Origin of the sequence: Rhizobium etli 8C-3, assembly GCF_001908375.1 — a bacterium.
Taxonomy (GTDB): Bacteria; Pseudomonadota; Alphaproteobacteria; order Rhizobiales; family Rhizobiaceae; genus Rhizobium; species Rhizobium etli_B.
In genome coordinates, this window is sequence record NZ_CP017241.1 from 4080599 (window position 1) to 4137682 (window position 57084).

General features: G+C 59.3%; 54 protein-coding genes, 1 tRNA gene and 2 pseudogenes (2 of these 57 only partly in view). 36 read left to right on the forward strand and 21 right to left on the reverse strand.

Features of this window, described 5'->3' with window-relative positions; translation table 11 throughout:
- Both AM571_RS20080 and AM571_RS20085 read right to left on the reverse strand, forming a co-directional pair.
- Positions 1-347, reverse strand: partial view of a carbohydrate ABC transporter permease gene (locus AM571_RS20080; RefSeq protein ID WP_074062915.1) — the start only. Its footprint begins 772 nt before the window's first position; 347 of the gene's 1119 nt are visible here — the first part of the coding sequence; the start codon lies at positions 345-347; its stop codon lies off the left edge, out of view.
- Positions 348-417: 70 nt separating this feature from the next.
- On the reverse strand, positions 418-2058 hold the full coding sequence (locus AM571_RS20085; RefSeq protein ID WP_074063380.1) for an extracellular solute-binding protein: 1641 nt from the start codon (positions 2056-2058) through the stop codon (positions 418-420).
- 353 nt (positions 2059-2411) lie between these two features.
- On the opposite strand from AM571_RS20085, the gene AM571_RS20090 reads away from it, so the two are divergent.
- Entirely contained in the window at positions 2412-3479 is a 1068-nt protein-coding gene (locus AM571_RS20090; RefSeq protein WP_074062916.1) for an ABC transporter ATP-binding protein, read from the forward strand.
- 163 nt (positions 3480-3642) lie between these two features.
- Entirely contained in the window at positions 3643-4221 is a 579-nt protein-coding gene (locus tag AM571_RS20095; RefSeq protein ID WP_132552353.1) for a tyrosine phosphatase family protein, read from the forward strand.
- 158 nt (positions 4222-4379) lie between these two features.
- On the opposite strand, the gene AM571_RS20100 is transcribed toward AM571_RS20095, so the two are convergent.
- From AM571_RS20100 to AM571_RS20115, 4 genes are all read right to left on the reverse strand, one after another.
- On the reverse strand, positions 4380-5291 hold the full coding sequence (locus AM571_RS20100) for a nucleotidyltransferase and HEPN domain-containing protein (RefSeq protein ID WP_074062918.1): 912 nt from the start codon (positions 5289-5291) through the stop codon (positions 4380-4382).
- Between the two features lie 392 nt (positions 5292-5683).
- Entirely contained in the window at positions 5684-6016 is a 333-nt protein-coding gene (locus tag AM571_RS20105) for a DUF6152 family protein (protein WP_074062919.1), read from the reverse strand.
- Between the two features lie 11 nt (positions 6017-6027).
- On the reverse strand, positions 6028-6501 hold the full coding sequence (locus AM571_RS20110; protein WP_132552270.1) for a hypothetical protein: 474 nt from the start codon (positions 6499-6501) through the stop codon (positions 6028-6030).
- 10 nt (positions 6502-6511) lie between these two features.
- Positions 6512-7603: an alpha/beta fold hydrolase gene (locus tag AM571_RS20115; protein ID WP_074063381.1), complete on the reverse strand. Its 1092-nt coding sequence runs from the start codon at positions 7601-7603 to the stop codon at positions 6512-6514.
- A gap of 95 nt (positions 7604-7698) precedes the next feature.
- Between AM571_RS20115 and AM571_RS20120 the strand changes: the two genes are divergently transcribed.
- Positions 7699-8598: a LysR family transcriptional regulator gene (locus AM571_RS20120; protein WP_074062921.1), complete on the forward strand. Its 900-nt coding sequence runs from the start codon at positions 7699-7701 to the stop codon at positions 8596-8598.
- Positions 8599-8838: 240 nt separating this feature from the next.
- Here AM571_RS20120 and AM571_RS20125 read toward each other — a convergent pair whose 3' ends face one another.
- Complete coding sequence (locus AM571_RS20125) at positions 8839-9783, reverse strand: LysR family transcriptional regulator (protein ID WP_074062922.1); 945 nt, start codon at positions 9781-9783, stop codon at positions 8839-8841.
- 96 nt (positions 9784-9879) lie between these two features.
- Between AM571_RS20125 and AM571_RS20130 the strand changes: the two genes are divergently transcribed.
- Positions 9880-10668, forward strand: coding sequence for an NAD(P)H-dependent oxidoreductase (locus tag AM571_RS20130; RefSeq protein WP_074062923.1), 789 nt, complete (start codon positions 9880-9882; stop codon positions 10666-10668).
- Positions 10669-10869: 201 nt separating this feature from the next.
- Here AM571_RS20130 and AM571_RS20135 read toward each other — a convergent pair whose 3' ends face one another.
- The gene (locus AM571_RS20135) at positions 10870-11802 is read right to left on the reverse strand and encodes a LysR family transcriptional regulator (RefSeq protein WP_074063382.1); all 933 of its coding nucleotides are present in this window, start codon (positions 11800-11802) and stop codon (positions 10870-10872) included.
- 85 nt (positions 11803-11887) lie between these two features.
- On the opposite strand from AM571_RS20135, the gene AM571_RS20140 reads away from it, so the two are divergent.
- From AM571_RS20140 to AM571_RS20160, 4 genes are all read left to right on the forward strand, one after another.
- Complete coding sequence (locus AM571_RS20140; RefSeq protein WP_074062924.1) at positions 11888-12754, forward strand: NmrA family NAD(P)-binding protein; 867 nt, start codon at positions 11888-11890, stop codon at positions 12752-12754.
- A gap of 391 nt (positions 12755-13145) precedes the next feature.
- Positions 13146-13484 (forward strand): hypothetical protein, encoded by a 339-nt coding sequence (locus AM571_RS20150; protein WP_237358517.1) that lies wholly within the window; start codon positions 13146-13148, stop codon positions 13482-13484.
- Between the two features lie 20 nt (positions 13485-13504).
- The gene (locus tag AM571_RS20155) at positions 13505-14827 is read left to right on the forward strand and encodes a type II toxin-antitoxin system HipA family toxin (protein WP_074062925.1); all 1323 of its coding nucleotides are present in this window, start codon (positions 13505-13507) and stop codon (positions 14825-14827) included.
- Between the two features lie 17 nt (positions 14828-14844).
- On the forward strand, positions 14845-15123 hold the full coding sequence (locus tag AM571_RS20160; RefSeq protein ID WP_074062926.1) for a helix-turn-helix transcriptional regulator: 279 nt from the start codon (positions 14845-14847) through the stop codon (positions 15121-15123).
- Between the two features lie 42 nt (positions 15124-15165).
- Here AM571_RS20160 and AM571_RS20165 read toward each other — a convergent pair whose 3' ends face one another.
- The gene (locus AM571_RS20165; protein WP_237358518.1) at positions 15166-15534 is read right to left on the reverse strand and encodes a Fic/DOC family N-terminal domain-containing protein; all 369 of its coding nucleotides are present in this window, start codon (positions 15532-15534) and stop codon (positions 15166-15168) included.
- Between the two features lie 160 nt (positions 15535-15694).
- On the opposite strand from AM571_RS20165, the gene AM571_RS20170 reads away from it, so the two are divergent.
- Together AM571_RS20170 and AM571_RS35750 are read left to right on the forward strand one after the other, a co-directional pair.
- Entirely contained in the window at positions 15695-15961 is a 267-nt protein-coding gene (locus tag AM571_RS20170) for a helix-turn-helix domain-containing protein (RefSeq protein WP_074063383.1), read from the forward strand.
- Between the two features lie 70 nt (positions 15962-16031).
- Positions 16032-16544, forward strand: coding sequence for a HipA N-terminal domain-containing protein (locus AM571_RS35750; RefSeq protein WP_237358566.1), 513 nt, complete (start codon positions 16032-16034; stop codon positions 16542-16544).
- 444 nt (positions 16545-16988) lie between these two features.
- Here the strand turns inward: AM571_RS35750 and AM571_RS20180 are convergent.
- Positions 16989-17078: transfer RNA gene (locus AM571_RS20180), tRNA-Ser, on the reverse strand.
- A gap of 304 nt (positions 17079-17382) precedes the next feature.
- Here AM571_RS20180 and rplU point away from each other — a divergent pair.
- From rplU to AM571_RS20200, 4 genes are all read left to right on the forward strand, one after another.
- The gene (gene rplU / locus AM571_RS20185; RefSeq protein WP_039846498.1) at positions 17383-17700 is read left to right on the forward strand and encodes a 50S ribosomal protein L21; all 318 of its coding nucleotides are present in this window, start codon (positions 17383-17385) and stop codon (positions 17698-17700) included.
- A 34-nt stretch (positions 17701-17734) separates the two neighbouring features.
- Positions 17735-18004, forward strand: a complete 270-nt coding sequence (rpmA, locus tag AM571_RS20190; protein WP_022717527.1) for a 50S ribosomal protein L27 — start codon at positions 17735-17737, stop codon at positions 18002-18004.
- 124 nt (positions 18005-18128) lie between these two features.
- Positions 18129-18761, forward strand: coding sequence for a GNAT family N-acetyltransferase (locus AM571_RS20195; RefSeq protein ID WP_028740006.1), 633 nt, complete (start codon positions 18129-18131; stop codon positions 18759-18761).
- Complete coding sequence (locus AM571_RS20200; protein ID WP_074062928.1) at positions 18761-19348, forward strand: GNAT family N-acetyltransferase; 588 nt, start codon at positions 18761-18763, stop codon at positions 19346-19348. Before AM571_RS20195 ends, AM571_RS20200 begins: the two co-directional genes overlap by 1 nt.
- 39 nt (positions 19349-19387) lie before the next feature.
- On the opposite strand, the gene AM571_RS20205 is transcribed toward AM571_RS20200, so the two are convergent.
- Positions 19388-20251 carry an endonuclease/exonuclease/phosphatase family protein gene (locus AM571_RS20205; protein WP_074062929.1) on the reverse strand — a complete coding sequence of 288 codons (864 nt, stop codon included), beginning with the start codon at positions 20249-20251 and terminating at the stop codon, positions 19388-19390.
- 84 nt (positions 20252-20335) lie between these two features.
- On the opposite strand from AM571_RS20205, the gene obgE reads away from it, so the two are divergent.
- The 7 genes and pseudogenes from obgE to AM571_RS20240 all read left to right on the forward strand — a co-directional run bounded on the left by obgE (position 20336) and on the right by AM571_RS20240 (position 28415).
- Positions 20336-21415: a GTPase ObgE gene (obgE, locus tag AM571_RS20210; RefSeq protein ID WP_074062930.1), complete on the forward strand. Its 1080-nt coding sequence runs from the start codon at positions 20336-20338 to the stop codon at positions 21413-21415.
- Complete coding sequence (gene proB / locus AM571_RS20215; protein ID WP_074062931.1) at positions 21402-22571, forward strand: glutamate 5-kinase; 1170 nt, start codon at positions 21402-21404, stop codon at positions 22569-22571. The genes obgE and proB overlap by 14 nt, the downstream gene beginning before the upstream one ends.
- Positions 22564-23847 carry a glutamate-5-semialdehyde dehydrogenase gene (locus tag AM571_RS20220; RefSeq protein WP_074062932.1) on the forward strand — a complete coding sequence of 428 codons (1284 nt, stop codon included), beginning with the start codon at positions 22564-22566 and terminating at the stop codon, positions 23845-23847. Before proB ends, AM571_RS20220 begins: the two co-directional genes overlap by 8 nt.
- A gap of 37 nt (positions 23848-23884) precedes the next feature.
- Positions 23885-24469, forward strand: coding sequence for a nicotinate-nucleotide adenylyltransferase (locus AM571_RS20225; protein ID WP_237358567.1), 585 nt, complete (start codon positions 23885-23887; stop codon positions 24467-24469).
- A 753-nt stretch (positions 24470-25222) separates the two neighbouring features.
- Complete coding sequence (locus tag AM571_RS20230) at positions 25223-26470, forward strand: TadE/TadG family type IV pilus assembly protein (protein ID WP_132552267.1); 1248 nt, start codon at positions 25223-25225, stop codon at positions 26468-26470.
- A 234-nt stretch (positions 26471-26704) separates the two neighbouring features.
- Positions 26705-27313, forward strand: a complete 609-nt coding sequence (locus AM571_RS20235) for an NAD(P)/FAD-dependent oxidoreductase (protein WP_237358568.1) — start codon at positions 26705-26707, stop codon at positions 27311-27313.
- A 425-nt stretch (positions 27314-27738) separates the two neighbouring features.
- A pseudogene (locus AM571_RS20240) lies at positions 27739-28415 on the forward strand (aspartate/glutamate racemase family protein).
- A gap of 831 nt (positions 28416-29246) precedes the next feature.
- Here AM571_RS20240 and AM571_RS20250 read toward each other — a convergent pair.
- Positions 29247-30572, reverse strand: a complete 1326-nt coding sequence (locus tag AM571_RS20250; protein ID WP_074062936.1) for an epoxide hydrolase family protein — start codon at positions 30570-30572, stop codon at positions 29247-29249.
- Between the two features lie 661 nt (positions 30573-31233).
- Complete coding sequence (locus AM571_RS20255) at positions 31234-32652, reverse strand: aldehyde dehydrogenase family protein (RefSeq protein ID WP_074062937.1); 1419 nt, start codon at positions 32650-32652, stop codon at positions 31234-31236.
- Between the two features lie 330 nt (positions 32653-32982).
- Between AM571_RS20255 and AM571_RS20260 the strand changes: the two genes are divergently transcribed.
- Positions 32983-33876 carry a LysR family transcriptional regulator gene (locus AM571_RS20260; RefSeq protein ID WP_074063385.1) on the forward strand — a complete coding sequence of 298 codons (894 nt, stop codon included), beginning with the start codon at positions 32983-32985 and terminating at the stop codon, positions 33874-33876.
- A 114-nt stretch (positions 33877-33990) separates the two neighbouring features.
- On the opposite strand, the pseudogene AM571_RS37485 reads toward AM571_RS20260, so the two are convergent.
- The 4 genes and pseudogenes from AM571_RS37485 to AM571_RS20275 all read right to left on the reverse strand — a co-directional run.
- A pseudogene (locus tag AM571_RS37485) lies at positions 33991-34098 on the reverse strand (peroxiredoxin); the annotation flags it as partial.
- 164 nt (positions 34099-34262) lie between these two features.
- On the reverse strand, positions 34263-35579 hold the full coding sequence (locus AM571_RS20265; protein WP_074062938.1) for a sensor histidine kinase: 1317 nt from the start codon (positions 35577-35579) through the stop codon (positions 34263-34265).
- Positions 35576-36316 (reverse strand): response regulator, encoded by a 741-nt coding sequence (locus AM571_RS20270; RefSeq protein ID WP_074062939.1) that lies wholly within the window; start codon positions 36314-36316, stop codon positions 35576-35578. Before AM571_RS20270 ends, AM571_RS20265 begins: the two co-directional genes overlap by 4 nt.
- A gap of 99 nt (positions 36317-36415) precedes the next feature.
- A complete protein-coding gene (locus tag AM571_RS20275; RefSeq protein ID WP_074062940.1) occupies positions 36416-37462 on the reverse strand; it encodes an alpha/beta fold hydrolase in 1047 nt (348 codons plus the stop codon).
- A 319-nt stretch (positions 37463-37781) separates the two neighbouring features.
- Here AM571_RS20275 and AM571_RS20280 point away from each other — a divergent pair, with 319 nt between their 5' ends.
- From AM571_RS20280 to modC, 5 genes are all read left to right on the forward strand, one after another.
- Positions 37782-39551, forward strand: coding sequence for a cytochrome c biogenesis protein DipZ (locus tag AM571_RS20280; RefSeq protein WP_132552264.1), 1770 nt, complete (start codon positions 37782-37784; stop codon positions 39549-39551).
- A gap of 38 nt (positions 39552-39589) precedes the next feature.
- Positions 39590-40348 (forward strand): alpha/beta fold hydrolase, encoded by a 759-nt coding sequence (locus AM571_RS20285; RefSeq protein WP_074062942.1) that lies wholly within the window; start codon positions 39590-39592, stop codon positions 40346-40348.
- Positions 40349-40638: 290 nt separating this feature from the next.
- Positions 40639-41427 carry a molybdate ABC transporter substrate-binding protein gene (modA, locus tag AM571_RS20290; RefSeq protein WP_074062943.1) on the forward strand — a complete coding sequence of 263 codons (789 nt, stop codon included), beginning with the start codon at positions 40639-40641 and terminating at the stop codon, positions 41425-41427.
- A gap of 50 nt (positions 41428-41477) precedes the next feature.
- Positions 41478-42176: a molybdate ABC transporter permease subunit gene (gene modB / locus AM571_RS20295; protein WP_074062944.1), complete on the forward strand. Its 699-nt coding sequence runs from the start codon at positions 41478-41480 to the stop codon at positions 42174-42176.
- Entirely contained in the window at positions 42173-43240 is a 1068-nt protein-coding gene (gene modC, locus AM571_RS20300) for a molybdenum ABC transporter ATP-binding protein (RefSeq protein ID WP_074062945.1), read from the forward strand. The genes modB and modC overlap by 4 nt, the downstream gene beginning before the upstream one ends.
- Here modC and AM571_RS20305 read toward each other — a convergent pair whose 3' ends face one another.
- Entirely contained in the window at positions 43241-43618 is a 378-nt protein-coding gene (locus AM571_RS20305; RefSeq protein WP_074062946.1) for a winged helix-turn-helix domain-containing protein, read from the reverse strand.
- A gap of 202 nt (positions 43619-43820) precedes the next feature.
- On the opposite strand from AM571_RS20305, the gene rsfS reads away from it, so the two are divergent.
- From rsfS to AM571_RS20350, 9 genes are all read left to right on the forward strand, one after another.
- A complete protein-coding gene (rsfS, locus tag AM571_RS20310; protein ID WP_074063386.1) occupies positions 43821-44264 on the forward strand; it encodes a ribosome silencing factor in 444 nt (147 codons plus the stop codon).
- A gap of 111 nt (positions 44265-44375) precedes the next feature.
- Entirely contained in the window at positions 44376-44858 is a 483-nt protein-coding gene (rlmH, locus tag AM571_RS20315; protein WP_074062947.1) for a 23S rRNA (pseudouridine(1915)-N(3))-methyltransferase RlmH, read from the forward strand.
- A 113-nt stretch (positions 44859-44971) separates the two neighbouring features.
- A complete protein-coding gene (locus AM571_RS20320; RefSeq protein ID WP_074062948.1) occupies positions 44972-46405 on the forward strand; it encodes a murein hydrolase activator EnvC family protein in 1434 nt (477 codons plus the stop codon).
- Positions 46395-47717 (forward strand): S41 family peptidase, encoded by a 1323-nt coding sequence (locus AM571_RS20325; protein ID WP_074062949.1) that lies wholly within the window; start codon positions 46395-46397, stop codon positions 47715-47717. Before AM571_RS20320 ends, AM571_RS20325 begins: the two co-directional genes overlap by 11 nt.
- 77 nt (positions 47718-47794) lie before the next feature.
- Positions 47795-48985, forward strand: a complete 1191-nt coding sequence (locus AM571_RS20330; RefSeq protein ID WP_074062950.1) for a divergent polysaccharide deacetylase family protein — start codon at positions 47795-47797, stop codon at positions 48983-48985.
- Positions 48986-48996: 11 nt separating this feature from the next.
- A complete protein-coding gene (locus AM571_RS20335) occupies positions 48997-49530 on the forward strand; it encodes an RNA pyrophosphohydrolase (protein WP_074062951.1) in 534 nt (177 codons plus the stop codon).
- A gap of 380 nt (positions 49531-49910) precedes the next feature.
- Complete coding sequence (locus AM571_RS20340; protein ID WP_074062952.1) at positions 49911-50663, forward strand: protein-L-isoaspartate(D-aspartate) O-methyltransferase; 753 nt, start codon at positions 49911-49913, stop codon at positions 50661-50663.
- Positions 50660-53206, forward strand: a complete 2547-nt coding sequence (locus AM571_RS20345; protein ID WP_155774472.1) for an SAM-dependent methyltransferase — start codon at positions 50660-50662, stop codon at positions 53204-53206. Before AM571_RS20340 ends, AM571_RS20345 begins: the two co-directional genes overlap by 4 nt.
- The gene (locus AM571_RS20350) at positions 53206-54153 is read left to right on the forward strand and encodes a DUF429 domain-containing protein (RefSeq protein ID WP_074062953.1); all 948 of its coding nucleotides are present in this window, start codon (positions 53206-53208) and stop codon (positions 54151-54153) included. The genes AM571_RS20345 and AM571_RS20350 overlap by 1 nt, the downstream gene beginning before the upstream one ends.
- A gap of 537 nt (positions 54154-54690) precedes the next feature.
- Here the strand turns inward: AM571_RS20350 and bfr are convergent.
- From bfr to AM571_RS20365, 3 genes are all read right to left on the reverse strand, one after another.
- Positions 54691-55176: a bacterioferritin gene (gene bfr / locus AM571_RS20355; RefSeq protein WP_074062954.1), complete on the reverse strand. Its 486-nt coding sequence runs from the start codon at positions 55174-55176 to the stop codon at positions 54691-54693.
- Positions 55142-55516: a (2Fe-2S)-binding protein gene (locus tag AM571_RS37490; protein WP_074063387.1), complete on the reverse strand. Its 375-nt coding sequence runs from the start codon at positions 55514-55516 to the stop codon at positions 55142-55144. Before AM571_RS37490 ends, bfr begins: the two co-directional genes overlap by 35 nt.
- A 140-nt stretch (positions 55517-55656) precedes the next feature.
- A protein-coding gene (locus AM571_RS20365) for an error-prone DNA polymerase (RefSeq protein WP_074062955.1) crosses the window boundary here: on the reverse strand, positions 55657-57084 show its 3' end. 2028 nt of this gene lie beyond the right edge of the window; 1428 of the gene's 3456 nt are visible here — the last part of the coding sequence; its start codon lies off the right edge, out of view; it ends in the stop codon at positions 55657-55659.

Sequence of the window (57084 nt, forward strand, 5' to 3'; positions counted from 1 at the left end):
CAGTCGGAAAAGCCGACCCAAAGCGCAAAGAGCAGCGGGAACACCACCATCGACACGACAAAAAGCGCGGCCGGCAGGACAAAAAGCGCCTTCTTGCCTGTCTCGCCGTAAATGACGACGCGAGTGACGCAAAGAACCGCAGCCCAGAGAAAGTAGGCATAAAGAACCGGTCGCCAGTTCTCGAAGCCCAAATTGCTCCAGCCCAGGTCATGGATAGCCTGCAATACAAAAGAGGCTAAGAACCATACGGCGCTCAGCCACAGAGCCGTGCGACCCCAGAAACGGCGGCTCGCGGAGATGGAACCGGCTTCGACCGTGTGGAGCAGGTCGCCTTCGACTGTGGACATGATCTTCCTCGCCCGGACAGAATGGACGCTGGCGAAACCTCAGGTCCGCCAGCGGGTTTATTTCAACCGCTCAGAGCCCGAGGCTCGCCCGGTAAAGTTTCAGCTGGCTGTCGCGGCCGATCTGGTCGGTGATCTTTTCCCAGGCGGCGGCAATCGCATCCGCGGTTTCCTGAGCCGACTTGTACTGTCCGGCAAAGCCCTTGGCCAGTTCGTCCTCGGCAACGGAGTAATATTGGAAGATGCCGGGGATGCGCGGTTCGATGGCTGCGTTCGGATGGTTGTAGCTGTCGACATTCGAACCCAGATAGTCTTCGATATAGGCGCGGTCATAGCCTGCCTTTTCCCATTCGTCATAGTTGAAGTTGGACTGACGGTAGGGTTGGAAGCCGGAGGGATAGGCTGAAGTCCAAAGGGACAGGTCCTTGCCGCCGAGATGTGCGGCAGCAGACCAGGCCGCCTTGCGTTTCTTCTCGTCGGTGGAGACCCGCTTGGTGACATAGATGCCCCAGCCGAGATAGGCCATGTTCGGCGCTTCGTTATACTTGTCTTCCCACTGCCCGGTCTTGCGGTTGTAAACGCGGTTGGATCCGCGGTTTATGCCAAAGCCGACCACATCGCCTACGACGGAGGTGTCCGAAGTGCGCGCGCTTGAGCCGACATCGCCCCACCACATCAGCATTGCGCCGGTGCCTGCGAGGAACTGCGAGAAGGCCGTGGTGCCGGGATCCGCATTGATCTGGTCGGCCGGATAGGCCTTGGCCGCGATCAGATCCAAGACGTCCTGAATCGCCTGGACCCATGCGGGATTGTTGACCAGCGGCTTCATGTTTTCCGGATCGAACAGCCAGGCCGGGTCACCCGGATACTTGGCATAGGCCGTCGCGCGGTTCTCGATGAAATAGAAGCCGAAACCACCCCAGCCCTTGAGCGGGTCGAGATAGCCATAGGCCGGCTGGCTGGTCAGCGGATCGGTCTTGCCGATCAGCGCCTTGGAAGCCGCGTTGACCTCCTGCCAGGTCTTCGGCGGCTCCGCCATGCCGCTGATCGAGCCTTCGCCGAAGTAGTCCTTGCGATAGGCGAAGGTGTGACAGTCGCCGTCGATGGTCACCCGATAGGTTTTTCCGTCCCAGGTGCCGACCGGTGGCTTCAGGTAGCTCACCAGGTCGTCGGCCTCGATCTGCTTTCCAACCCAACCGGGCATCTCGTCCAGAAGCCCGCGGCCGGCGGTGTCGCCTTCGAAGGGCGCGCCCATTTCCAGGATGTCGAAGTCGACCGTGCCGGTCGCAATCGACTGCTGAAGGCGGGCGTTGTAGTCAGCTTGGGCAAGGTCGATCCAGTTGATCTTGGCGCCCGTATAGGCTTCCCAAGGCTTCAGGAAACCGCGGAACAGGAAATTATGGAGATTCTGGTTGTTGAGACCCATGAAGGTCAGCTCGACACCGGCGAACTCTCCCTGCTGGACATTGGCCTTGGTCGGGCCGAGGCAGAGTTCGCCCACCTTCTGCCAGTCTGTGTCCGTTGGCGACCCCTTGCCTACGCCCGGAATTTGCAGGATCTGGGCGCGCACATCATCGGCCGCGAAGGCCCGACCGGGCACTCCGCCCATCACGCTAGACATGCCGAGCAGAGCCGCGGCGCTCGCCGTTCCACGCAAGACGTCGCGGCGGCTTGCCTGACGGCGCATCAATGCATTGTATATTTCGACTTTCATGTCATCCTCCTCGACATTTGCTTGCGCTGCCGCCCGGCCGATCTTGCCGCCTGGCCCCACCAGTCCGATTTTAAGACTGGCCTCATGCAGAACTATCTGGTATTCAAGAAATGAAACGTTTCATATCTTGCTTGAAACCGCTCCTCTCGGTCTCGCCACCGAGCATTAGACGGCAAGTGCAAAAAGTCAATAAGAAATGAAACGTTTCATGGAGGAGATTGCCAGGGGCTTTTGAGCAGAGGCAGGAGGGGCTGAATTTACCCCGGCCGGATGCTCGAAATCCCACGGCAAGACATGCATGAGCCCGGGGCTCCCCCGACGAGGGAAGCCGCTGGAAAGCAAGTGGGAGTGAGATGGCTGAGGTCAATATTTCAGGGGCGCAAAAAGCCTATGGCGCCTTAAATGTCCTGCATGGTGTAGATATAGAAATTCGCGACGGCGAGTTTGTGGTGCTGGTCGGTCCGTCCGGTTGCGGCAAGTCGACCCTGTTGCGCATGGTCGCAGGGCTCGAAAGCATCACGGGCGGCAGCATTTCGATTGGCGGAAAGGTCGTCAACAATCTGCCGCCGAAGGACCGCGATATCGCGATGGTCTTCCAGAGCTATGCGCTCTATCCGCACAAGACCGTTGCCGAAAACATGATCTTTGCGCTGCGCCTGCGGAAGCAACCGGCCGACGTCATCAAGCAGCGCCTGCAGGCGGCGGCTGAGACACTCGATCTCGTACCCTATCTGAACCGTTATCCGCGCCAGCTTTCCGGCGGCCAGCGGCAGCGCGTGGCGATGGGCCGAGCCATCGTCAGGTCGCCTCAGGTATTCCTGTTCGACGAGCCTCTCTCGAACCTCGATGCCAAGCTGCGCGTGCAGATGCGCAAGGAAATCAAGGAACTGCACCAGCGGTTGAAGACGACGACCATCTATGTCACCCACGATCAAGTCGAAGCGATGACCATGGCCGACAAGATCGTGGTGATGCAGGGTGGCAATGTCGAGCAGATCGGCACGCCTCTGGAACTCTACGACCGTCCCGGCAATACATTCGTCGCGACATTCATCGGCTCGCCGTCGATGAATCTCCTGAAGGGTCGGTACAAGGCTGATGGCGCAGTCTTCGTCGCGGAGACCGGGGACGAGATAGCGCTCGGCTTTACGCCGGAGGCCTCCGACGGGCAGTCTGTGCTTCTGGGCGTGCGGCCTGAACACCTGTCACTTGCTGAGAGCGGCCTGGAGGCAACCGTCAACGTAACCGAACCCACCGGCCATGAGACGATGGTATTCCTGCGTTACGGGCCGGGCGAGCTTGTCGCGATGTTTTCCGAACGCCACGATTTTGGGCCGGGGCAGGTCGTGACGATAGCCGCCCGACCCGGAAAGCTTCATCTTTTCGATGCAGCATCAGGCAAGACCCTGCGCCCCCATTGAGCCCGGATTTCTCGGCGGCTTTAACAGGGTGGGAAAGGAACGAGATTGCCCTTCGAGCGCATGATGCCTTAGAAATGTATCGGACGCATGAAGTGTGAGCCGCGGCCGGAATGAAGACGACGTTCATTGCTGGGGCAATTATCGTGGAGGATAGAGTTTGGACTTGGTATTCTCCCCGGAACTGACAGTTTGCGGCATTCACGAACTGCCCGCCCAGAGCGCCCGCAATGTCACACATGTTCTGTCGATCCTGGATCCCGATCACCCTGAATTGGAAGCTTTCGAGACCTACGGAAAGCACAGCCGCACGACCCTGCGCTTCCACGACATCATCGTCGCCACGCAAAACCAGATCATGCCAGCACCTGAGCATGTCGAAGCCATCCTGAAATTCGGCTCCGATTATCTGGCTCGAGAGGATCGCGAGGCTCCCAGTCATGTCCTCGTGCACTGTCATATGGGGGTTTCGCGTTCCACTGCAGCGATGCTGACCTTGATGGCCCAGGCCAATCCCGATGAAAGCGCAGAATCCTTGTTCGCAAGATTGGTTGGCATCCGGCCGCAGGCGTGGCCAAACTCACAGATGGTTGGATTCGCTGACGAGCAGCTCAGGCGCAACGGGGAACTTTTGAACGAGCTTGCCCGCCACTATGGACGCCAAATCAAGCACCAGCCTCAGTTCGCTGATTGGATGACAAGGCTCAACAGGCACGCCGAACTCGCAATGGCAAGATCAGACTGATATCACTACTCGTTTCAGCAGGCTCGAACTTGATAGCCTCAACCTTCGTTCGGCCGCCCCGCAAAACCTCTACGGCACCGGACAAACAGCGCCGGAAATTTCTTCTTGGGCAGCGCTACCCACGCGCGGTGGAACCAAGCGAGACCAGGAGGCGGCTGTCAATTGTCACCGTTTGCTCGCTCGAGTTCCGTCAGACGCTCCTTACAAATGGCGTCGACGAGCCGGTGAAGGTGTTCCGTTCGCTCAAGTAGCCAATTAAGCGCTTCTTCGGTGATCTCGAAGTGCTTCGAGTAGCGCGCCTTCACATAGGCTTCATTGAGGATGTTGTACCAGGCGGTATAGCGGTGCTGGTCGCGCGGCCAAGCGTCGATCAAGCGGCGGTCCTGGTCTTCCGCCAGCCCCCGGAGGAATTTCAGATTGTGCGATGGCGGGCTATAGTTGGTCAGGGTGAGCAGCAATGCGGCGTATGCGGACTCGACTGACTGATGCAGCAGGAATGCCGCCTCTTTCTCACGTGCTTTGCTTAACGCATAGCGGGACGTATCGAGTATCCCAGTGGACGCAGGAAACCGATTTTCAAAATGTTCCCGCGCCACCCTATACGCATCGACGGTGGAGAGCTTTCTCGGTTCGGCAAGCGGCCGGTCGTCGAGCTCGTAGAGCACGATTCCCTCACGCAAGACGTCGACGAAGAAATACTGGCCGTCGGCCAGGAAGTTGTTCACCTCCCGGGCGCCGTGGACGATCAGCCCGACCGGCGTCTTCACATCCTTGTCCCACATCAGCCGGTCGGTCGCCTTGTCCCAGTACTGCGGCTCAGCCAGTTGCTTGGAATTGACAATAACCAGGATATCGTAATCGGAGCGGTAGCCCTTCATCGTGTGCGGCTCGTCGACCCAGGTGCCGCGACTGTAAGAACCGAACAGGATGATCTTCAAGATCCGGCCGCGCTTCTTGAAGGCGGCGGACGTGCCGGCAAGAGCGTCGGCGAACTCTTCATGGATGATCGCAACGACGCGAGCAAGCTCGGATTGCTTTTCTTCCGGCAGATGTTCCAAGGACGATCGCATGGGTCCATCGATAGGCCAAAGACGATTCGCCGTCCACTACTGGAAATGGTAGGATTCGTAGCGGTTCAGCCAAAACTTCACGGTCCTTCCGCTTGGGGCGCAGGCTCACTCGATTTAGAACAAAACAAGACCATCACACTCCCCCGTGATCGTTGCATTCTCGCAGGGCGGTTGATCGCTGCATAGGGCCTCGCGAATAAGCGGCACTGCAGATTTTTACCCCATCCCTCAGCCGCGAGGGGTACTGCTGCAGCCGGCCGGCAGGGCAACGGACTGCTGACGCACCGCGCTTCCGTTCGCAATCACGATCACCGCCGGCCGAACCGCGTTAGGATCACTGCACGAGGGAAAGGCGACGGCGATCAACCGGTCGCCGCGGCGCGGGGCCGCACTCATGCCCCAACTCGCCAGCCGTCCAAGCGGGCGAGGTCGAGGGTATAGCGTCCTCCGCGCTCTGGCGCTCGGGCTTTCGCAAGTACTTCGCGGATACCAAGCTTTTCCAGTTCGGGCGGGACAGGGACGTGGACGAGGTTCGCACGTGGCGGGGTGACGGGAACCTCTATGACCACCTCGGGATGGGGATTGCGCCAATGGATTTCTGCGACGGTGCCCTCAAGATAAAGCGGCCGATCGGTGTCGTAGGCGCCCCAGCCATGGTGGGCTTGCACGGAGGCAGCAAAGTAGAGGGCGACTACAGCGCCGGACATGAGCGAGCGGAGATTCATTGTAACTTCCTTCAGAAATAAGCCATGAGGCGACCGCAGATGATCGTGCCCGCCCACAGGGCGAGCGATACTGCCGCGGCGGTTTCAGCCAAGACGGGCGCCCGCTCCTCCCAACATTCGCGCGAACGCCATACGGTCGCGTGAAGGAACGCGATGTTGATCCCCGCCAGGAGAATGGAGCCAAGCTTCCACGGCAGATAAGGGTTGGCGGCGTATTCACGCGCGTTCAGGGCAAACATCAGTACACCCGTTCCGACGGCAAGGCAGAGGCCGGTGCCAGCGATAGGCAGAACGAGGCGCGCGAGGCCAGCGACCGGTAGCTTTCCAGTGAGACCTAGGAGACGGAGGTCGAGTACCACTATACCGCCGAACAGAAGCGCAATCCCGAACACATGAATGAGATTCACTACGGGAAACGGCCATACTCCCGTGCGCAACCAAGCGCTGGAAGAAAGGCTCTCCAGATAGACGAGTACACCCTCCACGATGGCCGCCTCAGTGAGGCGCCTTCGTTTCGACGGGCTGCTCGAGCGTTCGGATCACCTCTGAGAGAAAGCTGCTGCGCCCCCGATCCGGTCTGTCGAGATGAACGTAGTGGGTGGCCTCCGGGATCGTGACCGTGCGCACGCTTGCCGCCTGCCTTAGATCCTGCGCCAGCGAAGTCACGTCCTCAGGTCGGCTCCAGAAATCGTTCCCCGAGCGGATTACCAACACATGCGCGGTAATCGGACCGGCATCCCACAACTTGTGTCCCGAAGCGAGCTCGAACGAATCTGCGATCGCCCCTGACGGCGCTCGGAACGAGGGCGGGTTGCGAGTGCCCGAGGTCGGATCAGAGGCAACCGCCGCGGCTTGATAGGCTTGCACCACCTTCGGATCACGCCAGGCGGCCTTATCCTCGACCGGAATCGAGCGGTCCCACGACGGCAGCAGGGAGGCCGCCGTATTCAACCGATAAGCCCCAAAGCGCCGGGTGTTGAACTGGTCTGGGTTGCCTGGATCCGCCGTATCTGAACCAGGCCCCAGGCTCTTGTGGCCGGAGTGCGCGCCGTAGAGGCTATTGTAGAGTACCAGATGGCTCACCTCGCTCGGGTTCTGACTGGCGTACATGCCCGTCCAGTGGCCGCCGGTAGCCCAGCCGAGCAGGGCAACTTGCGACACGCCCATCCTGGCCTGCACGGCGTCGACCACGGCGCCAATGTCACGAACCACCGCGTCGGAGCGTACGAGGGGTTGGCCGTCCTGGCTTCCTCCCTGCCCGTCCCGGCTTGAGCCGCCGTAGCCGCGTGCATCCATGATGAAGACGCGATGCCCGGCCCGGGCCAAGTCCACCGCGAGAGAGCCGCCCTCCACCGGAAGGTCAAAGGTCGCAATGCCTGGGACGCGCGCGCCGTGAAGCAGCACGACGGGCGGTTTACCCGGCTGAAAGTCGTTGTCACCAACCTCGCGGACCATCAGTTCGACTCCCTGCCCACTGGTGACGGTGAAGTTCTGGCGGGTTATTGCTGCCTGGGTGCTGCCACCAAGAAGAGTGGCTCCGACGAGGATCGGCGCGGTCAGACGCGGGATCATGGACTGTGAACGCATTTGAGGCTCCTGTTTTACTGGTCTCGCCTCTTGACTTGGCATCTGCCATCAGCCTTTTCCAATATCAATAGGAGGTTTATTGAGATGATAGTGATATGACCATTGATCTGCATCACTTGCGCCATTTCGTGGCTGTCGCCGAGGAACTGCATTTTGGGAGGGCGGCTGCCCGTCTCCACATGGCCCAGCCGCCGCTCTCTCAGTCGATCAAGCGCCTTGAGGCAGAGCTTGGCTTTCCACTTTTCCTGCGCACACAACGCAGGGTCGAACTGACCCCTGCAGGCCAGGTGTTTCTGACCGAGGCTCGACGCACCCTGCAGCAGATGGACGAAGGCGTGCGGATGGCGCGACGCGCCGCGTCTGAGGACCTGGCCGAGATCACGGTAACCTTCACAAGCGCCGCACTCTACCGCGTCCTGCCCGCGGCGCTACGCGCCCACCGCCAACGTTTTCCGACGGTCGATATCCGTTTGGATGAAAGGCCGACTGACGCGCAGCTCGCGGGACTGCAGGATGACTCGGTCGACGTGGGGTTTGTCACCCCGCCTTTGAAGGCGGTGTCTGGTCTCCAGATCGAAGTGGTAGATCGCGATCGCTTCTGTCTCGCGGTCCCGGTCTCGAGTCCCCTTGCAAACCGAAACTCGATCGGCCTAGCTGAACTCTCAGAGGAGTCCTTCGTGCTCTTTCCGCATGTGCAGGGACCGTCGCTTCATGGTCGGCTGGTGAGCGCCTGCCGACAGGCGGGTTTCGTACCACGCGTGCGCCAGGAGGCACGGCAGATGCACACGATTTTGAGCCTGGTCGCTGCCGATTTGGGCGTGGCCTTCATTCCCGAAGGGGCACGTTCGATGCAGGTAAACGGCGTCGCGATGGTTCCTCTGGCGGGAATGCCTGACGACCTCACCTGGGATCTCGCTATGGTATGGAAGCCGCGCGGCGCCCGGCGTGCGTTGGTCGCGTTCCTACAGACTGTCACATCTCTGCCGCCGAGCTAGTGAATCTCTACCCAACCGAACGGGTCACACGCAGGGATTCCTAGCGCGGACAGCAAGCCTCCGGCGACGACCGGCTCCGCGCTTGCCCCTCCCGAAGACAAGGGTTGTCAAAGCATCAGTGTTGACTGTGAGGGTTCTAGGCGGGCAGCAAGTTGGCGACGATCAGCGCCGTCGTGTGCCAGTCCGCGCTCGGCGTAAGTCGTCTGCTCTCATTGGAAAGCCGCTGGAGGCGCTTGCACGCTAGTGACCGGAGCGGCTTTCCGTGCGAGAACGCCCGACGCCTGGGATACCCAGCGCTTCCTCGGCCAGGAACTCCACCAGTAGCCTGACTCGCGCGATGTCTGCCCGGTCCGGCACGATGAGAATGTTGAGCTGCACGGATGGCGGAGCATAGTCCGGCAGGATCCGTTCGAGCCGTCCTTCGGAAAGCAGATCATCAACCAACCAGACGTGCGCCGGGCCAATCCCGCGACCGGCAAGATAGGCTTCGCGCGCGGCGAGCCCGTGATCGACCCGAAGGCTTCCGCCGAACGGCACGACATGGGTTTCGCCGTCCGGTCCTTCCAGAGTAAGCGCATCGCTTCCCGCGATGTTCGACATTCGGACACCTTCGAGGCCCGCCAATTTCTCTGGCGTCGCCGGCCGTCCATGCCGCGCCAGATAGTCGGGCGAGCCGACGAGGATGCGCCGACTATCCCCAAGCGCTCGCAGCTTCATGGAACTGTCGGTGAGCGGCCCGAGGCGAATGGCGATGTCCGCGCCTTCGCGCACGAGGTCGACGCGCTCGTCGGTCAGGTTGAGATCGACGGCGATCTCGGGATAGCGATCCTGAAAGGCGAAGATCAGCCGGCTGACGTGTCGGACGCCAAGCGCCGCCGTGCAGGAGATACGAACCGTGCCCGCCGCTGCGCCGCGTGCGGTCCTTGCTTCATCAGTGGCTTGTTCGACCAGACGCAGGATCTGGATAGCGTCGGCGTAGTAGCGGCTGCCTTCCTCGGTCAGTATGACGCGCCGCGTCGTTCGACTAAGCAGCACCACGCCCAAGGCATCCTCCAGCTCACGCAGATGCCGCGTGACGCTGGATTGGCCAATGTTCATCTCTCGCGCGATAGCCGAGAGGTTTCCCCGCTCCGCAACGCGGACGAAGGTGCGTATGCGTTCGAGCGTAACATCCGATTTATCCATTTTTCAGCACTATCATATCCATACTCAATCTATAGCGGAATAATTGGAGGACGCCTAGTTTTGGAGAAAATCGTCTCCAACCGACAGGTGCCCGCCATGAACGTCCTTATTGTCTTCGCCCATCCCGACCGCCGATCTCTCAACGCTTCCCTGCGCGATGTCGCCGTTGAGGAGCTGGAGGCGCTAGGTCATGCGGTTGAGGTCTCCGACCTCTATGCTATGGCCTGGAAGTCGGCGGTGGATGGTGCGGATTTCCCCGCAATCGATCCTAAGGCGCGGTTGAAGGTTGCAGCGGCATCTGGCGATGCCTTCGCGGCCGATGCGCTGACAGATGATGTGAAGGCCGAGCAGGCAAAGCTATTGCGGGCCGACGTTCTAATCCTTCAATTTCCGCTCTGGTGGTTCACCATGCCGGCGATCCTCAAGGGCTGGGTCGATCGCGTCTATGCCTACGGTTTTGCCTATGGCGTCGGCGAGCATAACGACCAGCGCTGGGGCGACCGCTACGGGGAAGGCACGCTCGCCGGCAAGCGCGCCATGCTGATCGTGACGACCGGAGGGTGGCGGGAACATTATTCGCCAAGCGGCATCAATGGCCCGATTGACGATCTTCTGTTCCCGATCAACCACGGCATCCTGCACTATTCCGGTTACACGGTGCTGCCGCCCTTCGTGACCTATCGGGTGGACCGTCTCGACGACGCCGGATTTGCCCAGGCAGCGGCGGCCCTCCGCGAGCGGATGCGGACGCTCGAATCCACACAACCGATCCCGTTCCGTCGCCAGAATGGCGGAGATTATCTGATCCCTAGCCTTGAGCTTCGACCCGGCCTGGAAGCGACCGGTGTCTCCGGCTTCTCGCTGCATCTCAAACAAGTGGAATAGCGATGCAGCGGTCCGAGGGCGCGCGGAACGCGCGAGTCCGACAATGCCCCCAATGCCAGCGTGCCGATCGCAGTAACTGTTGGCTTTGCATTTAATCGCGCGACTCCTGTGCCTTTAAGAATCCGGCTGCTCGGATTGTCAGCTTTAAAGCCAAACCTGGCGGAAACACTTACGTCCAACTGCCAAGCGACACCCGCTTTTTCAGCTTCCAACTTCAATCATCGATGACATATCCGTTGCCGCTGAAACAATGGCACGTCGCAACCATATGTGTCTGGGCGCGTCTTGCTGGCGCGCGTGCCACGCGAGGCTCATCGCGAAACTCCCAATATCGAGGGGCGGCGGTAACGATACGAAGCGCCTCATGTTGGCGGCCGCTCGTGCCAGGCTAGATGGCAGGGTCATGATGAGGTCGGAGCGAGCGGCGATCTCGACCGCCGCGAAGAAGTTCGGCACGCGCAGCTTCACCCGTCGTGTTCGCCCCATTCGCGCAAGCACCTCATCGACAGGTGCAGGTCCGACGCCCGTGACGCTTACCACGATATGCTCCAGCGCCAGAAAGCGGTCGAGAGTGAGTTTTCCGGCGAGCGCAGGGTGTTGTGCCCGCATGAGCGTCACGAGTTCCTCGTCATAGAGGCGGCGCCGGTGGATGCCGGCCGGCGCTTCGTCGATCAGCGCCACCATCGCATCCGCGGCGCCGTGCTCCAGCGCTTCGAACCCATTCGTGCCCTGCGCGGCAATATCCAGATCGAGCGAGGGTGCCTCGCCGGCTAGGCGGGCGAGCAAATGCGGCGCGAGCACGGCGGCCTGGAGATCGGGCATAAGAAGCCGAATTCGACCCGTGGCCGTCGCGGGATCGAACGCGTTCGCTTCCAGCATTTCTCCTACGCCTGCTAATATCCTGCGCAGCGCGGGCCGCACCTCTTCGGCACGGGAGCTAAGGACGTAGCCGCCTGGCCCATCGACCAGCAGCGCGTCCGAAAACAATGCGCGCAATCGTCCGAGCGCTCGACTAGCGGCCGGCTGGCTCATGCCGAGCCGGTGGGCGGCCCGGGTGACGTTCTTCTCATCCAGCAGCGCCTCAAGGGCTACCAACAGGTTGAGGTCGACCCGACGTAAATCCACTTCGCGCATACGAACCATATACGCCATGCATTGGACGCATGGAAGCCGGGCGCCTATTAATTCCTCTATCGAGCAAACTGACGGGGTGGCAATCATGTATGTTGTGCTTGGAGCAAGCGGGCGGGTCGGCGGCGAGGCAGCGCGCGCCCTCATCGAATGCGGCGCGGCCGTGCGTGTGGTCCTGCGTCGTCAGGAACAGGGTGAAAGGTGGGCAGCCCTCGGTGCGGAGGTGGCTGTCGCGAGCATTGAGGATGCCAATGCGATGGCCGATGCGCTGAAGGGCGCGTCAGGAGCGTTCCTACTCAATCCGCCGCCGCTGAAAGGTGATCCCTATGCACGCACGGAAATACTCGGCGCGGCATTGGCCGATGCAGCACGGCGGGCGCATCTGCCCAAGGCCGTCGTCCTGTCGTCTATTGGAGCGCAGCATGCCTCTGGCACCGGTGTAATCGCCACTTTGAACCGGTTCGAAGCGTTGCTCGGCGGCGTGGCACCTGCGACCACCTTCCTGCGGTCAGGCTATTTTATCGAGACATGGAGCGAAGTGGCAGAAACTGTCATCTCGGAAAGTGTCCTGCCGACCTTTCTCGACCCCGCTCAGAAGGTCCCCATGGTGAGCGCTATGGATGTCGGGCATGCAGCGGCAGCCCTACTCTGCGAGGAGTGGGCCGGTAATCGGATCGTGGAGCTGGGCGGACCGAAAGACTGGAGCGCCGGCGATGTGGCAGCGGCCTTTGCCGAAGTTCTCGGCCGGCCGATAAAATCGTTACTCGTTCCGTCGGAACAGCGCGCCGCACTTCTATCCCAAGAAGGCGTCCCCGCCGAGGTAGCGAACGCGCTTCTCGGCATGTATGTGGGAATCGCCAATGGGCTGTTTATGCGCCAGAATGAAAGCGAACATCGGCGCGGCGCGACCTCTCTGACGGAGGCTCTGGAGCGTGTTGTGTCGCTTGGCATTTAAATTGAGGATGAACCTGTTTAAGTGCCAAACGACAGGGCAAAAACCGCTAGGTGGGCCAAAAGCTGGCGATATACGCCGCCCGCGCGGAAATCGCGAGATCCCGGCAAAACTTCTCCGGCTTCTGCATGTCAAATTCAATGTGAACCCGTGTGGATGCTCACGGGGAAGGAAGCCCGTACAATCAGGACACCGTCGATCTGTATCACCAGGTCATGGGGGCGGTTGACGCTTTCATCGCAAGGGAAAACTGTCGGGTGGAACCGGACAAGCGCTTGAAGCTCATCCGGTTCCTGATCGACTACGCCGAACAACACGGCGAATTCACAGAGGAAATTGCAGAAAAACATTTGAGGTCAGCGATATTGGTAAATCGAGCTTCGAAGAGCAGATAATGCAGGGCGTATACGTGCTTGGTTGCCAGCGCGATCAACTGGCATCCGAAAAGCGGAAGTTGGCAAGGCAATTGCGCTATGCCCAGCATTCGGCCCGGCTCACGAGCCTTTCAAAGCAATACGATTTCGGGATGGTCTTCTTCGCAGCAATGGGGGCCGTTTCACTTATCCTGTCTGATGTAAACAGCTCCTCGGATGCCTGGCTGTTTACGACGGAGTTTTTCGTTGATGCTGGTCGCGTGTGGCAGTGCGCTGAAAGGCCGAAAGATGGTCAGCCGGACGGAAGTTATTCAACCCACTTTGATGGGTTGAATAACTTCAAGAAACGCGTTAATTGAACCATTGAAAGGGTCAATTAATGCGCTTAACGCTCCAAGCCCATTTTGATGGTGAGTGGCATCACGCCGCGACGCTAGAACTGAAGGACGACGCGGCCGGCTTTCAGGGCGCGTCCGTTGTCGACTACGATCTCGACTATTTCATCACTGTGGCATCGGCGGAGTTTGCTGCCGGAAAGACAGTCCGTGACCATCGCGCCCTGTCAGTCCGCTATCCCGTTGACCTCGAAAATCGATATAGCCGCAGTTGGCCGCCGTTCCTCTTGGATCTCATGCCCCAAGGCCATGCGAGGCGAAAGCTTGCCGAGCACCTCGGCCTTGCGGAAGGCTCGCGCGCTTCTGATCTCTCGCTGCTTATGCGATCGGCGACGGGCGGCATAGGCAATATCCGGATCAAAGAAGCGGCGGACGCCGAAGCGGAACGGCTGCGCGGTGTTGAGCGCCAAGGGGTTACAGAGGCGGAAATCCTTGTGCGCTCGGATCGCTTCATGGAAGTCGTCGATCGCTTTGGTATGCTCGCCTCCGGCTCAAGCGGCCTGCAAGGCGAATGGCCGAAGGTCTCGATGACCCAGGCGGATGACGGGCTCTATTATCCCGACAGCTTCGTGACCGATGACGAGGCCGTGCGCCACGTCATCGTCAAGCTGGTACGCAGCAATGAGCCCGTGGACCGCCTGATTCTCGAAGGCGAAGCTCTCTATTCGCGCATCGCTCGAGAGATCGATCTGAATGTCAGCGATCCTTCTATCTATGCTGAAGGTGTCCTGATCATTCCCCGTTTCGACCGGAAAAAGAGACAAGGCGGCGGAACCCTCCGGCTGGGGCAGGAAAGCCTCGTGTCAGCGATCGGCGTTGCCGATTTCGGCTATGTCGGCACGCACGAAGCCTACATCCACGTTCTGCGCCAATATTCGGCCGATCCCTTCTCGGACGTTGTGGAATACCTGAAGCGGGACATCGCCAACTTGGCGCTCGGCAATCCCGACAATCATGGCCGCAATTCCGCACTCAGCAAACACCAAGACGGCACGATCCGCCTGTCTCCACTCTTTGATTTCGCACCAATGCGGCTTGCCAAGGAGGGAATCGTTCGCTCCACCCGATGGGCCATGATGCGTGACGGCGGTCGCGATCATCTTCCCGATTGGAAGCAGATTTGCGCCGAACTGATGCCTGATCCTGATGAGCAGAAAGCGCTCGCGGCTACGCTTTTCGAGTTTGCCGAACATCTGCGCCAGGCTCCGACCATGGCGAAAGATTTGGAGGCGTCGTCGGACATTGTGGACCGCGCGATGGGACGTTGCATGGCGATAACAGATAGCGTTCTGGAGGCATTCCTGTGATTCCGAAGGACAGCTAAATGGCTCGTTGGAAGAAACCCACGAAAGAAGAGGTACTTGAAAACCGTAGAACGCTGGCCGAGCGTGCTCGAACCGGCGACCTAAGGCTGCCTGGTGCTGTGGCAGAGATCCGTAAAGGGTTCGGGATGACACAGGAGGAGTTTGCCAAGACGCTGTCGCTTACCAGACGCCAAGTTGCGGAGATCGAAGCAGGCACGGCAAACCCAACGCTCGAAACATTGGAAAAGATAGGCCGATTATTCGGATTCGGAATTGGTTTTGTACCCAAACGCGGTTGAACCAAGCACTCAGCTGAGCAGCCAGACAGCATTCTCAGCGCATCACAAACGGAAAACCGGGGAATGGACCCTGTAATTAGATTTTGGCACTAACCACTTCACGGCGACTTCCTTTGCTGCAGAGGATTCTGGACCTTCTGGAAATAGCTCCGCTTGAAAGAGCTCATCCTGCGTTGTGACGATATTCTCGATCTCTAAGCTAGCCTTGGCTTCTTGCAACGCAAGCTTATCGATTAAGATGCCCTGATTTGGTATTGCAGCCGCTCGCCCCTTCAACTCGGCGAGCGACCTATTCACAGAAGCTAGTGTCTTCAACACCTCGATCGTCTCTAGGTCGGCGAGCTTATGGAGATGAGGCAAGGAGGAGGTCGGGAAAACTCCAAGCGAGCAATTTGTCTCGCCTTCACCCATGGTCAGCTTACCAATAGTTCAATGGCGATCAAGTTCAAGATTCTATACTTCCCGATCGGGAAGACTTTCCAGTTGGATACAACTCCTTCCCTTCGGTAAGTTTTCATGGATTCTCGAAAATTCTTCCCGTACGGTAAGCCTAACAAAAGGAGAGCGCATGATGATCCATTCGGCCGCAGAATTCGGCGCAGTGGTTCGAGAACACAGAAAAAAGCAGGGCTGGACACAGACCCAGCTTGCGGAGCGCTGCGGGACGGGTGAACGCTTCATCGTCGATCTGGAGAACGGCAAGCCCAGCTGTCAGCTCGAGAAATCCCTCATCGCGGCCCGAACGGTCGGCATCGATCTCGGCGACCTGAAAACCGCAGCACCGCCTGCTGCCACGGAAGCCGATGGCGATCTCGGCTATCTGCCCCGTTTCTCCTGATCAGGCGTTGCCGTGACCACGATCTTCTACGAGAGTTTGCCCGTTTGCCAATCTCATCGACCGCGATGGGATTTCGCTCGCCTATGAGCAAAGCTGGGAACAACGTGCTTCGGCCTTCCCGATCTCGCTGACCATGCCCTTGCGATCCGGCACATATGGTGCTGAGCAGGTTGTGTCCTGGCTTGCCAATCTTCTTCCGGAAAACACACCTCTCCGAGATCGGTCAGCAGTTGAAGGTCTCGCCTCAGGACATTGTTGGTCTTCTCACGCGCCTTGGCCGCGATACCGACGGAGCCTTTTCGATAAGCAGGTTGACCAGTCGCTCCCACAACAGATCGCGACAAAGAGCAATGCCGACGAACTTCACGGCAATGACTGGCGGCAATTCGCATCGGCCGTCGGCCTCAGCCCTGCTGTCGTGACAAAACGGATAAGGGAGCTCTCCGACAGGGTTGCTTCAAAGCTCGAAGAGGCACTGGGGGAGACAGAGCGCTATCCCTCTTTTCGTCGAGACTTCGGGGCGAACCTCGTGTTTCTCATTCGCGAGAGGTGCCAGCGGATCGGACGACAGGGTGTCGGGTAGTCCGTATTCGCCCCGCCCCGTGCTTTGACGTTGATTGGAGACAAGACAGAGGGTGGGCTGATCTCGATGGCTCCCAAAAGCCATGCCGCCCGCGTGCTGGGGTGGAATCGGAATTTTCCGAAGCAGTGGTAAAAAACAGGTTGCTTAGTCGTTGTCGATGAAAGGTCTGGTGATCAATCGCAAACACGGCATTTGGGACGCGCGACCTGGCTAGCGGCGGCGTCAGCGCCATACTCAGGAACGTTAACAACAACTATTTAGTGCATTATCTATTCGGTTACTGAAAATAATTACACAAAAATGCGCCCCGGATTCGTTGAGTAATTTCCGTCTCAAAATGGGAATAAATTCGGAAACTTCGGTTTACTATTGTTTTTCAATTTGCCTCTTCCGGCGTCGGGGCGCGAGCGGGCTCGCGCAAGTCGAACAGAGCGACCCAATGAATGGCGGAGAGGGGGGGATTCGAACCCCCGATGCCCTTGCAGGCATGCCGCATTTCGAGTGCGGTGCATTCAACCACTCTGCCACCTCTCCGCGGTGCTGGTTGGCGCATGTTTCGCGCGGGCTGTCTCATAGCGACCAAAAGGCAGGCTGGCAAGACGAAATTGTAAAGCTTTTCATCCTTTTGCCTTGACAGATTTTAGACACTCGCGTATCCCGCTCACGCACTAGGCATGGAGAAGTCCGTGCCTTGCCATCCCCGCGCCCGGCGCGGGGTTTCACCGGCAGACAGAGTTCCGGGCGAACGCCCTGAAATCCCTGCTTAACTTCGACTGATAAGAAGACAGCCACCTGCGGTTTGCGGGGAGAGCTGGATCGAACATGAAAGGATCAAAAAATGTTCGCAGTCATCAAGACCGGCGGTAAGCAGTACCGTGTGGCAGCAAACGACGTGCTGACCATCGAGAAGCTTGAAGCAACCGCTGGCGACTCCATCGAATTCACCGAAGTCCTCGTAATCGGCGAAGGCGCCGACGCTGCGATTGGTGCTCCCTTCGTCAAGGGCGCTTCCGTCAAGGCCGAAGTGGTCGAGCACAATCGCGGCAAGAAGGTCATCGCCTTCAAGAAGCGCCGCCGTCAGAACTCGAAGCGTTCGCGCGGCCATCGCCAGCACCATACGGTCGTCCGCATCACGGACATCGTGGCTGCCAAGTAAGATTACGGGACTAAAGGTTTAAAGGAGAACTCCAATGGCACATAAGAAAGCTGGCGGTTCGTCGCGTAACGGTCGTGATTCCGAATCCAAGCGCCTTGGCGTGAAGAAGTTCGGCGGCGAAGCCGTCATCGCAGGCAACATCATCGTGCGTCAGCGCGGTACGCAGTGGCATCCGGGCGCCAATGTCGGCCTCGGGAAGGACCACACCATTTTTGCGCTTACGGCAGGCAATGTGGACTACCGAACGAAGGCCAATGGTCGCGTGTACGTGTCTGTAATGCCGAAAGCGGAAGCAGCGGAATAAGCCGGTAGCGCTCAAAAACAGCCGGCGTCTCATCGACCCGGCTGACCGTACCAGGTTCAGTCCAGAAAACAGGGGAGATGGGGCGCCATCTCCCCTTTTTCTTTGTCCATGAGGAGGACTGAACATGCAAGGCGAACTGATAAGGGTTGACCAATCACGGTCACCCCAAGAACGGCTGAGGCCGGAGCGGTTAAGGACCGATTGCCCTGTCTTGTTATCGGAAAGGCTCGTCATGCGCGCGCCCCACGAGGAAGACATTGACGCCCTTTCCCATCTCGCCAACAACGCCAAAGTCGCCACAATGGTATCGCGTATGCCGCACCCATATACCGCCAATGATGCCGCCGACTTCGTGCGTCGGACGAAGAATGGCGAGATTGGCAAGTGCGTCTACGCCATCACCAAAGCTGAAAACGGCGCCTTCATGGGGTGCTGCGGAGTTGAGCCGCATGCAGACGGGCGGACTGTCGAAATCGGCTATTGGCTCGGTGAACCCTACTGGAACCAAGGCTATACGACCGAAGCGTGCCACGCTCTGGTCGACATGGTCTTTCGCACGCGCGAAAACGTCGATCAAATCGATGCCCGTTGCCGGGTGATGAACATCGCATCGCGGCGGGTTATCCAGAAGTGCGGCTTCCAGTTCCAGGGCTCAGGCCTTGCCGCATCTCTGGCACTCGGCAGCAACGTGCCTGTGGAATGGTACCGGCTCGACCGCAAGACCTGGATGTCGCTTAGAAGTTGGGGGAGCCTGTGATGAGCGCCGCCATCTTGCCGCGACCCAGGAGCGAGCAAGTGACGCCCGGCCCCGTGCCGGTCGTCACCACGCCCCGGCTGACGCTCCGCCCGCACAGGTTGGCCGATGCGAATGCGATTGCGGAATCGCTGTCCGATTTCGCAGTCACCCGCATGCTTGCCCGCGTGCCCGCGCCCTATGACAGGCAGGACGCGCTTGACTGGCTGGTTCCGGTGACCTCCGGCAGTCTGCCGGATTGGCACCTTGCGGTCACCGACGGCGACGACACCCATATCGGCGTCGTCTCCGTCGAGCTCCGCCACGGCCGCTGGCACCTTGGCTACTGGCTGAACCGCTACTTCTGGCGGCGCGGGTATATGAGCGAGGCTGTCGCAGCGGTGCTGGAGCGCTTCTCCCGGCGCATTCCGGACAGCGCTGTTCATTCGGGCGTGTTCGCGGACAATCCAGCCTCGCTGAGATTGCAGGAAAAGCTCGGTTTCCGGATGACCGGATGCACCGAAATCTACAGCTTCTCTCGCAACACCATGGTATCGCACGTCGAGACCGTGCTTCAGCCCGGCGCCTTGCAGATCACGAAGGCTGCCTGACCAGACAAGAACACCGCAGCCGCCGCTGCGGTGTTTTTCCTATCCGCCAATTTCGATCCAGAGAGGGAAATGGTCGGAGCCGACCGAAGCCGTATCCACATGAGCAGATTTCAGGCGGCCATGCAGGCCACAACTGACAAAGCAGTAATCGAGGTGCATTCGCTTGCCGTGATTTTTCGGGTCCACCCAGCTATAGCTCGCGGGCGTATAGCCTTCTAGCGCGGCCATCGCATCGACAGGTGTTCCAATCCGCGGCACTCGGTCGTAATAGCCGTCTTTCGTCCCGGCGAAAGAGCAGTATTCCGGAGATTCCGGCACCATGTTGAAATCGCCCAAGATGACGTAGTCTTCCGGAAGCGGCAGATCCGCAATCTCGAATTCACTGGCACCCGTCAGGCAACCGCCCTCGAATGGAAACGCATTGATGCGCTCGTTCAAATAGGCGAGCTGGCGGATACGCTCGTCGGGCGATACGTGATCGAGGTGAACGGAATAGACGCGAAGAGCGCCTTGAGGCGTATCGACGACGGCCTCGGTCGCCCCGCGCTGCAGATTGATTTTCGAAACTGTGCGGCTGCGCGGCAAGAGCAGGGTGCGCGTCGACAGGATCGGCCACCGCGAAATGATCATGTTGCCGAACTGGAAGCGCGTACCGCGGAGCGGGTAACCCTCTTCACCGGCGTCGACGTGCAGGTCGCAGGCCGGGCCATAGACCCAGAAATGGTTGGGAAAGAAGGCAGCAAGATCTGCCGCCATGTCGGAAAAATCGTTTCGCGCGAAGCCTCTGGTCACCTCCTGAAGCGCGATGATATCGGCGCCATCGAGATTGTTCGCGATACGGCCGAGATCATAAATCCCATCAAGACCGAAGCCGTACTGTATGTTATAGCTCGCAAACTTCACGATAATCTTTGACCTCAGCTTGAACCGGCTATATCGAAAGCGGCAGGATGGGGCGCGTAAAAAGCCACCGATGATGGAAGTAAAATGAAATTTCTCGACGAAGCAAAGGTCTATATTCGGTCCGGTGACGGCGGCGCAGGCAGCGTCTCGTTCCGGCGCGAGAAGTTCATCGAGTTCGGCGGACCGGACGGCGGCGATGGCGGACGCGGCGGCGATGTCTGGATTGAAGCCGTCAATGGCCTCAATACGCTTATCGACTTCCGCTACCAGCAGCATTTCAAGGCCAAGATCGGCATGCACGGCATGGGCAAAAACCGCACCGGCGCCAATGGAGAAGACGTAACTCTCAAGGTTCCGGTCGGAACACAGGTCCTGGAAGAAGACCAGGAAACGCTGATCTGCGACCTGACGGAAGAAGGACAGCGTTTCCGGCTTGCCGCAGGCGGCAACGGCGGCTTTGGGAATGCGCATTTCAAGTCTTCGGTCAATCAGGCGCCGGATTGGGCAAATCCCGGATTGCCTGGCGAGGAAAAGACGATCTGGCTGCATCTGAAGCTGATTGCAGACGCCGGGCTCGTCGGTCTGCCCAATGCCGGCAAGTCCACTTTCCTGGCGGCAGTCACCCGCGCGCGGCCAAAGATCGCCAACTATCCCTTCACCACGCTGCACCCGAACCTCGGCGTGGCAACGATCGACGGACAGGAGTTCATTCTTGCAGACATCCCTGGCCTGATCGAGGGCGCGCACGAGGGGATCGGCATCGGCGACCGTTTCCTCGGCCATGTCGAGCGTACGCGCGTGCTGCTGCATCTGGTCTCGGCGCAGGAGGAAAAGGTCGGCAAAGCCTATACGACGGTGAAGAACGAGCTTGAGGCCTATGGAAACGAACTGACCGACAAACCGGAAATCGTTGCGCTCTCGCAGATCGACGTGCTCGACGATGCGACGCTGAAGAGGAAGACGAAGGAGCTTGCCAAGGCTTGCGGAAAGACGCCGTTCCAGATTTCGGCCGCAACCGGGAAGGGCATGACCGAGGTTCTGCGAGCCCTGCGCGACATCATTGTCGAGGCGAATGCGGGCGGCGAAAAGCCGGCCAAAGCGCCCAAGCTGCGGCATCGCGACATGATTACGAGCGATGAGGACAGAATGGATGACGACGCGTAAGCCGCTCGATCGCTACCGCCGCATCGTCATCAAGATCGGCTCAGCACTCCTCGTCGACCGCAAGAGCGGGCTCAAAAGCGCGTGGCTCCATGCAATGTGCGCCGATATCGCCGCACTGAAGGCAAGAGGCGCGGATGTGCTTGTGGTCTCGTCGGGCGCAATCGCGCTCGGCCGCTCGGTGCTGGATCTGCCTTCCGGTGCACTGAAACTGGAGGAAAGCCAGGCGGCCGCAGCTGTCGGCCAGATTTCGCTGGCGCGTGCCTGGTCGGAAAGCCTATCGCGGGATCAGATCGTGGCGGGCCAGATCCTGCTGACGCTCGGCGACACTGAAGAACGTCGCCGCTATTTGAATGCCCGTGCCACGATCAACCAGTTGCTCAAGATCGGCGCCGTTCCGATCATCAATGAGAACGACACCGTCGCAACCAGCGAAATCCGGTACGGCGACAATGATCGCCTCGCAGCTCGTGTCGCAACGATGACCGGCGCCGACCTCTTGATCCTTCTATCCGATATCGATGGGCTTTATACGGCGCCGCCGCACCTCGATCCCGCGGCTAAGTTCCTTGAGACGATCGCCGAAATCACTCCGGAGATCGAAGCCATGGCAGGCGGCGCTGCTTCCGAGCTGTCGCGCGGCGGCATGCGCACGAAAATCGACGCCGGCAAGATCGCGACGACGTCGGGCTGCGCCATGATCATTGCTTCCGGCAAAACGGATAGCCCGCTATCGGCGATCTTGAATGGCGCACGGTCCTCCTGGTTCGCACCCTCCGGCACCCCCGTGACCGCGCGCAAGACCTGGATCGCAGGTCAGTTGCAGCCAGCTGGAGAACTGCATGTCGACGACGGCGCCGTGACGGCGCTCGGTGCGGGCAAGAGCCTGCTTCCCGCTGGCGTTCGCAAGGTGGTCGGACTTTTTAGCCGGGGTGACACCGTGGCAATTATTGGCCCTTCCGGGCGCGAGATCGCCCGCGGCCTCGTCAGCTACGACGCAGAAGACGCCCGCAGGATCGTTGGCCGCAAGTCCGCCGAGATCGAAGCGATCCTCGGCTACCCCGGCCGCACCGCTATGATCCATCGAGACGATATGGTGTTGACGTCACAGGCAAATTCGAAATCAGAAAGACAGAAGAAGGACGCGGCCCATGCTTGAGACTGTTGTGCAAGGCCCTGACATTGACACGCTGATGAACGACATCGGCCGCAAGGCTAGGGCCGCCGCACGACCGTTAGGCTTTGCGTCCACCGAAGCCAAGAACAGGGCGCTGAACGCAATGGCCGACGCGATCCTCGCAAGCAAGGAGCGCATCCTTGCCGAAAACGCCAAGGATCTGCACGATGTCGCCGGCACCGATATGCTTGCTTCCTTCATCGATCGCCTGACACTGAACGATCAGCGCATCACCGAAATGGCCGAAGGCATCCGCGCCATTGCTGCGCTGAAAGATCCGGTCGGAGAAGTGATCGCTTCCTGGGATCGGCCGAACGGACTGAAGATCGAGCGGGTCCGCACACCTCTCGGCGTCATCGGCGTCATCTTCGAAAGCCGGCCGAACGTGACGGCAGATGCCGGTGCGCTTTGCCTGAAGGCAGGCAATGCTGTGATCTTGCGGTGCGGTTCGGACTCGCGCCGTTCATCGCAGGCAATCCATGCCTGCCTCGTCGAAGGACTGAAGGTAGCAGATCTTCCGCGGCATGCCATACAGCTTGTTCCGGTTTCGGACCGTGCCGCCGTTGGCGCCATGCTGCGAGGCCTGGAAGGGGCGATCGACGTCATCGTGCCACGTGGCGGAAAGAGCCTTGTCGCCCGCGTGCAGAACGAGGCCCGCGTGCCAGTTTTTGCCCACCTCGAGGGCCTTTGCCACATCTATGTAGACAAGTCTGCCGATATCGAAATGGCAAAGAGGATCATCGTCAATGCCAAAATGCGCCGCACAGGCATCTGCGGGGCCGTGGAAACCCTGCTTGTCGACGGCGCTGCAATCGGCACGCATCTGACACCGCTTCTCGAAATGCTGGCGAGGGCCGGCTGTGAAATCCGCGCATCCGCCACGGTGTTGAAGGTTGCCCCGGGCTTGAAGCCAGCGACCGAGGAGGATTGGTCGACCGAATATCTCGATGCCGTCATTTCCGTTGCCGTTGTTGACGGTATTTCGGGCGCGATCGCGCATATCCAAAAGTATTCGTCGAACCACACGGAAGCCGTGATCGCGGAAGATCCGGCCGTCGTCGAGCGATTTTTCACCGAGATCGATTCGGCCATCCTGCTGCATAACGCTTCCACACAATTCGCCGACGGCGGCGAGTTTGGCATGGGTGCGGAAATCGGAATTGCGACGGGCAAGATGCATGCCCGCGGTCCTGTTGGCGTCGAGCAGCTCACTTCCTTCAAATATCGCGTGCGCGGCACCGGACAAACGCGGTCCTGACGTGACGACAGACGAAGTAGACCGTCGCTACCTTCGCATGCCGCACATCGAGCGCGGCATGGTCGTCGGGCTTTTCGGCGGATCCTTCAATCCACCGCATCAGGGGCATGCGCTGGTTGCGGAGATCGCCATACGGCGCCTCGGCCTCGATCAACTGTGGTGGATGGTTACACCCGGCAACCCGCTGAAGAACCGCAATCATCTTGCGCCGCTTGCCGAGCGGATCGCGCTCAGCGAAGCGATCACAACCGATCCGCATATCAAGGTGACTGCATTCGAACAGGCCTTCGGAGTTAGTTACACGGCAACCACACTCGCCAGGGTAAAGGCACGCAATCCCAACATCCACTTCATCTGGATCATGGGTGCCGACAGCCTTCAAACCTTCCACAAATGGCAAAAGTGGCAAGTGATTGCGCGCACCTTCCCGATCGCCGTCATCGATCGCCCCGGTGCGACGCTTTCCTATCTATCGTCGAAAATGGCAAAGACCTTCGATTTCGCGCGTATCGACGAGGACGATGCCCGCGCGCTCTGGAAAAAATCCGCGCCTGCCTGGACCTTTATTCATGGCCCGCGCTCGGCATTGAGTTCGACTGCAATTCGCAAAGCGGCTGAGTAGCGGCAGTTTCAGCAAGGCTGACAAATGAAAAGCCCGACGGGGGAGGATCCGTCGGGCTTTATAAACTTGATCGACAGCTGGGAGGAGGAGTGCTGCCGACCGGATATCTAACGGCTTTGGGAGGAGGAGATCGCCGTTTCGATAAGTATGTTTTATCATAATTTCGAAAAACTGGAATATCGTATATTGCATTGCAGCAATGCGATCAGCGCAAGTCTCAATGATTGCCATCCTGCGTGTTGCCGCTTTTTGAGGCATTGCGGACGGTCTGCGGGCCGCAGAACGCGACAACACCACGAAGTAGGACAAGGCCCGCGGCAGCGCGTCAGGTCGTAGCGCAGGCTGGTCCGCGGATGTTTTCGGGATTGGACAGCAGACGCGACACGGCAGGGCAGTTATTTCGCCCGACGCGTTCTCCGGATGCCGGAGCAATCGGGTCTGGACTTGCTTCCGAACCGCCTTCGAATCGTCTCCGCCTAGTTTACCTCGGTACTTCGGCCCTCGCGGCTCGGAGCACGTGCCGGGTCTTTTCCGCGTGACCACTGCTTGCCGAAAAACTTAACGAGCTGTCGCATAGGGACTTGCGCTGGATGGATCCAACCGTCCCGAGAACGCGCAAAAGCGGGGATTTTTGGCATATAAGCAGGATTTTTATTCTTTGGGATACGTACAATTCGAACAAAAGAAGCAATCAATCGTATATTGCTGGAGCCTAATATGTCCTCCTGGGCTACTTGGAACTGGGGGATAAGAATGGGTGAATTTCTCAAACGGCATTTCGATCGGCTTATTCGGGACGAGGGCGGCAACTTCACAATCCTGACTGCGGCTGCAATCGTTCCCTTACTGGGGGCGGCCTCCATCGCGATCGACTTCGTCAACGCCAGATTCGAAGCTGACAAGTTGCAAGAGGCGCTGGACAGCGCCACGCTTGCGGCGGTGCGCCTTTACGGCGAAGGCTACAGTGAGGCGGAAGCCACTCAATTGGCGAACGAGATGTTCTTCGGCAATTACCAAACGGCGGGTATTGTCAATGAGGCCAACGATGCAATGACCCCGGCAGAGGAACCTCCGTCCCTGCAGATCGCCTATTCAATGGCGGGACAGCAGGTATTTGCGACGGCTAACTATGCAGTCGACTACGACCCGGTATTCCTCACTCGATTATCGTTCCCCATCTCCCGCCGCAGCAGCACCGCTTACCAAGCGGGCAATGAAGCCTGCATTCTGGCGCTCAGCCCGACAGCAGATCGCGCCTTCGAGGTTACAGGTAGTTCGAAGGTCGACACCTCGAATTGCGCGATCACCGCGAACTCGCACAGCAACGAAGCCATCTATGTCGGCGGATCTGGAAGCCTGAAGACGGAATGTCTTTATACGCCAGGCAAGGTCGCGGCCTCGCCGTACAAAATCGATCTCGAATGCGACAAGCCTTATGAGGGAACGGCAGCGGCCCTTGACCCGTTCAGGTTCAAAACGATGCCGAAAGCAGGGACCTTGGCCAAGAACAACGCCTCCGGCGAACTGGAGCCAGGGACGTACAAGGGTCTGCAAGTCAAGGGCAATGTGACGCTGCAACCCGGTGACTACATCATCAACGGGGGCAAGCTGAGTTTCGGAAGCCAGTCGGTCGTCACTGGCGAAGGGGTCACATTCTTCCTGCTCAACGGCGCTGAAATCGACATTCACGGCGGTTCGACCGTTAATGTCACCGCCCCGACATCTGGCCCATGGGCGGGTTTCGTTTTCGTCGCCGACCGCGATAACACGGCCTCCGCGGTGATCAATGGCAACAGCAACTCGAACATCAGCGGCATCATCTACATGCCAGCAGCCGAAGAAATCCAGTATTCCGGCAATGGTACGACGTCCGGCGACTGCGTCCGAATCATCGGCCAGAAAATAACCATGACCGGCAACAGCACTTTCAAGCTGGAGTGCAAGTCGGAACTGGCAAACAACGAGATTAATAATCCGGGTGCAGTCCAGCTTGTCCAATGAGGGTACAACGGACGGCGGCTTCATCTTTGGCGTCTTGTCACCGCACACTAGAGCCTGCCTGATCTTTCGCACTGCCCAGACGTGGTTGCGGATAAGGCCTTTCTCGGTGACGACACCGCTCACTTTACCATTGGTGATATCCAGGCCGCGTGCCGCGCAGTTCTGATGAACTGTCGCGCCATGACCAGCGCGGTCCTATGTGCCGCTGGTGCCTGGGCTTCTTCTTTCCTGCGCATGCATGCGGTTTCGCTGCCGCAGGCCAGCGTCCGTCAGACCGCCCTACGGACCGGTCCTGCACCGGATCTTGGCGGAGCAATCTACACGTCTGAGTGTGCCCTGACGCGCCGGATCGATGGCAGCTACACGATAGCTATGCCCGACCGTTTCTGCCGATGTTCATCAAACGACGCAAGGCCGTCGAGATCGGCATCCGGTCGCTCGTTCTTTCAGGGCCCGGAAACACTTGGTCGCTGGCATCTCGACAGGCCGACCCCCTTTGAGCGCATCCGCGTCCTCGATCCCGCTCCGGACATGCGGATGATGGCGACTATAATGGCACGGATAAAAGCCCTGTTCCCCGCTGTTGCCGATGCCGGCGTCGTGTCCTCCTGGGGTGGATATGTCGATTCCACACCAGACGCCATACCCGTGATTTCGCCAGTGGAGAGCATCGGCGGTGTGTTCGTCGCCGCAGGCTGTTCCGGACACGGCTTCGGCGCCGGCCCTGGCATTGGCCATCTGGCGGCGGATCTGGTAGCGGGCGACGCGGCAAGTGTCGATCCAGATCCATTCCGCCTGTCGCGCTTCACGGACAGATCGAAAATTGTAATTGGCGCCATCTGATGCAGTTTTCCCGCGTCGCGACGGCAAAGAGCGCTGAGCGATTGCGGGTCTGGCCGCATATCTGCAGGCTCAAGCGATCTGGACGGTTTCGTGGCCGATCTGGCCGATGCGGTCGCACAGGTGCATCGCCGGCAGCTCGCACGGCAGGAACCTGAGGGTCGCGGATGCGTGCGGGATGACGGGCGAGACTATTTGCGATCTTCGTGGCGACTATGCCTCGGTCCTTCGGCACATCACGGCTCGGCATTGCAGCCCAAGACCTGGAGAGCGACGTCCGGGAAGCCGGGGTTACTGGAAGAAACACTGCTAGTCTAAACCTCTGCCGGAAGCCGCAGGAGTGGATTCTCACGTGATGCCAGATTGATGAACTGCTGCAATAATCCCGTTTCGCCAACTCGGCTCCTTAGCAAAGAGATGGAAACCCTATGTCAATCCAAGATACAAGCTCTTCCGCCAAGCTGGCTTTCATCCATACGGTTTCCGGTCTTGTTTTCGAGTTCGAGGGCCTCGCCAAAGAACATTTTCCGAACTGGAAGCCGTTCGCGATCCTCGACGAGAGCCTCTTGAGAGATACCATTGAGCGCTGGTCGCTGTCCGATCTGACGAAACGAAGGCTCGCCATCTACATATGGTCGGCAGTCGACGCCGGGGCAGGTGCAGTTGTCGTCACATGCTCGACTCTCGGACCGGCAGTCGATGCCATTGCCCCGCTTTGCCCTGTTCCGCTGTTCCGTATTGATGAGGCATGGCCAAAGCCGCTGTCGAGCATGGACACCGCATAGGCGTCTTAGCAACCTTGTCTACGACGCTGGTGCCGACAGTGGATCTGCTGAGGCGCCAGGCATGCGATGCCGGTAAGGACGTAGCGATCGACCATGAGCTTATTGAGGGAGCCTTTCAACTCCTCGCCGGCGGAGATATCGAAGCCCATGACGCGCAAATCCGCCAAGTTCTCGAAGAGTTGTCGCAGAAGGTCGATGTGGTCGTTCTTGCGCAGGCCTCGATGGCTCGTGCAGTGAGCGGCACGGCTCACCGCGTTCCAGTTCTGACAAGCCCCGTACTTGGGGTTGAAAACGTGAAACGGCGTTTAGAGCAGCGATAGGTGGGAGAAGATGCCATTGCCGCCCATACTCGACTATCGATTGCCACAGCTGTAACGGGACTGATTAAGAGAGACAAAGCACCCAGATCGCGCTCATCAAAGTAGACGACTGGGAAGCGTGACGGATCTTTATGCCCTGATCGCGCTGGGTCAGACTGGCGAGGCTTTAAGTCGGGAATTCATTCAATGAGCCGTACAGCATGCGGCTCATTGAAGTGTGCCCAGGATGGCCACAGGGGAGGGAGGGTGTTCGGCCGAATTTGTAACCCTTCGTATCTGAAACGGGTCAGCATACTTTTAGATACCCTTCTCGCCACTCGTGGAAAATCCCCGATACAACTCCGCTTCATACAGCAAGCGAACATCATAGTTTGCAGAGCTGGAGACCGAGATGCCGAACAAAGCAGTGTCGCTCTTAGAGGTACGGAAAATATTAAACGAGTTCTGCGCTGAGAACGGCTTGTCTATAGGAAGCGCGATCGCCATCGATGCAGCAAAGCACCTCATCAAGATCACTGCCACAGACGTAACTTCTGCTATAATGGTCCGATCCTCACTGGATCACTGGATGGTAGAACGCACTGCGTTCGCAGCCTGAGAGATAGATCCAGCTCCCAACCTCATGTTCCAAGCGAAGAGTTACCGCTTGCGAAACGAGCTCCCAAGTTGGATCGCCACGGTGTCGGAAGCCTGTTTCGTGGGAGCAGGTGCGGCCAACGGCATGACTCTTTCACGATGACAACTTAATCGGGCCTGGTACTGGATCGCTATCGCGATTGAGTGGCGAAGCGCAGCTCCCAGTAAGGACCTGCGCCTTGCAAGTCGCAAGTTTTAACGGACCTTCCTGAAGGCCGCACGCAGCTCCTCTGCGAATATATCAGGCTGCTCCCAAGCCGCGAAATGCCCCCCATGATCAACCTGATGGTAATAGTTTATCGACGGATAAGCTTCCTTGCTCCAGCTCTCCGGCGCCTTGTAGATCTCTTTCGGGAAGACGGTGATACCAACGGGAATTTTGATATCCTTGGTCTTCTGAGCATCTGAGCTGAAGTTGTTGTTGTCGTTCTCCCAATAAAAGCGGGAGGCTGAAGCGCCACTGTTGGTCAGCCAATAAAGGGTAATGTCATTGAGCATTTCGTCTTTGGTGAGCACGCGTTCCGGCTCTCCGTCGCTGTCGCTCCATTGCACGAACTTCTCGTAGACAAAGGATGCAAGACCGGCCGGGGAATCAGACAGCGAGTACCCGATCGTTTGGGGCCGCGTGACCATCATTGCTCCATACGCAGCATTTCTGCCGAAGAATTCGCTTAGAGAATTGTAGGCATCTCGCTCCAATGGCGACAGATTGGCCGGCGCAGGCTCGCCACCATTGATACGCTTCATGAGCGAACCAGGCACGGTAGCCGGCATATTCAGATGGATCCCGAGGAGCCCCTCCGGTGCTTGCCGAGCCAGTGCATCGGAGATCACCGAACCATGGTCGCCGCCTTGAGAAACATAGCGAGTGTAGCCAAGGCGCTTCACCAGCGTATCCCAGGCTCGCGCGACGCGATCGGGCCCCCAACCCAAGTCTGTCGGATGGCCTGAGAAACCGTATCCGGGGATTGAAGGAATGATCACGTCAAATGCATCTTCCGCCTTGCCGCCATATGCGGTCGGGTCAGTTAACGGACCTATGACCTTTATAAACTCGAAAATCGAGCCCGGCCACCCGTGCGTCAAGACCACAGGAAGAGCGTTAGGATGGCGGGAGCGGACATGCGTAAACTGTATGTCTACACCGTCGATCGTTGTGACGAATTGCGGCAAAGCATTGAGCTGATCCTCAGCCTTTCGCCAATCATAGTTGCTACCCCAGTAGTGGACGAGTTCTCGAACCCGTTCCAGCTGAATTCCCTGAGAGATGTCCCCAACAGTCTCCTTATCCGGCCAACGCGTGTTCAAAATCCTATTCTTCAGATCATTGATTTGCGCTTGCTCGACATGGATCCGAAATGGCCGAATGCTTTCATCTGCGGTTGAGTTGTCGACTTGGTCTTTGAGGCCACTGTCAGCCGCCAGGACAGGTTGAAAGTTGGCCACGGAAACAAGCATCGTCGATCCAAGGGCCAGAGCAGCTCGTCGGCCCCATCTTCCGATGTGTGCAGCTTGATTCATAGTTATCTCCTTCGCATTTCGTTCCGCGACTATTTCGCGCCAAGAACAAGTAGATGCCGATCGTATCCCGGCTGTTTCTTAGGGCCTGCTGCTGCGTCACGAAGTGTTTGCTTCCCGACCCCCCGAAACGTGCAGATACAAATGTTGCCAGTGCTGGTTACTGATGCCAGCTTTGCCAGCCTGAAAGCGCGAGCGGCTGGGCGATCGCTCAACCCCCGCCAGCGCCGCCTTTAGATTGTGCTTCCGCGCCCCTAACACTGTGGACTTGCTAACAACCATCCACCGGTCGGAATCGTGGCGGCGAATTCTTCTGCCTCGTCCAGAACAAGGAGTGCGTCGGTCCAAGCACAAGATGCGCCGGGAGGTCATCGCCGCCCGGCTCAAGGGCAACCACCGTGAGCCCAGATGTCCTACTTCGGCCCGAAAAACCTCGGGGAATTCGCCCAACGGCCTTTTAGCTGATTGACAAGCGGCAGATCGGGGCGTCCCGGCACGACCCCCAATCGAGGAAAGGTTGAATATGGGGTCTGAGCGCTTACTCCTTATCCGAGGCTCTGCTCAAGGGCCTCGAAAGTGACCACACCGAGCACTATTGACCAGGTCGTCGCATACTTGGCTCTTGGCGTGTCAAGGTCTCCAGGTCTTTGTTGAGTAAGCTCAGCTACGGGGTGAGAATGGCCCGTGGCTCGAGCATGCCGTCGAGACCGTAGGCGCCGATTTCTCTGCCAATGCCGGATTGTTTGAAGCCGCCGAACGGTGCTCGCGGATCGTGGGGGGCGCCGTTGACCACAACGCGGCCAGCAATCAACCTTTCGGAAAATTGCCTGGCACGGTGCAGGTCAGATCCCAGCACATAGGCCTGTAGCCCGTAATCGCTGTCGTTGGCGATTTTGACGGCTTCGTCCTCATCCGCATAGGCGATCAGGCACAACACGGGACCAAATATTTCTTCACGAGCAATCCTCATATCGTTCGTCACGTCCGCGAAAATAGTCGGTCGAGCGAACCATCCTTTTTCGAAGCCCGCGGGTCGGCCAGTCCCGCCTGTAAGAAAGGTGGCTCCTTGTTCGGCGCCTAGGCGAATGTAGGTTTGAATTCTCTCCCACTGAGCGCGGCTTGCAAGCGGCCCAATCCGAACCTCGGGGTCGCGAGGGTCACCGACTTTCAGCCTTTCGGCTTCTATCCTCAGCCTCTCCGAAATCTCGACTAGTCGAGACCGTGGCGCCAGGATTCGGCTTCCCGCAACACAGGCCTGACCGCTATTTGCGAAACCGGACATCAACGCGATAGGGATCGCCTCTTCAAGGTCGGCATCTGACAGAATGATTGTTGGCGCCTTGCCTCCCAGTTCCAGAACCACTCTCTTGATTCCGTCGATGGCTGCGTGCTGAATGATTTTCGCTGCCTGCGTGGAGCCGGTGAAGCTGATAGTTGCTACATCCGGATCGTTCGTAAGCGCCGCGCCGACGACCGGGCCTGTTCCGTTGACAATATTGAGAACGCCTGCAGGGAGGCCAGCCTGATGCAGCCGTTTAGCAAGCACTTCGGTTTGAAAGGCACTCTGTTCAGCCGGTTTGATGACCAGGGGTGAACCGGAACCGATCGCATGAGCGAGCTTGGTGGCGATAAATCCGAAGTTGCTGTTCCAAGGCGTGATAGCGGCGAGCACCCCGCGCGGGAGCATCCTTACCGTGCTTTTACCAACAACTCGTTCAAAGTCGTAGGCAGCCACGGTTTCTGCCATGACATCGAAGATCGATGCCGTGTTCTGCACTGAAAACTCGGTGAAGTAAGCGGGAGCTCCGTACTCCTCTGTCATGGCTTGAACAAGCTCATCGGGCCTCGCTGCGATCACATCGCGAAGGCTCCTGAGCATATCAATGCGCTCTTGCGTCGTTGATGCCGCTAAAGCGGGAAAAGCTTGCTTAGCGGCCTCCACCGCAGCCTTTGCGTCTTCCGCATTCCCAAGCCGCACGTCGCCAATTTTCTCTTCGGTGGCCGGGTTGATGAGCTCTGACCGCTCATTGCCCTTCGGCACCACGAATTCGCCGTTGATGTAGACATGTTCGATTGATCGCATTGATCGGGCCTCAATAAGGTATGGTTCGGGATTTGGCTGGCCCCAAGGCCGCCAGGGGCAGATCGAATGTTGCGCGCTATCATTGCCGAAGGAGAGACAGCATCTCCTCGGCTTGTGTCTCTTCTGTTTCGGGTCGGACGCAAAACGAAAGCTCGTGTGGCAACCGTCGACACGGTTGAAACAGAACCCCCGATGAAATCTTGCTTAATGCACTCCTTTGGAGGGACGTGCGTCGATCGCCCTCAAGCTGATGCGCCTAATGTAGCTTTTGCCTATTATGCTGATAAGCAGACCAAACCTGCACGAGCTGATAAGGGAACAAGGACAATGATGCGCGGATCACTTGCGGAGCTTGAGGCGGTGGTCGCGGTTGCCGCACGCGGCGGCTTTCGCGCAGCCGCCCGCGACCTGGGTATCTCCTCCTCCGCACTAAGCCAGCAGATCGGCGCGTTGGAGACCCGCATCGGTGTGCGGCTCTTCAATCGGTCCACCCGCAGCGTAGTGCTGTCAGCAGCTGGCGAGCGGTTCGTTTCGGAGATTACACCGGCGCTGGCTGCGATCCGGAGTGCCATTGCCCATGCCGACGAGCATCGAGTTGAGCCGACGGGTACGCTACGCTTAAACAGCTCGATCGGCGCTACCAGAATGATCCTTGCCCCCGTCGTGATCGAGTACATGCGCCGCTATCCGCAAGTGGCGGTGGAGATTGTAACGGAGGATGCGCTTGTTGATATCAACGCGCAGGGCTTTGATGCTGGAATCCGGATCCGTGAGACCGTGCCGCCGGATATGGTGGTTGTACCGATCAGCGACAGCATCCGCCCTGCGATTGTCTGCGCACCGGAATACTTGAAGAACTACGGAGAACCGGAAGTCCCCGCCGATCTTCAGGCTCATCAGTGCATCCGGGCTCGCATGGCCAATGGCGCCTTATATAGCTGGGAATTCGAGCGCAGGGGGCAGACCTTCAGCATAACCGTCCACGGCAAGCTGACGCTCGACGACAGCGACCTGATACTTCGCGCCGCGAGAGAAGGGGTGGGACTGGCCTATCTGAACGAGTGGCAGGTTTCTGAAGACCTTGCGAATGGTCGCCTTCAGAAAGTCCTCGAAGATTGGACGGCTCCCTATCCAGGCCTTTGCCTCTACTATCCGGGCCGCCGTCACATACCCGCGAAGCTACGCAGTTTCGTCGAACTCATCAGAGAGGTCAGACGGGAGTAGGCTCCATCGCTGCCCGCGAGAGATAGGAAAGGAACGGCTCCTGCCACGTGGATGAGCCGATCTGCGACGGCGTCTAATTAGACGTTACGCCATCCGCTTGGCCGGCAAGGGCGAGGGCGCAAGCTTGATATCCTGCGCGCCGTCGTCGCTGCGCGCAAAACCATCGCGCCCGCCGGAGGTGTGGGTTCTGCCGGCTCAAAGGACATTCTCAATCTCGGTCATGGCAGACTCCTTTCGTTCCGCCGCCAACAGCGGCGCTCTCTGACAAGATTGTTCTGACCGATCGGCAAATCCGGCATGTTTGCCAAAACGCCGAATGTGTATCGAAGCGTCGCCGGTGACCACCCGCTGGCGCCCGCATTGTCCAAAACACGAGGCTGGCCCGATCAGCGGAAAGTCACCTCAGCCGCCAGCCCCCCACCTTGCCGATTATAGAGGCGCACAGAGCCGCCGATCGTTCCCGCAAGCTGCTGGGCGATCGCAAGTCCAAGACCTGTTCCGCCTGTGTCACGGTTGCGCGATGTCTCAATCCGGAAGAAGGGTTGCATGGCGCTATCCAGCATATCGTCAGGGATGCCCGGGCCGCGATCCAGCACGGTAACGACGACATCGCCCTCGCCACTCCGCTCGACGGCGATCTCGGCGCTACCGGCGAACTTGATGGCGTTATCTATAAAGTTCGTCAGTATCCGTCGCAGCGCGTGCGGTTTGGTCGACGCCGTGCCCTGGATAACGCCGAGAACGGTTACGGCTTTTCCGGTGTCCTGGTAGTCGTAGGCGATGCTGTCGATGAAGGAGGCAAGATCGATCCGAGAGGTCTTTTCGCCGTTGCCGTGCGAGCTGCGCGCGTAGGCAATGCCGTCCTGCACCAGCCGCTCGATCTCCCGCAGGTCGCTGACCAGCTTTTCCTTCTCCGGCGTATCGTCAGCCATATCGGCGCGCAGCCGCATACGGGTGATCGGTGTCTGCAGGTCGTGCGAGATCGCCGCGAGAATCTGTACACGCTCCTCCAGATAATGCGCGATCCGGTCGCGCATCGCGTTGAAGGCGCGGGCAGCGTGGGCGACTTCACTCGGCCCGCCGGCGCTCATCGGCGATCCCTTTTTGCTTGGATCGAGCGCCTCGGCCGCTGCGGCAAGCGCGCTCAGGGGGCGGATGGCCTGGCGCACCGCAAACCAAGTGCACAGAACCAAAAGCGCCATTTGCGCGGCGAAGACATAGGGCAGCCACTCGGCCAACGGCATGACGCCGCGCGGGGTGACATCGATCGTCAATGGCGCGCCGTCGGACAACGTCAAGTGGGCCTGAAGCCTCTTGCCATCACCCGGGATGGATTCGACCCTGAGCGGAAACTTGTGGCCGGCCGCCTCCTCTATTCTTTCCGCGATCTCAGCGCCCCGGCCGGACATGTCGGAAACACCCGGAAGGCCGGGACCGAGAACAAGGCGATAATTGCCGCGGCTCAGCCGATCGACCCAATCGGCTCTCTCGTTGGCGGGAAGGCGATCAACGACGGCGATCGACGTCGCCAGATCGCTCTCCAGCGTGCCGAGCATGACGGCCTTGGCCGACATATAGCGTTCGGCAAAGAGGATGCTGAACGACAGGCCATAGGCAATGGCGAGACCGGCGAACAGGATCAGAAAGAGCCGGGACCGCAACGAGCCCGGCCACCAGCCGATGCGACGGCTGCCCTCTCTCATGCCCTCGGCTCCGAAATCTCGACCGGAACCGAAAAAACATAGCCTTCAGCGCGCACCGTCTTGATGTAGGTCGGCTCGCGTGCATCGTCGCCCAGCCGCTGGCGCACGCGGCTCACCAGGAGATCGATTGACCGGTCGAACAGCTCCGCATCGCGACCCTGCGTGAGATTGAGCAGCTGGTCACGATTGAGGACGCGTTGGGGATGATCGATGAAGACCCTGAGCAGCCGATATTCGGCGCCGCTCAAGGCGATCTCCGTTCCCTCCTTGTCGAGCAGATGACGTCCGACCGTATCAAGGCGCCAGTCACCGAAGCTCAAAAGCCGACCGGCCTCGCTGATCTGCAGGTTGGGCGGCAGCATCCGGGTCCGACGCAGCACAGCCTTGATCCGTGCGAGAAGCTCGCGTGCCGCGAAGGGTTTCGGCAGATAATCGTCGGCACCCATTTCCAGTCCGATGATCCGGTCCATCTCGTCGTCGCGCGCCGTCAGCATGAGCACGGGCGTAGCTTTGTGCTTACCGGCCCGCAGCTCGCGGCACAGGACCAGGCCGTCATCGCCCGGCATCATCACGTCGAGCACGATCAGATCGACCGTGTTCCCCTCCAGAAAGGTTCTCATCTGCCGCCCGTCGGCCGCCACGGTTGCGCGCAAGCCATTCTTTTTCAGGTAGTTCGAGACCAGTTCTCGGATTTCTCGGTCGTCGTCGACGACAAGGATATGATCGATGTGTTCCATGGATGCTGCCTTCAACGTTCCGACACTCCTAAAAGACCCGCTACTGCGTAACCAACTGGCAGACTCACTAAAGATAACGGTTCGCCGGCCGCGGCAAGCTTAAAGCTTCGCAACGTCCAAAACGGCTTTGGCAAAAGCCTCAGGCGCTTCCTGCGGCAGATTGTGTCCGATGCCACCGCTGACATTGCGGTGTTCGTATTTGCCGGAAAACTTCGCCGCATAGGTCGACGGATCTGGATGTGGCGCGCCATTGGCATCACCTTCCATGGTGATCGTCGGCACGGTAATTACAGGAAATTTCGCAAGCCGGCTTTCATAGGCATCATATTTGGCTTCGCCCTCAGCCAGCGCAAGACGCCAGCGATAGTTATGGATGGTGATTGCCACATGATCCGGATTATCGAAGGCAGGCGCCGAGCGATTGAAGGTTTCGTCGCTGAACTTCCAGGTCGGCGATGCCGTCTGCCAGATCAGGCGGACAAAATCGAGAGTATTGGCGGCGTAACCGGCGCGGCCGCGTTCGGTGGCAAAATAAAACTGGTACCACCAGGACAGTTCCGCTTTCGGAGGGAGAGGCTTCTCGTTGATCTTCTGGCTGCCTATGAGGTAGCCGCTGACCGAAACCAGGGCTTTGCAACGTTCGGGCCAGAGAGCAGCCATGATGTCGGCGGTACGAGCGCCCCAGTCATAACCTGCAACTACGGCTTGTTTGACACCTAGTGCGTCAAGGAACGCAATCATGTCGGCCGCAAGTGCGGCTTGCTGGCCGTTGCGGGGTGTATCGCTCGATAGAAAACGGGTCGTGCCGTAACCGCGCAGATAGGGGATGAGCACGCGATACCCTGCCGAAACGAGAATCGGTGCAACATCGACATAGCTATAAATGTCATAGGGCCAACCGTGCAGGAGCAGGACAGCCGGGCCGTCCGCGGGGCCTGCTTCGGCGTAACCGACGCTGAGCACACCTGCGTCGATCTGTTTTAAAGGACCGAAGGATGTATGTCCCCCACTCTTGGCAGATGCCGAAGACGCGGCGGTGGTTTTGGCATTAGCCAGGCCCGTTGCGCCAAGTTCGACAGCTGCGACGGTCATGGCTGCGATACCGAAGAAACGGCGGCGCTGAAGGTCGATCTGGTGGGTAGTCATTGCTTTCTCTCCGATCCGTGTTGATACGATCGACAAGAAGCCTGGTTCATGTATCCCCGATGTGTCTTGAGACAATCGATTGTGAATAGTTCTGTAGCAAGGCCTTGCTCAGATACATTCTGATACGTTCCCTTGCTCCCCGCCACGAGGAAAAGCGTCACCGCGTTAAAAGCTGTCGTCCAAGCGCCTCTTCTACATTTCCATACAAATCCACTAGAGCCCGGACACATCCGAGATACGTCACGTCTCCAACCTGGCATCATTGCTGGTCGCGCCACATCGCCGTCCAGAGCCTCTAAATCTTGTTTCAAAGGAAACGATGATGACGCTTTTGATCATTGCCTATCTCGGCGGGGCGCTGACTATCCTCAGCCCCTGCATCCTGCCCATCCTTCCCTTCGTCTTCGCACGTGCAGGAAAGCCGTTTCTCCGCAGCACGCTGCCTATGCTTACCGGCATGGCGGCTACATTTGCCGCCGTCGCGACGCTGGCGGCTGTTGGCGGCAGTTGGGCGATCAACGCCAATGAATATGGCCGGCTTGCCGCTCTCGCGTTGCTTGCCGTATTCGGCATCAGCCTGATCTCACCGCGCGCAGCGAGCCTCATCACCCGGCCGGTCGTGGAGTTCGGCAGCCGCCTGGCCAATGCCTCCGGCAAGGCCGGCACCGTCCCCACCGTCGCAAGCTCGCTGATCCTGGGCATCGCCACCGGCCTGCTTTGGGCGCCCTGCGCCGGGCCGATCCTCGGCCTTGTGCTGACGGGTGCAGCACTGCATGGCGCCAATCTTGAAACAAGCTTGCTGCTTGCCGCCTATGCCGCCGGCGCTGCCACCTCGCTTGCCTTTGCGCTATTGATCGGAGGCAAGGTCTTCGCCGGCATGAAACGGTCGCTCGGCTTCAGCGAACGGATCCGTCAGATCCTGGGCGCCGCCGTTCTGGCCGGCGTCACCATTATCGCGCTCGGCCTGGATACCGGCCTTTTGTCAAGACTGTCGTATGCCAGTACCGCATCCTTCGAACAAACCGTCCTCGACCGGCTGCGCACCAACGCGGGCGCCGCGTCGCAGGTCGCTATCAATTCCAACGTGATCCCGGTGAGCACCGCGGCGCCGTTTCGGTCAAATCTGCCTGTCGAAGGCCCTGCACCTTCACTGAATGGGGCTGTGGAATGGTTGAACTCGCCGCCGCTCGCTACCGGACAACTGCGCGGCAAGATCGTGCTCATCGACTTCTGGACCTATTCCTGCATCAACTGCATCCGCACCACGCCCTTCGTCCGCGCCTGGTACGAGAAGTACAAGGACCAGGGTCTTGTCGTGGTTGGTGTGCACGCCCCGGAATTTGCTTTCGAAAAGAAGATCGACAACGTCAAGCAGGCCGTAAGCGACTTCAAAATTGGTTACCCGGTCGCGATCGACAACAACTACAAAATCTGGCGCGCGTTCGACAACAGCTATTGGCCGGCGCATTACCTGATCGATGCGAAGGGCCAGATCCGGTACCACCATTTCGGTGAAGGAAACTACCGACAGACCGAGCAGGCAATCCAGGATCTGCTGCGCGAGGCAGGTAGCGAGACGAAGGCTGGCTCACCCGTAGCGCCGAATGCAAAAGGCGCCGAGGCAAGCCCGGATCTGAAGCACATTCGTTCCGGCGAAACCTACCTGGGCTACCAACGCGCCACGGGTTTTGCATCGACGGAAGCTCTTCGCGCCGACGCGTCCCAACTGTATTCGCTCAGCAGTCCCGGCCTGAACGAATGGGGCCTCTCCGGAACCTGGACGATCCGCGCGGAACAGGCGGTTTTGGACCGACCCGATGGCAGCATCGCCTACCACTTCAGCGCCCGTGACCTGCATCTGGTCCTTGGTCCCGGCCATTCGGGAAAGCCTGTCCGCTTCAAGGTGACGATCGACGGGAAAGCACCTGGAGCAGATCACGGCGCCGATGTTGATAGCGATGGCAACGGCACTGTCACCTCTACGAAGCTCTATCAGCTCGTCCGCCAAGCCGGCGATGTGGAAGCACGAAACTTCGAGATCCGCTTCCTCGACCCGGGCGTCGAAGCCTACGCCTTCACCTTCGGCTGAACCGATAGCCTTCCACCTGAACGAAAGGAGCAAGTCTCATGAATCGCCGTACAATCGCCGCTCTTGCCATCGCTTTTTCCACCGGCGTTATCGCCTATGCGGCCCAGGCTGCCGAGGTGAAGAACATCGTCATCGTCCACGGCGCGCTCGCCGACGGTTCTGGCTGGCGCAAGGCAACCGAAATTCTCGAAAGACGCGGCTTCAATGTCACAATAGTCCAGGAGCCGATCACCTCGCTTGCAGACGATGTCGCCGCGACCAACCGCGTTCTTGACCTTCAGGAAGGACCGAGCCTGCTCGTCGGTCACAGCTACAGCGGCATGGTCATCACCGAAGCAGGAAACAGACCGGACGTCGCCGGACTCGTTTATGTTGCTGCGTTCCAGCCGAAGAAGGGCGAAAGTCTCCTCGACCTCGCCGGATCTAAGCCGCCAGCTGGCAACGGCATCAAGCAAACGAAGGACGGCAAGTACCTCTACCTCGAGCCCTCCGCCTTCGCGAATGACTTCGCTGCCGATCTGCCAAGGGAAGACGCGGCGTTTCTGGCTAAAAGCCAGGTGTTCGCCTCCAAGGATGCCTTCGCCGCCAAGGTTGGCGAGCCGGCATGGAAATCGAAGAAGAGCTGGTCGATCGTTGCCACGCAGGATCGCTCGATCAACCCTGATCTCGAACGTAATATGGCACGGCGCGCCGGCAGTCAGATCACCGAGATCGCAGCAAGCCATGCCGTTTTCGCTTCGCAGCCGGAGAAGGTCGCCGATGTGATCGAGGAAGCTGCTCGTCAGTCTGCGGAATAGGATTTCGCATCGATACAAGGATGTTCAGCCGCTCCGAAAACGGAGCGGCTGAAGTGCATTCAGGATACGCCAGGCTCGAACCATCGATCGATCCCAGAACACAGGCAAGACCCGCCCGCAAAATCTGCCCGCCTTCGGCGTGCCAACGGGCCGCAAAGGTGCGTAGGCGATCTTTCATGGCAATCGACAATGTCAAAGCTCGACGACGATATATTCGTCAAAACATATCCCTAGCCAATGCTGCTGATATCGATATATTCCTTTGAATATTTCGAAGGAGAATCGAAGATATGCATCGTCGCCGGCATTGGATGAAACGGGTGGTCGCGATCATGGCCTGGATTGGCGCTGCAGGGCTGGTGCCGCAGCCCGCAGGCGCGTCAGACCGAATTGCCGTCTTTGCGGCAGCGAGCCTCAAGAATGCCCTTGACGCCGCAAATGCAGCCTGGGCCAGGGAAAGCGGCAAGGAAGCCGTCGCTTCCTATGCAGCGAGCTCCGCACTCGCCAGGCAGATCGAAAGTGGCGCACCAGCCGATATCTTCATCTCCGCTGATCTCGACTGGATGGACTACATCGCCGGAAAAGGCCTGATCCGGAAGGACACCCGCGCTGACTTGCTTGGCAACCGCATCGTGCTGGTAACCGCCAGCGATAAGGCAAAGCAGGTCGATATCAAGCCCGGTTTCGATCTTTCCGGGCTTCTGGGTGATGGCAGGCTTGCGATGGGAGAAGTGAAATCCGTCCCCGCCGGCAAATACGGCAGGGCCGCACTCGAAAAGCTCGGCGTGTGGGCATCGGTCGAGCCGAAGATTGCCGGTGCGCAAAGCGTGCGTGCCGCTCTTGCGCTCGTCTCGCGCGGCGAAGCACCATATGGGATTGTCTATCAGACAGATGCAGCGGCAGATAAAGGCGTCGCAATCGTCGGCATGTTTCCAGCCGATTCGCATCCGCCGATCATTTACCCTGTCGCGGTGCTTGCCGCCAGCAAGAACCCTGACGCCGTTGCCTATCTGAAGTTTCTGAAGTCGGCTATCGCCACTCCCTTCTTTACCGCTCAGGGCTTTACGATCATGAAGTGAGTGGAGATTTCATCCTGCAGCTTCGAACCGGTTTTTTGGAGACACCCAATTTGGACTTTGGCCTGAGCAATGACGAATGGACGGCAATCTTGCTCAGCCTGCGGGTTTCCGTTGTCGCCATGTTGGCGAGCCTGCCGCTCGGCATTGCGGTTGCGCTGCTTCTTGCCCGCGGCCGCTTCCATGGCAAGGCTGTTGTCAATGGCATAGTGCATCTGCCGCTGATCCTTCCGCCCGTCGTCACCGGCTTCATTCTTCTGATCCTCTTCGGCCGCAGGGGACCGATCGGCAGCTTCCTGGACCAGCACTTCGGGATCGTCTTTTCCTTCCGTTGGACGGGCGCAGCTCTCGCCTGTGCGGTCATGGGGTTCCCGCTGATGGTCCGGAGTATCAGGCTTTCGATTGAAGCGATCGATCGCAGGATAGAAGAAGCGGCAGGCACCCTTGGAGCGAGTCCGTTATGGGTTTTCCTCACCGTCACACTGCCGCTGACGGCCCCTGGAATCGTCGTCGGCATGATCCTGTCCTTTGCCAAGGCCATGGGCGAATTTGGAGCAACCATCACCTTCGTATCGAACATCCCAGGTGAGACGCAGACGCTGTCGTCCGCCATCTACACATTCACGCAGGTTCCAGGCGGTGACGCCGGCGCTATGCGCCTTACGCTGGTTGCTATCGTCATCTCCATGGCAGCGCTGCTGACGTCTGAATTCATGGCGAATCTCGCGGGCCGGAGGATGGACCCGGAATGACGCTCACCATCGAAACCAGACACCGTTTCGGCGCATTCACCCTTGATGCAGCGTTTACCTCCGAAGTCGGCGTGACGGCCCTCTTCGGCCGGTCCGGTTCGGGCAAGACCTCGATGATCCGCATCATTGCCGGCCTCGTCCGGCCGGATGAAGGCCGGGTTCTCCTTGACGGTACGCCATTGACCGACACGGCCAAAGGCATCTTCGTTCCCCGCCATCGCCGCCGCTTCGGTTATGTCTTCCAGGACGGCAGGCTCTTCCCCCACTTGAGCGTTCGAAAGAATCTCTCTTATGGAAGCTGGTTTGCACCGAAGGTTTCCCAAACCGGCAACTTTGACCATATCGTCGATCTACTCGGCATCGAAAGCCTGCTCAATCGAAGTCCTTCCAACCTCTCAGGTGGAGAAAAGCAACGGGTGGCGATCGGCCGCGCGCTGCTTTCCTCTCCGCGTCTTCTGCTCATGGACGAACCGCTCGCAGCTCTTGATGAGGCCCGCAAAGCAGAGATCCTGCCCTATCTCGAACGTCTGCGTGACGAGACGCAGATTCCGATCGTCTACGTCAGCCATTCCATCTTGGAGGTGGCACGCCTGGCCAATCAGGTGGTCGTGATGCGTGATGGCAAGGTTGAGGCGTCAGGCCGCGCGACCGATGTCCTGAGCCGTCCTTCGGCGGCCGAAGACCGGCGCGAAGCAGGTGCCCTTCTGGAAGGCGCAGTCGAAAGCTTCGATGAGAAACATCGCCTTGCGACGCTCGCGTTGAAGGCGTCCCGCCTTTACGTGCCCGGTGCCGCGGTGCCGCCGGGCAAGCGCGTTCGCGTCCACATCCCTTCTCGCGATGTCATGCTGGCGACCGTCAGGCCGGAAGGTTTGAGCGCGTTGAATATTATCGAAGGCATCATTCGGCAGATAACGCCTGCGGAAGACGGAACGGTCGAGGTGAAGATCGACTGCGGAGGCGATATCATCCTGTCACGCATCACGGCACTGTCCGTCGAGAGGCTCGATCTGGTGCCGAACAAACCCGTCTTCGCCGTCATCAAGACAGTCGCACTGCAGCCTTGACTATCTCCTCACCGCCTCGGCCTGACTGCGGTTGCCTTCCAGCCAGGCAAGATCACCCGCAAGCGCTGTTCGCATGGCGTCTTCCATATGCCGGAATCGCGACAAAAGCTCCTCTCCGAATGGCGTCAGCGCCGCACCGCCACCCCTCTGGCCACCGCGCTGGGATTCGACGACCGGCGCCTTGAACATGCGGTTCATGTCGCTGACGAGCAACCAGGCGCGCCGGTAGGACATGTCCATCGCCCTGCCGGCTGCCGAGATCGAGCCAGTTTCGCGGATGTGCTCCAAAAGTTCCATCTTGCCACGGCCCAGGCGATCCTCGTGCGGAAAGCTGATACGCAGGATGGGAACGAGTTGATGTCTGGCGGTACTGTCCATTCGGTTCTGCAGTTACAAGAAATTGAAGCCACTTTACGCTTGGCCGTTGGCGCTGTACACAGCCGCCTTGCTGCCGGTAACGACATAAATCTTGAACGCGAATTCAAGTCTTCGCGAAATGATAACCGGCTCGTGTCTTGAAAGATTAACGGTTTGATGCCTATCTTAACCAGGATTTGGTTCGCCCAAATCAGTGATGCGCATGTTCTGTTATTGCAGGAAAGGAAAAGCACTGACAACAGTACACGCCAAGGGAAGAACGCTCGCCGTTATCCCGAAGAGCCTGGAACGTGGCGCCGATGCTGCCGCCCGCGCTCTGCAAGCTGTCCTCACGAGCCTTGAGGACTCCAAAGCTGAAGATATCGTCACCATCGACATTGCCGGAAAATCTGCGCTGGGGGACTATATGGTCGTCGTCTCCGGCCGATCGAACCGCCATGTCCTGGCGATCGCGGATCATCTGCTTACCGACTTGAAAGACGAGGGCTTTGGCGCAGCCCGCGTTGAGGGCAAGGACGGCGGTGATTGGGTCTTGATCGACACCGGCGATATCATCGTGCACGTTTTCCGCCCCGAGATCCGCGAGTTCTACAACATCGAAAAGATGTGGGCAGCGCCGGATATGGACGAAGAAACGCGGCACTGACCGGCGGCCGGCTTGTCCGGTCCTGAGACGCGGCAGTAACCAGGCCGGAAATACGAGAACCCGGCCCAAAGCCGGTATTGTGCCCTTGCGGCGCATGACAGGAGCGGATGAATGCGGGTTGGTCTTTTTGCGGTGGGACGGCTGAAATCCGGCCCCGAGAAGGATCTTGCGGCCCGTTATTTCGACCGTTTTGCCAAGGCCGGTCCTGCGATCGGTCTTGAGTTCTCCCGCGTTGCCGAGGTTGCGGAAAGTCGCGCCTCCAATGCAGAAACGCGCAAGCGCGAAGAGGCGGCCCTGCTTCAAAAGACGCTGGCTGAGGGCAGCATTCTCATTCTTCTCGACGAGCGCGGCAAGACGTTGGACAGCGAAGCGTTTGCCAAAGTCCTCTCCAGCTATCGCGACCAGGGAAAACGGGATCTGATGATTGCCATCGGCGGAGCCGATGGCCTTGACCCGGCGCTTTACGAGCGTGCCGACATGACCTTATGCCTCGGCAAGATGACCTGGCCGCATCAGTTGGTGAGGACGCTCATTGCCGAACAGCTCTACCGTGCGGTCACAATTTTATCCGGTCACCCCTATCACCGCGTCTGATCAGTCACGCAGCCGTGCTTTGCCAACCGTGTCCTTCTGCGCCAATCTTTCTGGCAAATGACGCCAAATCGGCATAGTCTGCGCGCGATTTGAAAGTTAGCTCTGAACCCCGCATGAAAACTGCCCGCAAGCGAAAGCGACTGATCCTGCCCGCATTCGCGGCTGGCCTCGGCGCGACAGTCATTTTCGCCCAGTTTGATGTTGGGAAAGATGGGGCGTTCGCCCAGAATGCAGTGGTTCCAGCACCTGCGGCCGGGACGTCTGAACAGGTCGATCCGGCATTGCCGGACCCGGCTGCCGAGCTCAGAAAAAAACGTGACGAGACCCGCACCGAGCTCGAGACCTTGTCAAAGTCGATCAATCTTTCGTCAGATAAGGTGATGGCGCTGCAAAAAAGCATCGCCGATCTGGACAAAAGCAGCACGAACATCCGCCAGGCGCTGATCGATTCCGCCGCGCGGCGCAAGACGCTTGAAAGACAGATCCTCGAAAGCGAAAAGAGACTTGCCGACCTTGGCATCAAGGAAGACGTTATCCGCCGCTCGCTTCATGAGCGGCGAGGATTGCTTGCCGAAGTGCTCGCCGCCCTTCAACGCATGGGCCGAAATCCGCCGCCCGCGCTGCTTGTGACGCCGGATGATGCGCTTGCCTCGGTGCGTAGCGCCATCCTGCTGGGCGCCGTCGTGCCGGGCATGCGCAAGGAGACCGATAAGCTTGCAGCAGATCTGGGCAACCTGGCGGCCCTTCAGGCTGAAAGCGTGATGGAAAAGACAAATCTCACCGCCACCATGACGAATGGTATCGAGGAGGAGCGGCGCATGGACCTGCTGCTTTCCGAAAACGACAAGCTAAGCCGCAGCAACGCTGCCGATCTGGAAGCAGAAAAGAAGCGCTCTGAAGAATTGGCAGGCAAAGCGACAACGCTCGAAGGCCTCGTGGCTTCGATGGAATCCGAGATTGCCTCCGTGCGCCAGGCCGCTGAAGCAGCAAGGCGCGAAGAAGAGAACCGGAAGCTTCTCACGGACGAGCAGCGGGCACAGGCCAGGGCACTTGCCGATAGCGGTGTGCCCGATAAAAACCGTATTGCGCCCGCATATCCGTTCGGAGAATTGAAGGCAAAATTGGAGCTGCCCGTGGCGGGCGATATTCTGCGCCAGTTCGGCGACGCCGACGGCACTGGGCACGAGGCCATGGGAATGACGCTGGCCACCAATCCGGATACGGTGGTGACTGCGCCGGCGGATGGACTGGTGGTATTTGCCGGCGCCTTCCGCAGCTACGGCCAGATGATCATCCTCGATGCAGGCGAGGGCTATCACTTGGTCCTCTCCGGAATGGACATAATCAGCACGCGCCAAGGAAAATTCGTTTTCGCAGGCGAACCGCTTGCGGTGATGGGTGCAAAAAGAGTCGCGAGCGCAACAGCATTGGCGCTGGAAACCAACCGGCCAACGCTTTACATTGAATTTCGAAAAGACGGAAAACCGGTCGATTCCCGGCCGTGGTGGTCCGCCAAAGACACTGGAAAGGCACGCAATGATTCGTAGGGCTTCTCTTGTTCTGGTCGGCGCATTGATGGGTGCGACCGCCATGAGCGTCATTTATGCGGCGGGAGTGCCGGCCGAAGCGGCCGGGGCATCTACCTACAAGGAACTCTCCGTGTTCGGGGACGTCTTCGAGCGCGTCCGCGCCCAGTACGTCACGCCGCCGGCAGAAGACAAACTGATCGAAAATGCCATCAACGGCATGCTTTCATCCCTCGATCCGCATTCGAGCTATATGAACGCCAAGGATGCCGAGGATATGAGCACCCAGACGAAGGGTGAATTCGGTGGTCTCGGCATTGAAGTCACGATGGAAGACGAACTCGTCAAGGTGATCACGCCGATTGACGATACGCCGGCGGCCAAGGCAGGCGTTCTTGCCGGCGATTTTATTTCCGAGATCGACGGCCAGTCGGTCCGCGGACTGAAGCTCGAAGAAGCTGTCGAAAAGATGCGCGGCGCCGTCAACACTCCGATCAAGCTCACACTCATCCGCAAGGGCGCCGATAAGCCGATCGAGTTGACGATCGTTCGCGACATCGTCGCGGTACAGGCCGTCAAGTCCCGCGTCGAGGATGATGTCGGCTATCTCCGGGTCATCTCCTTCACCGAAAAGACCTACCCGGATCTCGAAAAGGCGATCGCCAAGATCAAGGCGGCGGTTCCGGCCGACAAGCTCAAGGGTTACGTGCTCGACCTGCGCCTCAATCCCGGCGGCCTGCTCGATCAGGCGATCAAGGTTTCTGACGCTCTGCTGCAGCGCGGCGAGGTGGTCTCGACCCGTGGCCGCAATCCCGACGAAACCCGTCGCTTCAATGCCGGCCCGGGCGATCTCACGGATGGCAAGCCGGTGATCGTGCTCGTCAACGGCGGCTCGGCTTCCGCTTCGGAAATCGTGGCCGGCGCCCTGCAGGATCTACGCCGCGCGACCGTTCTCGGCACGAGGTCCTTTGGCAAGGGTTCCGTCCAGACGATCATTCCGCTTGGCGAAAACGGCGCACTGCGGTTGACGACCGCGCTCTACTACACGCCGTCGGGCCGCTCGATTCAAGGCACCGGCATCACGCCGGACATCAAGGTCGAAGAGCCTCTGCCGGACGATCTGAAGGACAAGATGGCAACCGAAGGCGAATCCAGCCTGCGCGGCCATATCAAGGGTCAGAGCGAGACCGATGAAGGCTCAGGTTCCGTCGCCTATGTCCCCCCGGATCCGAAGGACGACGTTCAGTTGAACTATGCGTTCGACTTGCTTCGCGGCAAGAAGACCGACCCGGCCTTCCCCCCGAATCCGGACAAGGCGGTTTCCGCGAAGTGAACATCTTGGGTCATCAGGCCGGATTTTGATCCGGCCTGATTTTTTGCTGTTTCCCGGTTTTGGAGCGGGCGAGGAAATTGGGAACGGATTTGCATGCACCACTGGGCCAGAACCGCAAGGCTGGCAAGCGGCCGAATATCCTGCGGATCGGCCGGATTGCCGCCAGCCTCTGCCTGATCACGATCGGCGGCTTTTCTCTCTACACGATGCTCAGTGACGATGGCCTTCAGCCGACAAGGCCGCCTCTGGCCGATCAAGCGGCCTCACCACCGACGGATACCGTCCAGCCCGCCCCCACGCAGAGCCAGACGGCAAATGGGATGTCGCGCTCCGATCCGCATTCCGGTGCGAATATCGAGCGGATGGTGACCGGAGACGGCTCGGTCGTGACCAAATACAGCCCGCGGCCACGCGACGACAAGGGTCCAGCTCTGGTGGACGCCATGCAGGTCGGCCAGGATCCGCGCATGGCAGCGATGCCCAATGAGAGCCTTCTGGAGGACAGCCCGTTTGGCCGCCTACCCGTCATCGGACCGGATGGCCGTCGCCCGATGGATCAGTATGCGCGTCCGTGGTCCGGCGCCCGCGGCACCCGCGTTGCGATCGTGGTGAGCGGTCTCGGCCTCAGCCAGACGGGTACGCAGCGCGCCATCAAGGAGCTTCCTGAGGAAGTCACCCTCGCATTCGCCGCCAGCGGCAATAGCCTGCAGCGTTGGATGCAGGAAGCGCGACGCAGCGGCCATGAAATCCTCCTGCAAGTTCCACTGGAGCCCTTCGATTATCCGGCAAACGACCCCGGCCCCGGGACGCTGCTTACCTCGAAGTCACCAGCAGAAAATATCGAAAACCTGCATCGCGCGATGGCCGAAATCACCAACTATACGGGCATCATGAACTATCTGGGAGGACGCTTCCTCTCCAATCCCGATGCCATGGAGCCGGTGATGCGCGACATCGGCAAGCGGGGCTTGTTGTTTCTCGACGACGGTTCCTCCGCGCAATCGAAGACGGACGCTGTGGCGAAGGGAACGGAGCTTGCCCATGCTTTCGCCGATCTGCAGCTCGATGGTCAGGTCGATGTGAACGCCATCCTGCATAGGCTTGACGAGCTCGAACGCATTGCCAAGCGCAACGGCCAGGCAATTGGCGTTGCAGCGGCTTTCGACGAGAGTATCGAGGCAATATCCAAATGGAGCGAAGAGGCAGGAATGCGCGGCATTGAGATCGTCGGTGTTGCTGCCCTTGCTGCGGATGCTAAAAATCCTTGAGGAGCACCCCCGTGAACCAGGCGACAATCAAAGCCGAAGACCTTCCCTACCGGCCCTGCGTCGGCGTGATGATCCTTAACCGCGACGGGCTTGTATGGGCAGGCCGGCGTGTCCCGGTCGGCAATTCCGAATATGATGGCACACCACAACTGTGGCAAATGCCGCAAGGTGGTATCGACAAGGGCGAGGATCCGCTCGAAGCGGCATACCGCGAACTCTACGAGGAAACCGGTATCAGAACGGTGACCTTGCTCGCGGAGGCGAGCGATTGGATCAACTATGATCTGCCGCCGCAGCTGATCGGCATCGGGCTCAAGGGAAGGTTTCGCGGCCAGACGCAACGCTGGTTCGCCTTCCGCTTCGAAGGCGACGAAAGCGAAATCAGGATCAACCCGCCGCCGGGAGGCCACGAGCCAGAGTTTGACGCCTGGGAGTGGAAATCCATGCACGAGCTACCTGGGTTGATCGTGCCTTTCAAACGGGCTGTCTACGACCGGGTCGTATCGGAATTCAGCCATTTGGCCGACCTGCGAGCGGCGGGCTGACGGCGGCAGCGGTCTCCCGGCCTCAGAACCAATTTTCCGATTTCCGAGCAAGCGAAGACGCCAGGGCTTGTACGAGGATGGTTTTGGACCTCCCAGTTCAACCTCGGTAATTTGAAGAAAGCGGGATTGTCGCCGGCAAGCCTTGCAACGGCATGCCTTTGCCGCTTCCCTTTTCCCATCCTGTTCAACATAGAAAATTTCAATGCGATGAAGGCTCTGCAGTGGATCAAGGCTGGGCGGCTGCAGTAGACGCGGCCACTTTCCAGGACACCGGGTTGTCGTAAAGTCTCGAGCCGGAGAGCAGCTGAGAGCGAAGCCAACCCTGTTCAAAATTGCCTTCGCAGCCACTATACTGTCTGCCTTGGACGGGAGAGAATTTCATGCGTCCATTAGCCCAGTGCCAAACGCTATTGGCCGCGGTTCTGGCGGGCACGGCCGCCGTGGTTTCGACATCTGCGTGCGCGCAGGATCGCCTCGCCGAGCGTGCAGCGATGATCGAAACAATCAATTTGCACGCCCGCTCAGCGCCGTCAGCCGTCGAGGGCCAGGGCATTGACCCGGTGGTGCTGAAGACGATGGGGAAAGTGCCGCGCCACTCCTTCGTGCCCGAGGAGCTGCGCGGGGCGGCCTATCGAGATCGACCGCTGCCGATCGGATACGGTCAGACGATCTCGCAACCCTTCATCGTCGCGCTGATGACCGACCTGATCAACGTCGGCCCTGGTGACGTCGTCCTGGAAATCGGCACTGGATCGGGCTATCAGGCAGCCGTCCTGTCGCCGCTCGCAGCAAAGGTCTACTCGATCGAGATCATACCGAAACTGGGCGAACGGGCAGCCTCCCTGCTTGCGCAGCTTCACTTCGACAATGTCGAGGTGAAGGTAGGCGACGGTTACTATGGCTGGCCAGCACACGCGCCATTCGACGGAATCGTGGTCACTGCCGCTGCCAGCCACATCCCCCCGCCGCTGGTAGAACAGCTCGCAAGGGGCGGGCGGATGGTCGTCCCCGTCGGGGGTCCTTTCGCGACCCAGTTTCTGATGCTGGTCGAGAAGCGCGTGGACGGAAGCATTACGACCCGGCAGCTGCTGCCGGTGAGCTTCGTACCGCTGAGGGGAGGTCAGGCCCGATGAGAATGGGTCGCCTGGTGCCGGTCGGTCTTATATCGGCGGCGACCCTTGCCCACGAGGTGCTACTGATGCGGTTCTACTCGATCATTCAGTGGCATCATTTCGCCTATATGATCATCAGCATCGCGCTCCTTGGCTTCGGCGCGAGCGGCACGTTGCTTGCGCTCGCCCGCCGCCCCCTGGTTAAACGCTATCCCGAAGCGTTCGCAGCATCGGCGGCCCTGTTCGGCATTACTGCGGTTGCCAGCGTCGCTACCGCCGAACGGCTCCCGTTCAATGCCCTCGAAATTGTCTGGAATCCGGGGCAGCTCGGCTGGCTCGCGGCCAGCTATGCTCTCCTGGTCCTGCCGTTCTTTTTCGGTGCTAGCTGTATCGGCCTTGCCTTCATCCGCCACCCTGGCCAGATTGGACGCGTCTATTCCTTCGACCTGGTCGGCGCAGGGGTCGGTGCGCTGGGCACCGTCGGGCTCTTGTTTATCGTCCCTCCTCCTGTGGCGCTGTGCTTCGTGGCAGCGCTGGGATTCGCCGCAGCTGCCCTCGCCGCGACGGGCATGGCTCGGCATCGGTGGCCCGCCGTGGGCGGCTTGGGACTTGCAGTCCTGGTCATCGGCGTGTGGCTGCCACCGTCCTGGGCGGCCCCTGGCCCGCACATGTCGCAGTACAAGGGCCTGCGCATGGCCCTCGAAGTGCCGAACGCACGAGTGGTCGAGGAACGATCAAGCCCCTTGGGACTGCTGACGGTCGTCGAGAGCCCGACCGTGCCCATCCGCTACGCGCCGGGCCTCAGCCTCGCCAACACCCAAGAGCCGCCCGCCCAACTCGCCGTCTTCACCGATGGCGACAGTATTACGGCGATCACCGCCTTTAGCGGCGATCCGGCGACGGTCGCTTATCTCGACCGGACGACGGCCGCGCTCCCGTACCGCATCCTTAAGCGGCCGCGAGTCCTGATCCTTGGTGCCGGCGGCGGCGAACAGGTGCTGCTCGCGCTGCGCGCCGGAGCCGACATCGTGGATGCCGTTGAGCTCAACCCGCAGATGATCGATCTTGCTCGCAATCGTTTCGCTGACTTCGCCGGCCGCATCTTTAGCCGCCCGAATGTGCATCTGCATTTAGGCGAGGCGCGCGCCTTCGCCGCGGCCACTGGCGAGCGTTACGACCTGATCCAGATGCCGCTCCTTGACTCATTCAGCGCCTCCGCGGCCGGCGTACAGACCATGCATGAGAACTATACCTATACACTGGAGGCGCTGCGGGATTATCTCGCGGTGCTGAGACCGGGTGGTATCATCGCCATCACGCGATGGCTGCGGGTGCCGCCACGTGACATTCTCAAGTTGTTTGCCACCGCTACGGCAGCGCTTGAAGCTGACGGCGTGACCGAGGCCGGCCAGCAGCTTGCGCTGATCCGCAGCTGGAATACCGCAACACTCCTCGTCGCCAAGTCGGCGTTCACCGGCGAAGACGTCGAAGCCATCCGCAGCTTCGCGTCCGATAATTTCTTTGACATTTCCTGGGCGCCTGGCATCTCGTCGACGCAAGTGAACCAGTACAACCAGCTCGACCGGGAATATCTTTACGAGGGAGCCCTGGCTCTCCTCGGCCCAGAGCGGACCGACTTCATCGAGCGCTACAAGTTCGATATTGCACCCGCCACTGACGATCGCCCTTATTTCTTCGACTTCTTCCGCTGGCGCGCCCTGCCCGAGCTCCTGACGCTGCGCACCCAAGGTGGGGCTGCGATGCTCGATTGGGGTTACCTGATCCTGGCGACGACGCTCGTCCAGGCCACGATCCTCAGCGTGGTCCTGATTCTGCTGCCGCTCTGGCTTGGCCGGCAAGCACTCGCAAGAGGAGTACCTCGGCTGCGCTTCGGGCTCTATTTCCTTGCCTTGGGCCTGGCCTTCCTCTTCATCGAGATTGCCTTCATCCAGCGCTTCGTGCTGTTCCTCGGCCATCCGCTTTACGCTGTCGCCGTCGTGCTTGCGGGATTCCTTGCCTTTGCGGGTCTCGGCAGCGCCGTAGCCGCACGCTGGATGGCGCTGGCCGGAGGCGGATCAGCGGTGCGCGGCATTGCACTCGCCGTCGTTGTGATCGCATGCCTTTGTGCCACCTACCTGCTTGCGCTGCCTTCGGTATTTGAACGGCTACTGGCGCTGACGGATGCCGCAAAGATTTCGATCGCACTCCTGATGATAGCGCCGCTTGCCGTCTTCATGGGCATGCCCTTTCCCCTTGGCCTTAGTCACGTTGGCACCTGCTCGCAGGCGTTCGTTCCCTGGGCATGGGGGATCAATGGCTGTGCGTCGGTGTTGAGCGCGATCCTCGCCGTCCTGATTGCCATGCATATCGGGTTCACTGGCGTCGTTGTGATCGGCACTATCCTTTATCTTGTCGCCCCGGCCCTGCTCGCCGGGGCGGGGGACCGGTACGATCAGAAGACGCCGCCTGGCCTTGTTCCGGATCGAAATCGTGCGCCAGCTGGACCAATGCCAAAAAACCCGATCCGGCTGGCGAGTGGGCCGATCGAATCCGGGAGGGGATGATGTCCTTAGCCCTCGTCGCACATTGCGACTGGAGCATCGATCGGCAGAAACGCTGGAAGTGCGTCGCTGTTTGCGACGGTAGCCGTTGGATAATCTCGGCGCCGGAGCCCGTCAGTGATACGGCGACATTGCTGCCCCGGCTACGGCAGCGTGCCAAAATCGATGGTGCGACGCTTGTAGGCTTCGACTTTCCGATTGGACTGCCAGAAGCCTATGGCAGGGCGATCGGTCTTTCTTCTTTCCGCGAGGCATTGCAGACCTTCGGCACGGGTTCCTTTGCCGAGTGGTACATGGTCGCCGAGCATCGCAGCCAGATCTCGCTGCACCGGCCATTCTATCCAATGCGTCCGGGCGGCACGCAACGCCAGCATCTTTTCGACGCGCTGGGAGTCGCGACAGGCGCCGATCTTCTCCGGCATTGCGAGCGTGCCACTGGCGAGCGGGGAAATGCCTGCATGATCTTCTGGACGTTGGGGGGCAATCAGGTCGGCAAGGCGGCGATAACCGGTTGGCGAGAAATCATCGTCCCCAACCTTGATGAGATCGCCCTGTGGCCCTTCGACGGTGGGATCGATGTCCTGGCGCATCCTGGCGCCACCATCGTCGCCGAGACCTATCCCGGCGACGTCTACGGCCAGATCGGCATCTCCCCTCGACCCCTCTGGAGCAAACGGCGGCAATCGGGGCGCCGATCCATCAGCCACCATCTCACGCGTTGGCTGGATGCGCGCCCGCAGGTCGACGGGACGGCGATACTCGACGCCATCTCCGACGGATTTGGATCAGACAGGGCCGGCGAGGACCGTTTCGACGCGACGGTCGGCCTGTTCGGTATGCTCGATGTGGTCGATGGCTATCGTAGCGACGGCGCATCGGATGATCGGGTTATTGGTCAGTGGGAAGGTTGGATCCTCGGCCAGGCAGGCGCAAGGAGCGAGGGTTTTTGACGATGTGGACGGCACCCTTGAGAAAATGCCGTTGTTCGCACGCGGCGACGGTCATTTTGCCGCAATCCCAGCCACGGTCGCAAGGACCAACCTCAATGCTTGAACGGCCTTGAACCGTCGATTGAACCCGACGCGCCGTTATCAGCGGATCGACCGACGACGGGAAGTTTCAAGCGCCAGCGTCAGAGCAAGGAAGATCATTCGCTTTGGCGGACGGGGCAGGCGCGATGGAAAGAGCACCGTGCCGGCAAATTTGGAGAAAACCTGGATCGAAGATCCCGATCTTCGCTCCAACATCATCGAGCGTCACCGGCACCCACAATGGAAATAGCCGACCTCTTGCGTGCATAAGGTCATCGATGGCGCAAGGACCGGCACGTCCAGGAAAGAAGGATTTGAGAGAAATTGACCGGAATGACCTGGGGACCTGGGTGCAGCGCTCGCTCGAACACGATCCCATCCTGCCGCAACACCCGCCCTCGACTTGAAAAGCCAACCGGCTGCACTTTTTGCGGCCGGCTGGCTTTTGAAGGTTACTCACTCGGCGTCGTTGGCCGAGTCCGCGTTCAGCTGGCCATACTTGGATTCGCCGATCTTCTCGAGGAGGTCGAGCTGCGTTTCGAGGAAGTCGATATGCCCTTCCTCATCGGCAAGGAGCTCCTCGAATAGCTTCATGGAGACATAGTCACCGGCGTCATGACAGATGTCGCGCGACTTCTTGTAAGCCGTGCGGGCATCATACTCGCCGGCAAGATCGGCTTCCAGAACCTCCTTGACGTTCTGGCCGATGCGCAAGGGCGCAAGCGTCTGCAGGTTCGGATGCCCCTCAAGGAATATGATGCGCGCGACAAGGCGGTCGGCATGGTGCATCTCTTCAATGGATTCGGCGCGCTCCTTTTTGGCGAGCTTGGTATAACCCCAGTCTTCCAACAGCCGGTAGTGAACCCAGTATTGATTGACTGCGCCGAGTTCGAGGAACAGTGCCTCGTTAAGCCGCTCGATGACCTTTTTGTCGCCTTTCAATGTCCGCTCTCCTGTTTTCTTCATGGAATTGTTTCAGGCGGGACATGAAATCAAATATCTCGTCGTCCGTCGAGTCGCGGCGGGCATGATATTCTTCAGTCGTCCGGATGATGATATCGACGACGTTGGGGAAACAGCCGCAGCAACGGCCGCGCTTTTCCATGGCATGATAGACCTTCGCAGGCACGATAAGCTGCCAACAGTCTTCATCGAGAAGGTCGTTGATGACCTCCCGGATTTCCTGGTCGGTTATATAGTTGCAGCTGCAGACGAGCACGTCTTCATTCCAAACATGACACTGACTATCGTGTTTTCTGCTAAAGAAGATGGTGGCTGTCAAGAAAAAAATCGAGGTGGAAGGCGCAGCGGACGATAGTGACCGTTGGTTTGGAGACCTTCCGCGCAATGCATTTTGATCCTCAGCGCGATCTGGCCCAGCAGCTGGCATGCTGCTCGGCAACATCATCGATCGCTGCGGCATCAATGAAAGTTGCGCCCTTTCGGCATGACCTTTGCGGTTTCCCCAGCATCCTTCCCGCTGCCCACTGATATCATCGGCCCTTCCATTGCGTCCTTTTCAAGGATGCCTGCCGCCTTCCTTGCGCCGGAATGGTCCGTCGGCCGCATGGTCTCGTCGGCGCCTTGGCAAAGACCAAAGCGCTGCGCCTCCTTCTGCAGAAGGCCAAGAGCGGGCGTCATATCTTCGATATGCTCGACCACAGTGTGAATGACGCCGCTTTGACTTTGCAGTTTGCCATGGATTTTCACAAGCCGCGCCCCCATGACGACCGAGCGGTATTTCTCGAAGGCCGTTTTCCAAACGATGGCATTGGCAACACCCGTTTCATCCTCAAGCGTCATGAAGATCACGCCCTTGGCCGAGCCCGGGCGCTGGCGCACCAGCACCAGGCCGGCAATCGTCACTCTCTTTCCGTTCGGCACGGCCAGAAGGTCGACATTGCGCGTAATCCCTGCTTTTTGGAAATCCTCTCGCAGGAATGAGACGGGGTGTCCCTTCAGTGACAGCGAGAGATAGCGATAATCCTCCACCACCTGTTCGCCCGACAGCATTTCGGGCAGATTCACCCTTGGTTCGACTTGGAGATCGACATGGGACACGCGGTCGAACAAGGGCAGTCTTTCTGCGGCGCTTTTCACATCAAGCGCCCGCGCCGCCCAGAGCGCCTCTCGCCGTGACAAGCCTATAGAACCGAAGGCATCTGCATCTGCCAGCCGTTCGATCTGCGATTTCTCAAGGCCTGATCGCAGCCATAGATCGCGGATCGAGCTATACCCGGCACCTCGATTCGCAATCAGTTTCGCCTTTATCATGTCGCCGGAAAGGCCCTTCACTTGCCGAAAACCGAGGCGGACTGCTCTTTTCGTGCGGATGACCTTGTGCATGTCCTTGTGCCGGAAGTCGATCTTTGACTTGTCGAAGCATGCATCCTCCAACAGGCAATCCCAATCCGAACGGTTGATATCCACGGCACGAATTTCCACGCCGTGCTCGCGCGCATCGCGGACCAGTTGCGCCGGCGCATAGAACCCCATCGGCTGCGAGTTCAGCATCGCCGCACAGAAGACATCGGGGTAGTAGGCCTTGATCCAAGATGAAGCATAGACGAGCAACGCAAAGGAGGCCGCATGGCTTTCCGGAAAGCCATATTCGCCGAAGCCTTTGATTTGATTGAAACACTGATGCGCAAAGTCAGAGGAATAGTGTCTTGAAACCATTCCTTCGATGAATCGCTTCTGGAAATTGCCGATCGTGCCGGTTCTCTTGAACGTTGCCATGGCCCGTCGAAGCCGATCTGCCTCCGCCGGCATGAAGCCTGCGGCGGTGATCGCAATCTGCATTGCCTGCTCCTGAAACAGTGGAACGCCGAGCGTTCTTTCCAGCACCGC

Bases quoted from the DNA above. Each gene is read 5' to 3' on its own strand.
- AM571_RS20085 (WP_074063380.1), bottom strand. From the start codon at position 2,058: ATGAAAGTCGAAATATACAATGCATTGATGCGCCGTCAGGCAAGCCGC.
- AM571_RS20090 (WP_074062916.1), top strand. From the start codon at position 2,412: ATGGCTGAGGTCAATATTTCAGGGGCGCAAAAAGCCTATGGCGCCTTA.
- AM571_RS20100 (WP_074062918.1), bottom strand. From the start codon at position 5,291: ATGCGATCGTCCTTGGAACATCTGCCGGAAGAAAAGCAATCCGAGCTT.
- AM571_RS20105 (WP_074062919.1), bottom strand. From the start codon at position 6,016: ATGAATCTCCGCTCGCTCATGTCCGGCGCTGTAGTCGCCCTCTACTTT.
- AM571_RS20115 (WP_074063381.1), bottom strand. From the start codon at position 7,603: ATGCGTTCACAGTCCATGATCCCGCGTCTGACCGCGCCGATCCTCGTC.
- AM571_RS20120 (WP_074062921.1), top strand. From the start codon at position 7,699: ATGACCATTGATCTGCATCACTTGCGCCATTTCGTGGCTGTCGCCGAG.
- AM571_RS20125 (WP_074062922.1), bottom strand. From the start codon at position 9,783: ATGGATAAATCGGATGTTACGCTCGAACGCATACGCACCTTCGTCCGC.
- AM571_RS20130 (WP_074062923.1), top strand. From the start codon at position 9,880: ATGAACGTCCTTATTGTCTTCGCCCATCCCGACCGCCGATCTCTCAAC.
- AM571_RS20135 (WP_074063382.1), bottom strand. From the start codon at position 11,802: ATGCGCGAAGTGGATTTACGTCGGGTCGACCTCAACCTGTTGGTAGCC.
- AM571_RS20140 (WP_074062924.1), top strand. From the start codon at position 11,888: ATGTATGTTGTGCTTGGAGCAAGCGGGCGGGTCGGCGGCGAGGCAGCG.
- AM571_RS20150 (WP_237358517.1), top strand. From the start codon at position 13,146: ATGCAGGGCGTATACGTGCTTGGTTGCCAGCGCGATCAACTGGCATCC.
- AM571_RS20155 (WP_074062925.1), top strand. From the start codon at position 13,505: ATGCGCTTAACGCTCCAAGCCCATTTTGATGGTGAGTGGCATCACGCC.
- AM571_RS20160 (WP_074062926.1), top strand. From the start codon at position 14,845: ATGGCTCGTTGGAAGAAACCCACGAAAGAAGAGGTACTTGAAAACCGT.
- AM571_RS20165 (WP_237358518.1), bottom strand. From the start codon at position 15,534: ATGGGTGAAGGCGAGACAAATTGCTCGCTTGGAGTTTTCCCGACCTCC.
- AM571_RS20170 (WP_074063383.1), top strand. From the start codon at position 15,695: ATGATCCATTCGGCCGCAGAATTCGGCGCAGTGGTTCGAGAACACAGA.
- rplU (WP_039846498.1), top strand. From the start codon at position 17,383: ATGTTCGCAGTCATCAAGACCGGCGGTAAGCAGTACCGTGTGGCAGCA.
- rpmA (WP_022717527.1), top strand. From the start codon at position 17,735: ATGGCACATAAGAAAGCTGGCGGTTCGTCGCGTAACGGTCGTGATTCC.
- AM571_RS20195 (WP_028740006.1), top strand. From the start codon at position 18,129: ATGCAAGGCGAACTGATAAGGGTTGACCAATCACGGTCACCCCAAGAA.
- AM571_RS20200 (WP_074062928.1), top strand. From the start codon at position 18,761: ATGAGCGCCGCCATCTTGCCGCGACCCAGGAGCGAGCAAGTGACGCCC.
- obgE (WP_074062930.1), top strand. From the start codon at position 20,336: ATGAAATTTCTCGACGAAGCAAAGGTCTATATTCGGTCCGGTGACGGC.
- proB (WP_074062931.1), top strand. From the start codon at position 21,402: ATGACGACGCGTAAGCCGCTCGATCGCTACCGCCGCATCGTCATCAAG.
- AM571_RS20220 (WP_074062932.1), top strand. From the start codon at position 22,564: ATGCTTGAGACTGTTGTGCAAGGCCCTGACATTGACACGCTGATGAAC.
- AM571_RS20225 (WP_237358567.1), top strand. From the start codon at position 23,885: ATGCCGCACATCGAGCGCGGCATGGTCGTCGGGCTTTTCGGCGGATCC.
- AM571_RS20230 (WP_132552267.1), top strand. From the start codon at position 25,223: ATGGGTGAATTTCTCAAACGGCATTTCGATCGGCTTATTCGGGACGAG.
- AM571_RS20235 (WP_237358568.1), top strand. From the start codon at position 26,705: ATGCATGCGGTTTCGCTGCCGCAGGCCAGCGTCCGTCAGACCGCCCTA.
- AM571_RS20250 (WP_074062936.1), bottom strand. From the start codon at position 30,572: ATGAATCAAGCTGCACACATCGGAAGATGGGGCCGACGAGCTGCTCTG.
- AM571_RS20255 (WP_074062937.1), bottom strand. From the start codon at position 32,652: ATGCGATCAATCGAACATGTCTACATCAACGGCGAATTCGTGGTGCCG.
- AM571_RS20260 (WP_074063385.1), top strand. From the start codon at position 32,983: ATGCGCGGATCACTTGCGGAGCTTGAGGCGGTGGTCGCGGTTGCCGCA.
- AM571_RS20265 (WP_074062938.1), bottom strand. From the start codon at position 35,579: ATGAGAGAGGGCAGCCGTCGCATCGGCTGGTGGCCGGGCTCGTTGCGG.
- AM571_RS20270 (WP_074062939.1), bottom strand. From the start codon at position 36,316: ATGGAACACATCGATCATATCCTTGTCGTCGACGACGACCGAGAAATC.
- AM571_RS20275 (WP_074062940.1), bottom strand. From the start codon at position 37,462: ATGACTACCCACCAGATCGACCTTCAGCGCCGCCGTTTCTTCGGTATC.
- AM571_RS20280 (WP_132552264.1), top strand. From the start codon at position 37,782: ATGATGACGCTTTTGATCATTGCCTATCTCGGCGGGGCGCTGACTATC.
- AM571_RS20285 (WP_074062942.1), top strand. From the start codon at position 39,590: ATGAATCGCCGTACAATCGCCGCTCTTGCCATCGCTTTTTCCACCGGC.
- modA (WP_074062943.1), top strand. From the start codon at position 40,639: ATGCATCGTCGCCGGCATTGGATGAAACGGGTGGTCGCGATCATGGCC.
- modC (WP_074062945.1), top strand. From the start codon at position 42,173: ATGACGCTCACCATCGAAACCAGACACCGTTTCGGCGCATTCACCCTT.
- AM571_RS20305 (WP_074062946.1), bottom strand. From the start codon at position 43,618: ATGGACAGTACCGCCAGACATCAACTCGTTCCCATCCTGCGTATCAGC.
- rsfS (WP_074063386.1), top strand. From the start codon at position 43,821: ATGTTCTGTTATTGCAGGAAAGGAAAAGCACTGACAACAGTACACGCC.
- rlmH (WP_074062947.1), top strand. From the start codon at position 44,376: ATGCGGGTTGGTCTTTTTGCGGTGGGACGGCTGAAATCCGGCCCCGAG.
- AM571_RS20320 (WP_074062948.1), top strand. From the start codon at position 44,972: ATGAAAACTGCCCGCAAGCGAAAGCGACTGATCCTGCCCGCATTCGCG.
- AM571_RS20325 (WP_074062949.1), top strand. From the start codon at position 46,395: ATGATTCGTAGGGCTTCTCTTGTTCTGGTCGGCGCATTGATGGGTGCG.
- AM571_RS20340 (WP_074062952.1), top strand. From the start codon at position 49,911: ATGCGTCCATTAGCCCAGTGCCAAACGCTATTGGCCGCGGTTCTGGCG.
- AM571_RS20345 (WP_155774472.1), top strand. From the start codon at position 50,660: ATGAGAATGGGTCGCCTGGTGCCGGTCGGTCTTATATCGGCGGCGACC.
- AM571_RS20350 (WP_074062953.1), top strand. From the start codon at position 53,206: ATGTCCTTAGCCCTCGTCGCACATTGCGACTGGAGCATCGATCGGCAG.